This is a genomic window from Dyadobacter sp. CY261, assembly GCF_021440085.1.
In the GTDB taxonomy this organism is placed as follows: domain Bacteria; phylum Bacteroidota; class Bacteroidia; order Cytophagales; family Spirosomataceae; genus Dyadobacter.
Genome location: NZ_JAKCPW010000024.1, coordinates 1 through 44,302, shown reverse-complemented (window position 1 = coordinate 44,302; position 44,302 = coordinate 1). Strand labels below are relative to the sequence as shown.

Genomic DNA, 44,302 nt, shown 5'->3' with positions numbered 1-44,302 from the left:
GGTCGCCAATACACCCTGGATTAAAGAAGCCGCCGATTCCTGGGGAAATAACTCCTTTCGGCTCTACCTACAGCTTGCCCCAAACACGACAATGGTCATTTAACAATGGGGAGCCTGACGATCCTTCTTTCGCCCTCGCTATTAATTCTTCGATGGACTCTTGAAATTCAACTAAAAATTTACATCCAGCCATAGATTGAACCTGATGAAGACCATCATTCCGGCGCAATCCCCATGCCCGCTTATATACCTATTTAAGAGCAAAGCCATTCAAAACCTTTCTTGGCGGCGAATGACAAAATACCTACGATAATAACAGTCAAAATCTGAGGCAATCCACCAAGGAGCGACTCTTTCAGTTTTTCAAGAGTCTTTCTTAGCAGATCTTTCAAGTTTGCGTTTGCGCCAAGAAATTTAAAAACCTCGCAGGCAATCTTTCTTGCCCTGGCCTTAATCTCCGACCACTTAGTACGAAATGTCAAAGGTAGGGCGGCCCGTAGATCTGCGTCGATTGTCAGATCGGCCGAAAAAAAAGATTCCGAGAACAATCTTACGTCCAGTACCTCATTATCAGGCTGATACAATTCATCAACATAAAATTTTGCATCATCCCTTAGTGATTCTGCATCAACAATTGCGCTGATTTCATCAAATTCAAGCTTTTGAAAATTCTCGATTTGGATCTCCAAAGAAGCTAAAAACATGGAACCCTCTTCCAGTTCTTCTGCGGTAACATAAGAAATACTAGTTGCCATAATGGTTTAATTAAAGGTTATAGTGACCTATTATTCTGAATAACTTCCTTGCAAAGCTATATTGCCAGTCAGCAGAATAACAGGGTATTTCCACCCTATCATATCGGGAAAATAACCCTCATTTTGTAAGTACCCTGTTTGAGCTGCAGGCAGATCTGAAAGGTCGATTCTTGTTTCATTCATCGTTAGAGGTATCAAAATATACTTTGACACTAAATTTAAATACCGGTCTTTATAAAGATCTTCGAGTATGCATCCAAGCAAGCCCACCGCCATATTCGAATAAGAATATATCCGCCCGGGAAGCGTATCCATTTTCATTGTGCGAAGCCCTTCGAAAAGCAGTTGACGGGTATAATTTGAATAGGGGTCATCTTCCCTGTAACTATCCCTTTCCCACAAATTCGGAAAAATACGGGTGATCCGCGAGGTATGGTTGGCAAGGTTACTAATCCTTATTGGTACGCCATCATAGACCAGGTTCGGATAGGTCCCTGTTATATATTTCCTGATGTCATCATTTAAATTTATCCTTTTGTCAATCACCGCCTGTGCGAGCAAGATCCCGGTAAAAGTCTTGGTCAAAGAACCTATCTCATACAAGGTGGTTTTCGTCGGCAATCTTCCGTTACCCTTTCTGGCTTCCCCATAGTTGTAAAAAAAGGCCTTGCCGTTTACAATTATGCCTAACGAAAGACCAACAGCCCGCTTATCATGAAAATAAACTCTAACGCGCTGGTCCACCAGAGAATCTAGCAGATTACGCATTGGGTTAAAGATCTTTATCAACTGCTTCCAAATAACTGGATCAGTTTCTGAAATCCGAAAGGTTAACCTACCTGCCAGAATGCCAAACTACACAATACGGGTTCGTCGGATGCATACGATTGAACCTTGACCCACTAGGGCCGGTTGAGCCGGTTAACAATATTCTACCTAATTGTTTGTGCGGTAGTTCATTATTTCAGGCAAAGGTGTGGCGAATACATCAATAAGGTTGGGGTAAGGCTTAGTTTCGACAGACAACCGCCTGACACGACCGCAACGGTTACAAAACAGACATTACCCAACATATTCAACGCCCCATTTATACAGCTCGTTGGGCAGAATGGCCGAGCGCGAAGAAGTTGCCAGCCTGTTAGCACTCCTGGTGTCTCCGGGGGCTGCATGAGCATTTCAGTTGAAGGACTGCCGGAAATCCAATGGACTTTGTTTGGTCTTGCTCTTAAATAATTTATTGAAAGACTGAGGGTGCTCGAAACCAAGATGATAGGCGATCTCACTGACGGACATCCTGGTTGTAGATAATTTTTCTTTTGCCTTCTCGATCAGTTTCTCGTGGATGATCTGTTGCATCGTCTGGCCGGTCAGTTGTTTTAACAGGCTACTTAGATACTTGGAGGATATGTTCAAAGCATCGGCAAAGTATGCTACGGTCGGCAGCCCATCAGAAAGCAGGTCTTCGTTGTTAAAATAGGCTGTTAAGATCTCTTCCACCTGGTTTAAGACCTGGTGGTTGGTGATCTTTCGGGTGATGAACTGACGCTGGTAAAAGCGTTCGGCGTATTTCAACAAGGTCTCAAGATGCGAGATAATAATGTCCTGGCTGAACTTATCCATATTGGAATAATATTCAGCTTTAATATTTTTGATCAGGTCATTGATCACTATTTCTTCCTTGTCTGATAGGAATAACGCCTCACTGGCCGCATAGCTGAAGTATTCGTATCGTTTGATCTTGGCAGCAAGCGATGTGTTCCAAAGAAAGTCAGGGTGTACGAACAGCATCCAGCCCCCCAGACCCTCAGGTACACCGTTCTCCTCGCCACGCAAGATCTGGCCGGGAGATAAAAAGGCCATAAGCCCTTCATCAAAGTCGTATTTCTGTTGCCCGTAATGTAGCCCGTCGCATCCTCTTTTCATGGATATTACATACAAATCGAAAACGACCGAGTCTATACCCGTATCGTTTTTCAGGCCTTTCAGGTCAACGATGCTGATCAGCGGGTGATGGGGTTTAGGGAGCCTCATCAAACGGTGTATCTCTGTTATGGAGCTGATCCGGTAGGGTTTGCTGTTTGCCATCCTGCGGGTTATTTAAATTTAAACGGATACTTGAGCCATATCATAACCAATGGCATGATTAAAAATGGGATCTCTATCAACGCCATGCGGTAATTTCCAGCTCGCAGTGAAAATCCCATGATCATAACAATCAGGACCGCATTGAGCATATTGCCCAGGAAAAAAGTAGTGGGGATGAGCAAAAGTACGCCGACCGCTACGGCTACACAAGCCAGATATGGAACGAATGTTTCGCTGATCCCTAAACTTTCCATCATCTTAACGGACTCCGGATTGTTTTTGTAATGTAGGGTGTCCCAGGCATGTTTGAAGCTGAGCGTTACCGAAATGAACAGCAGCACAGCAGAAATAATGTTTTTCATTTTGGTTTATTAAGGACAAAAAGTGTTCATGATGTAACCTCCGAATATTGCTATCGGCACGCCGATCAGCGTGCTTGTTAAAGCTCTTTTAGCCTTATTCGGATATGCCTTTCGGTGTCTAAAATAAAGGAAAAAGCCTATCGGGTGAAGGGCATTGGAAAGGATGAACCAAAACCTGGACAGATTGTCTTTATTATCTTTCATGAGCGTTGTTTTTATAATTTAGTGAACTCTTTTCCATTTAAATGATTTGCCCACCAAAGGGATACCTTTATAACCCCGGGTTTCAAGGTCATTAGGCCCTTTCAGTTCACCTTTGAAACCATAGGTGTTTCCATTCTCTACGCTATATAACTTACCGTCCACGTATTCGCCGTCCTTATAGACAAGACCAGTGATATGCGTAAGACCCTGCACGGACCTGCTCCGCAGTTTTTCATCAGGGTTTTTAAGGTCCTTCTTTGAGGTTTTGCCATCTGCTTCGAACATCTCTTTCGACCATAAGAGCTTGGCCGAGTAAATGTTGCCCGCTTTAAACACCTCAATCTTGTAATCGTCACATTTCCAGGTGCCTATGATTTGATCCGCAGATAGTTTCTGCGCGAAAGAGGCCAGCGACAATAGCAGCACAAACACTGGCAATATTGATTTCTTCATATCTGATTGTTTATTATTGACTATTGAGTTTTTTGAATTTTTTGAATTCCCTGTGCCCCATTTTCATCAATTGATTGGGCATCAAGCGGCTCAGGAATTTTATCACATTCACCAGCAGTGGCTTGATCTCAGGCGTGTCGTTGAGCAGTCCTTTGATGGCTACACCGACCAGTTTATCTGCATCCATCATTTGGCCAGGATTAGGTGGAAGTACCCAATCATTTTGAAGATTGGTATTCACGCCCGGAGGGACCAGTTCGAATACCTTGACACTGGTTTTGTTTAATTGCAGACGCAGGGCCAGCGAGTAAGCATGGACACCTGCTTTCGAAGCGCTGTAAACCGGAGCCGTTGAGTAAGGCATAAAAGCAATGGCAGAGGAAACGTTCACAATTGCCGCAGAAGGCTTCTTGATCAGGTGCGGTAAAAATTGATGAACCATCCGGATCGTTCCCGTAAGATTAATATCAATCTCACGGGTCATGTTTTCCAGGTCCTTGCTGGCATCCTGAACGTCAAGCAGCCGCATTTCACCTGCGTTGTTAACGATGATATTTAAATCGGGGAATTGTTGTGTCACCTCTTTATACAGGCGCTCAATATCTTTTGGATCACTTACATCACTCTGAAAGACGTGCATTTTGGGGAAACGCCTTTTGGTATCATTTAAGGCCTCTTGTTTACGACCTGTAACGATGATTGTTGATCCTTGCTGGGTGAGCTGTTTGACAAGTTCCAAACCTATACCGCTGGTTCCTCCTGTGATCAGGATGGTGCTATTTTTTAAGTCCATATTTTTCTCGCTATTGTTGATGCAAAGTTCAGCCAATGTCAATTACCCGATGTATCCAAAAGTCGCGAAGTTGTAGTGAAAAGGAAGATTATCAGCTTCCGCGACAGATAGACAGTATTCCAGCTTTTACCGGTAGGCACTACTTGCTTACTGCCAGCAGGAAAGGTAGCCGGTGCAGAAGATGTTGCCCGAACCTATTTTCACTTAATGAATTGGGACTAGATTACAGGTCACGACAGCAATTGACGGCGGTGGCGTGCTGATCAATAAATAATATCTTCTATCAAAAGCAATCGGGCGGCTGTTCGCTTTAACGGTAACTGAGATTAAGTACAAACGTTCGGATGTTTGAAACAAACTATCCAATCCAAAGGCTGCTTAGGCAAATTATATTCCTTTTGACTACATCAAAAGGCGTTTAGGCTACTTCCGCTTTTTATTCCTGCTGCAATTTTGCATAAACGAAATCAGGATAAAATGAAACAAAGAAGCAAGATGAAGGCCTATGTGCTGACCCTACTTTTCAGTATGGCGAGCTTGGTGTCATTCGCACAAGCGACGGGAAATTTAAAAGGGAAAATTTTGGATCAGTCCACCAAGCAGCCGGTTGTGGGCGCGACGGTACAAATCGATCAAACACAGCTCGGGGCGACTACCGACACATCCGGGGTATTCACAATAAATAATATCCTAGCAGGTACTTATGCGGTAACGATCTCCTATATAGGATTTCAAACCAAGAATATCAGCGAAGTAGTCATCACATCGGGTAAAACCTATTATTCTGAATTAGAAATCCTCGAAGCGGTGGCCAACTTAAACGAGGCGACGGTCCGTGCATTTAAGGGAGAAAACAACCTTCTGACACCAGTTTCCACTTTTTCTTATTCAAGGGAAGAAATTTTCAGAAATCCGGGCGCCCAGGGCGATATTATGCGGGCGTTGGGAAGCCTGCCGGGGGTGGTAAGCAGCGGGGCTCAATTTTCTGCCATTGCCGCAAGGGGACAAGGAACCCAGGACAACGTTTACATGGTCGATGATATACCGATGTTCAACTTGTCTCATTTGGAAGCGGAGGGTTTCAACTCGGGCTTTAATGATCCCAATGGCGGACGGTTCAGTATTTTTGCGCCGAGGATCATCTACAATGTGCAATTCCAGAACGGTGGTTTTGACGCGGTGTATGGGCGAAAATCTTCGTCCTACCTTGGGCTTGGGATCAAGGAAGGTAACAAGGCAACCTGGTCATTTGCCGGACAGTTTGATTTGTTGGGAGCGACTTTAATTGCCGATGGCCCGATTTCTAAAAAAACAAGTTTGTTTGCCTCCGGTCGGTACCAGAACTTTGGGTTGTTACAACGGCTGCTGGACCAGCAAAATCCGGTCAGCATCGGCTTTGGCGACTACCTGATTAAAACGACAACAGAGCTCAATGCAAAAAATAAACTTTCATTTATTGCCATGTATAATCCGGAAAGGCCACGCCGGAGCATTGATGATATCGATGCAAACTACAATATAAATGATGACAATAGTGGCGGCACTATACTCTTTAATCATAGGGGTAGCAAAGCGTTGGTCGGACTGAATCTGAGGACCTTGATCGACAGCAAAAGTTACATCAAGAATGTCCTATATTTCCGTACATCGGGGGTGGATAACAACTTTGGCAACTTTACGCCATCCTTGGATGAAGAAGGCATGGTCTTGGACCCAAGAGATGGCAGATACGAAGATGATCTCAGGCGGATAAAGAACAACCAGGGGGAAATTGGCTACCGCTCCATCTACACCAAACGCTTTAACAAATTGACATTAACCGCAGGTATGGATGCCGCTGTGGTAAACCTTGATTATGAGAGAAGATTAAAACGTATCGATACCGTCTATACCTTCCGAAATACGGACCTCAGACCAAGCCCCGGCCAATATTACCAGATCCTGAACCCATCCCAATACAATTCCAGTTTTGATAACAGTGCCTTCAACGGTTCGAGTTACCTAGCGGTATCATGGAAAATCGCTAATGGATTTACCCTGAACCCAAGCATTCGATACGATTACACGGGCTTCACAGAGCAGCATACTGTTTCGCCAAGAATGAGCGGCAGTATTCTGTTGGGCGATAAACAGAGCATCAATTTTGCTTCCGGTATCTACTTTCAGGATGCTGCCTTCTCCGATCTGGCAGGTCAAAGCGCTGCCAATAAGCTGAAAAATGAGCGGACTTTTCAAAACATTTTAGGCTATAAATACCAATTTTCAGGCGATCTGAAACTGGTCGTGGAGGGTTGGTATAAACAGTTCGACGACGTGGTTGTCCAGCCCAACCGGATACAGAGCTACCTCAATAATAACGGTACGGGCTACGCATACGGCGCCGACCTGAGCCTTACCAAAAGACTCTCACAAAGCTGGTACGGTACCGTCAGTTATTCCTACATGGAAAGCAAACGGGACGATCACAACGGCATTGGTGAATATGATTACACTTTCAACATACCACACAACTTTTCATTGTTGGGCAGTTACAAGCCTAATAATAAATGGATCTTCTCGGGTAAATTCCGGTACAGCACCGGTCGCCCTGCAGATGTCTATACCCTTCACGCCAATGTGCTAGGCAACCCTAATATGCTGCGTTACTCGCAGGAAATCACTGAGCTTAATGGCAGAAGGCTGCCTGATTATGTCAGCCTTGACGTTCGCGTCGATTACAATGTGCCTTTGAAAAAAGGAATCTTCTCGGCCTTTGTAGACCTTGCCAACCTCAACAACCAGTTTAATGTAAATTCTGAGGTATTCATTCCTAATACCGGCGGAGTGTACAGGGTCGGCCTGGGGATGTTTCCGACGTTTGGTGTACGGGTTGAGCGGTAGATAATCTTTTAACGAATATTTTTGATCTGGTAAAATATCCCATCAAATCTTAAAATAAAATATGCCCAACGCACCGATCAGAATAAGCTCAATACCTCAGGCCCATAAGATGCAAGGGTTCGCGCCTCCGCCGCACCCCATGATCAGCCTTATCAAATGTGGCCAGCTAAAAGGACAGCCTGGCATGAGCGCAGTGCTCGATTTTTACATGATTTCTATTAAAAGAAACTGCAACAACCTCATCTATGGGCAGCAGAAGTATGATTTTGACGAGGGCTTTATGGCCTTTATCGGACCGAACCAGATAATAAGTGGTCAAGAGCACGCACCTGGATATGAACCCAAGGGTTGGATGCTGTTTGTGCATCCGGATTTTTTCTGGGGCTCTCCACTTGCAAAAAAGATAAAACAATACGAGTTTTTCAATTACGCGGTAAACGAGGCCCTATTTTTGTCGGACAAAGAAGAAAAAACTATCAATGATATCGTTGGCAATATTGTGCAGGAATGCAATGCGAACATTGATCATTTTACACAGAATATAGTCGTGTCACACCTTGAGACCCTGCTAAATTACGCCGAACGCTTTTATCAGCGGCAGTTCATTACCCGTAAAATAGCGAATCACCAGATCCTTGACCGGCTGAATGGTTTATTGGATGATTATTTCAATAGCGACGATCTGGTTAAAAGCGGTATACCAACAGTTGAATATATTTCAGATGTGCTGAACGTTTCACCGGGCTACTTGAGGAGTTTGCTGAAAAACCTTACGGGACAGAACACCCAGCAGCACATTCACGAAAAGCTGATTGATAAAGCCAAGGAAAAATTATCAACGACCAGCTTGTCAGTTAGCGAAATTGCCTACGGTCTCGGCTTTGAACACCCACAATCGTTCAACAAACTTTTTAAGACCAAAACCAAAGTATCTCCTCTGGAATTCAGAGCTTCATTTAACTGATCGTGTCGTTTGGAGGACAACGTTTTCGGATTTCAAATTGGAAATTCCAGCGAAACAGGGCTCTTCGTCACTTTTGATGGTGGCCTGTCTATTTCGGGTTCATAACATTTTTGTAAGCAGGCCAATTCCGGCCCGTCCGTACATAAATCTCCTGATAGTTTTCAACTGATTAATGTGGCCCTCTACTTTCCCGCTTGAGATATCAGAATCAAACGCTTGCTCGACGGCGTGATAGTCAGTCTTGATACCTTTTGCAAAGTTTTTCAAAAGCGACTCGGGGTGATGCACTTTCCAGCCATTCATCAAGGCTTCCGTAATGCTACTTACCCAGGAGTGTTTTGAATTGTCAAAGTCGGCTGCCTTCTTGATTGGAGTGCTATATTGGCGGAGGGGACTATTGTGACCAATTACCGGGAAAAGGCCGGCTTGACGGAACTGACCGGTCGCCTGAAGCATTTGCAGTCGGCATAGGCGATTGCTATTTCCATTTGGACCAACCCTGCCGGGCGGGGTTGGTCCATTACCAGCAATGGTCATCGGGGTACTACACAATCCCAACCGGCAGTGGTAATCGTCCGATCAAGGGCATTCAGGGATGGCAGAGCTTGCCAGCACTTCCATTTCCGTAGAACTATCCGCCGGTGACTAATTCCGTAGGGGTACAGTGAAACTGCTTTTTAAACGCAACAGAAAAATGCGACAAGCTTTTAAAGCCTAGTTCAAGGTAGATATCGGCGGTTTTTTTTTCTTATCCAACAGGATATAAGCCTGCTGCAAACATTTTCGGACCAGCCATTAACTTGGTGGTTCCTGGAATATCCTTAAAGTCCCGCTTAAACGCGGAGAGGCTCCTGCCGGTTAAGGCGGCGATCTGTTCTATAAAAATCCCGACAGTACCATAGCATCTTTTTCGGAAAACACATTTTTTGTCGTGTCAAAAAAAGGAAACGATTATGATTATGAAGTAGTTACCAGATATCCAGATCAAAAATGGTTGAACCGCCGAGAGCGCGTTGGCTTCTCTGGTCTCGTTGTTGTGGAAGATGTAAATGGAAATTTTCTCAAAGGGTATAGGTTCGATGAGGGCAAGGTTACCCATAACATTGAAAATGAATCCCCAAATGGGAGAACAATGACTAATGACTGTTATCGGGTAAGCTATTATTCATGCGCTCGGTTCCTGAAATTGGTTGGTACGCCGATTGTTTATGGATGTACAATGACTTTAAATGCAATCCATCACGAGACGGAGGCGGGTACGCGGGAGGTGGCAGTTATTCAACTATCGTAGGTGGAGGATATAACTATTCAGGTGGAGGTGGAGGCCCAACCAGTAGGCCATACATTGGCGAATATCCTGATTATATCTATAAGCTCCAAACGGGTCTATTTTGACTGCTAAATGATGCTCAAAAGTTTCTTATAAATTAGATTATCTTCTTCTATATAAAAGGGTGCTTTAATAGCCTAGTATATACAAATATCATCGCATCTGGAATGAAATTTAATTTCTCAGTTGATCACACAATTCCAGGCCAAGGCGCATTTGACCCTTTCACCAATGATTTCAAATTTAAAGATGATGGCGCCATAATAAGAGATGTTTTCACCGAAGAATTTTTTCATGCTTATCAAAAAATCTACTATCCTGGCGGGACTGCTCAATATGTTGCGACTACTAGCAACCCAAATCCACCGGCTGGAAGGGCCAACATGGAATTTGAGGCGTGGTTAATGAGAGACATCATGGGAATGACGGGTACACAGCAAAGTCCACCATCCTCTGGATGTTGTCATGCATCGGCGGACCCACAATACTTTCTATGGCTTACAACGATCACGAATAACGGTGCAAAATGGCCTCAGTGGAGTGATATGCAAGAAAAGTATTATTTTTGGATGGATAGGTTCAAAGCAGAGCATCCAATCTACAACTTTCCTACTAATTATAATTTGAAACCAGATGCTTACTTGTCAATTTTAGCCAATTCAACATGTCCAAAATAAGCATCTTTGCACTTTCACTCGTCATTATTACCCACATACTGTTCTTGAAATTTGATGATATGCCAGTTCAAGACGGGCGAATGGTAGATAGCACATTTTCGGGAAAAGACATGTCATATAACGTCAATGTCTACGCAGACTCTGAAAAAAAATTGATTTGGAATAATTCGAATGAACTTTATAAGGAGACTATGGAATTTCCCAAAGGAAATTTGGTGACGCCAAATTACCTGATGATTCCAAAAAATAGGAATGTGGGAGTAGATCCATTTACAAAGCGATTTTCATCAAAGGCTTTAATGGCAGCTCATAAAGAATCTTACCGCGTAATGAAGGAGATCAGTCGACAGGTAACAAACAGAAAGCTGGATAAAACCAACATAACGGTTACTTGCTATGCTGCTCCCGATGGTCTTATCAAAGAGGTTGAATTCATCACAGCACGAAACTGTAAGCTACAAGGGAACCATTTTGAAGAACTGGAAAGGGAAATTAAATCAAACCTTCGATTTGTAACCGAGTCGGACGCTTTTAAATCCGGAAATTATATCAAGTTAAGCGCAACCTGGGAAATATAGTTGAGGTAGATGTAGGTACCAGGCAACTGCGGTGGCGATGACTACCGCAACGCATCGCTGAAGCACTTTTAATTTAAATTACGCATTCTCCTCGCCAATTATTAGTAAATTTGAGCAATGAAGGGTATGGAGATAGAGAATTTTGACGTTAATATTTGTGCTTACGAATTGTTTACGACCGGTTTGATAAATGCGATCGATACCAAACGCAAACAACTGAACAACAGACAATTACCGCCTAAAATTTCGAATTACACCCGCAGTCAATAAGGATACATTATCCTTATTTCCACACTTATTAGCTCAGCTACGTCGTATCACAGCCCGCAGGCAAGCGCCCATATTCATAAATGTTGATTATCGCATCTAGTGCGTAGACCGTAGCTTTATTAATAAAGTTGCTCTGATACCCCATCGCCGTTTTAATATCGGAGTGACGGTACAGTCGTTGGAGGACATTCACAGGTATCCCGTCGGATGAAATTTGGCGAATGTTTGCCTTGAGATATACATCGTCAGCGACTTGGAGAGCCATGGGCACCATTAATTTCATTAACTTATCACTCAAAAGCACAGCGGCCTTTTACGATATCGCAGGAAAGTTCGCTCCGAAATGTGGTAATCACTACTAACCCATAGCAGATCAACCTAAGACTACGTGAGAACGCGTTCGTTATAATCGTCAAGAATATTTACAGGCAACCCTTTTAGATAAATCTCTGTTGTCTTAATACTGGAATGACCAAGCATCGCACTGATTGCCATGAGAGGAACATCGCGCATCATAGCCTGCGTCGAGAATGAATGGCGACTGACATAACTGGTCAGGTTTGACTCAATCGCGCACAGCGAAGCCAATACTTTTAGCTTTTTGTTATACCTCAAACGGGCCCATTGAATATCCTTCTCACGCAAAACGGGAGAGTCCCTTTTTAGAACAGGGAATACAAACGGAGATTCAGGCTCTTTCTTCATATAATAATTTAAGATCTCCTCAAGCTGCGGAAGTATCTTAATATCGTATATCTTTCCTGTTTTCCTTCTACTGTATTGAATCCTGCCTCCTTGAATGGAGGCCTTTTCTAAATAGGCCATATCAGCAAAGTTCATACCGTACATCATGTAACTAGCGAGAAAGTAATTCCGAGTGTTGAAGCATGTATGGTCAGGAAGAAGTTGCAGGGCTATAATTTCTTCAACGCATCGGCATCCAGGGCTCTTTTCTTTGTCGGTGCAGACTTGATCTTATAATTTTCGAACGGGTACTGGTCTTTCGCAGCAACCCCTGACTTTATAGCCTTGTTGTATATGGCCCGGATCGTCCTCATATAAACACCCAAGCCATTCAGCCCGTTTCCCTTGCTTTTGTGACTTGTCTCAAATTTCGAAAGAAAGTCGAAAGTCAGCTCTCTAAAAGGCAAGTCTTTCCCCTTTCGATACGCCTTCAAGACACTGATAACACCCCTATAAGACCTGGCAGTACCGATTCTATGGGCCCCTATAAGCTCGTCGACACATTGGTCAGCGAACCAAAAAAAGGAGTCTCTTGCCTCTTTCTTCGTTAGCCTCTCTTTAAGAGCCGTCAAGGATAATGTTTGCAGAACGCCGGATTCATGAAGTTTCAGAATAATACCCATCGCTTCGGCTTTCATCCTCTGAATTTCGTTATTCAGCCTGGCAACAGAACTAACACCTTTATATGTTTTTTAACAAGCCGTATTTTGTTCATCCCAATCGTGTTCGCTTGCGCTGAACCCCGTTGTGGGATGGACGTTGTCTGTTCGTTGTGCCCAAGGCGCAGAATTATAGGATAAGTTCCGTCTTTCTTCTACCGGCGTTTATCCAATGAAATAACGAGATTAGTATTCATACTCGAAGTTAGGAAAATTTGCACTGGATTTGCACAGGAAATCCATATTTTTCCATTCCGATATGGCCTGCAAAAACAAGTTAATTATTGATTTACAATTAATTATAAATCATATCAAACCATATCAACACAAAAATCAACTGACTCATAAGAAGGATGCAGAGGAGAGTCCCGAGCCAATATTTCAACCAATAAGACGACTAATCACAACAACCAGAGAAAATCGTCGAGCTCTTCGGGTCGATTATGTTGCCAATAAAGGGTCGAGAGCCCGATGCCCGCCAGTCCATGATAGAAGCTGGCTCCCCGATCGATATAACAATCATCGATTATCACACCAGCTTTCAAACCCAGCCATCTTGCCGTGGAAGCAGCCTTGCGGAAAATGTCGTAGCCGATCAAGTGGTATAGCTTATGAAATGCCAAGGCGATGCCAGAGGCGCCAGAGGCCATGTCGAGCGTGCCGATACCGTGATCGAGTATCGAGTATGCACAGTCGATTAAGATCTGTAAAGCTGCTGTTATCCATTCATCCCGCTGAAAACACATCCCTGCGCGCAGCATCGCGTACGCCTTACCAAGGTCCCCTGTGAGAAATCCGGGATTGAAGTGAGTGTTGCTCAAACCATACATGTTCTCGCAGATCTTGTCGACAAGCTTTCCGACACCACCTACGCCCTCGTTTTTAGCCACCAGCCCGATCTCTGCTGCTGCTGCAACAAACAGCAGGGGCGCTGAAAGCCCGGTCCGCAGGTTCTCATTTCCGTCCCTATTTATACCGACAAAAGCCGGATCAGCCCCACAGGCCAGCGCAGAGGCAAACTCTCTAACTGGCCCTGAGAAATGTGCCGCTCCGTTGTTAAACCGTCTGTACGCATAAAGCGCCGCGCCGAGGTCGGAATTCTCAAATCCAGCTATCTGTGAGGGTTGCCCGATCGCGGCGAGTGCGAGCTTGTCGATGTCCTCGAAAAAAACCCCTTGCTCGATCTGGATAAAACCCTGCTCATGCAGCTTATGTGCAACCAGCGCCAGGTCCGCAAAATCCAGCCAGCCGGTCCTACCTGAGACGACGCTATTGCAACCACGGTCAAAGAGCTCCTGGATTTCTGTGCAAAGATCAACCTTTTTGGACATCCTTGCATACTGACTCATAAAAAGCGCAGAGGAGAATGCACCCTGCCCCAACCCGCAACCGGAGACTTTCCAGCTCCCTTTTAGGATTACCTGATAGATTTGCTCCACATCGCTGGCTAGCACAGCGGGGTAACCTATGTTTGACGTTGCTATAGGCCGCATATTACAGTGTCTTGAGACGAAATTAAACAGTTAAAGCCGCCCGGAATAAGTCCGCTGAGCCACATTCATCTTGGGTTTTGCTCGATGCCGCTGCCGGAAAGCTCACCAGGCGGGATCGGGAAGGTGTACCTGACACTTCCCGGCGTAAGGACATACTGCTTTCCGTCAACCGTTCTACGAAGCGTTGTTTTAAATGCCTCTTCCTTGTTTAACCTACGTAGATCGGCCCACCTCAGGCCACGAGCGACGAGCTCTTTTTTCCGCTCGGCGATCACCAGCCGTAGGGCCTGCTCAGCGTTGTTGACTGTTAGCGGCTTGAACGCGCCTTTCTTGAAGCGTTTCGCCAAAAGCGTATTCAGGTCCGAGAGCGCAAGACCCGTACTCCCTTTCCGGGCGTAACATTCGGCCCTTGTCAGGTAGACTTCATCTGTTGCCAGACCGCTAAAAAAGCCGAAGCTGCCCGCATAGCTTCCCTTATACCAAACCGTCCCGTCAGCCAGCGTATCAAAGTAGCAACGCTTGCGCAAATCCCCTGCGCCGTAAGATGCATAGAGCGATGAATCGACCTGATAGTAAGGGGTGAAGAAAAACAGATAGAAGTTCATCCTGTTATAGTAGAGTACTTCCTGATTGGCATCCTTGGGTGAATCTGGAAAGCTCAATTTCGCCGCAGTATCCAGCTCGTTAAAGTCGACAAGCTCTCCGGAAAGGGTCAGGGAAGCCGAGGCGCTCTTTTCGGCATTTTCGTAGTCGCCCATCGCAAGCTGGACGCGCGCCATCAGCGCATAGACTGCCGCGCGTGAAGGCCTGTTTTTCCAAACAGATTCGGCTGTGACCAGCCCGGCTGCTTGCTGCAAGTCAGAAAGGATTTGCTGGTAGGTGTCAAACAGGCTGGCACGAGCAACAGTCTTGGTGACCTGGGTGGTCAGTTTTAGTGGTATTCCCAGCTGCGAGCGGGCACTCTGCGGCTCATAGGGCTGCGCAAATTGCTGGGCTAGCCCGTAAAAAGCATTTGCCCGGTAGAAATAAGCATACCCTATCAGATTGGATGATTCCGCGCTGGGACTAAGTTTATCTGCACCCTCCAAAACCAGGTTTGCAGCAAAAACTGCCTTATAGGGTACATCCCAGTCAGAGGAGCCTGCCCCGCTATACAAATCTTCCGCCCACAGGTATGCCTGCCGCTCGACATACTCCCAAGACTGAAACTGCTCGGGGCTTGCGGTAAACTCGTCGCCAGCGATCAGGTTGAGCCCTGGGGAGTTCATGCTGTCAAAATTATCGAGTACTGCCTGATAATCGGCCAGCGTGGTTGGAACGACAAGCGCCTTGTCGGGTTTGACATCCAGAAACGAATCCTGACAACTCAAAAGCACGGCCAGCACAGGCCAGATAACATATTTCTTCATCGCTGTTTTCATTTAAAAGTTAGCCCGGATGCCCAGAGAAATGCTGCGTTGAGGCGGCGTTGTATCAACAAAATCAGGGTCAAGCCCGCCTTTCATTTTTTTCCAAATGACCCCCAGATTTGCCGCGTAGGCATAAATCTCAAAATCCCGGACGAAGCTGCCGCCGGCAGGGGCACTCCAAGAATAGGCTGCTCTGATATCCTGCAAGCGGACGTGGTCTGCCCTTTCAACTAGGTCCTCAGAGCCTGAATAGAATAGATCGCGGTTAGAGTTGGTTGCCGCAGGCAAGGAAGGCACATGGGTTCTGAGCTCATCACCAGGCTCTTTCCAGCGCTTTGAAAAATCGCCGTGAGCAGTTACTCCTGTCAGAACCTGGGAGTAAAGTACTGAGGGTAGCCGCACGTAATAGGCGAGCCGGTAGGCGATATTGGCTGACAGGCTCCAATTGTGCCAACTGACCGTATTTCGCAAGCCTCCGAAGACAAGGGGGCGGGAAGAGCCGTGGTAAACAAGCGTATTCAGGTCCGGCACGGCCAGCAGGGCCGCGTAGTTCTTGCTAACCTGCCCTTCCAGGAATCCCCTAGGGTCTCCATTCTCGGGATCAAGGCCGGCCGAGGCCAGACTGTACATCCCAGTCAAATAGCGGCCCTGGGTAGGATACCCGTTTGCCGAAACGACATAGTCGCCCCGCAAGTTGCTGGATTTGGGCAGATATTTACTGACTTTGATGCTCGCATAACTTAGGATCCACTGCGTTTGCCAGCTGAATTTACCCTGAAAGTTATTGCTGGTCACCAGCACATCTATGCCCCTCCCGCTGGTATTGGCTGTGTTGCCACGAAAGCTTGTCAAGCCCGTCTGCGGGGCAAGCGGGGCATCCCCTATCAGATCAACCCCTTTTTTGCTATAGTACTCGATACTGCCGGACACGCGGCCCGCCGCGGTCTTGAAGTCCAGTCCGAAATTCATCACCCTGACGCGCTCCCAACGCAGATCCGGATTGGGCGGGTTACGGATCAGCGAATACGGCAGGCCAATTTCAGACTGAGAGGCAATGCTGTAATAGGCGGTCGTGTAAGCTGAGAGTGTACGGTCTATATTGCCATTATAGCCATAGGTGGCGCGAAGTTTGAGTTGCGGGAGCCACTTGGCGTGAAAAAACTTTTCCTGGTGCACATTCCAGCCGAAACCGACAGAATACAGCGGTACACCCCGCTGATTGGCATTGACACCAAAAAGGTTAGACATGTCTTTTCTGCCGCTGGCCGAGATCATATATTTACCGTCAAAGATGTAGGCAGCATTGGCATAATAAGAGACAAAACGGTCCGTAAGACTAGTCATCCCTCCATATTGCGGGATACGATTGGAGGCAGAGGCCGGATTAACATAGGATTTGAAAGTGGAAAGGTAATCGACCTGTTGAAAGCTGCCCAACCCGTCATCATAGCCGTAACTCCGCCAGCCGCTGGATTTTGTGCCCAGATCCCGCACTTCAGCCCCGGCGATTGCTGTCAGCTGGTGCTTCGCTGAGATTGTCCTGTCAAAATCAAGTTGCGCTCTGGCAAAATAGCCCGAAACATCCAGCGCGGACTGGTCGAGAATATCCCCTAATGGTACAGGCCTTATGAGACCCGTTTCGGAGGCAATCGTAAAACGGTTAACAAGGTCTCGTACCGTCCAGCTATTCTGGTTTTGCTGCCGCCAGCCCCGGGTGCTGCTGCCCGTATATTGAAATAAGCCTTCGGCTCTTAATCCGGGAAGTATCTTGTAACGAAGCCCGGTATTGATCCGGTAGTCGAGCTGCTTGGTCTGATAATTACGGTAGCCCATCTCGCCCAAGGGTACAAATCCCCAGTCCAGTAGTCCTTTTGAGGCGGCATCATCCAAAAAACCATTTCGATAATAGTGGTTGAGCTTGGCCGGACGGCCAGCTGCGTCTGTGAAAGATGCGTACGGATAAATGCTGCTGGTAGATGTCAGATTCAAATAAGATACACCCAGGGCGTTGTCCTCCAAACGCTGGCGGGTAAAATAGATTCCCGTAGAAAGCTCTGCTTTCCCCTTTAAAAGCGTCAGATCATTATTTGCGCTCACAGTTACGCGCCCCGAGCTATTGCCAACCTGAGATGAGAGTCCCTTGTCGTAACCGGCCGAAATGTGAAACCGCGAGGCCTTTCCCCCACCCTGCATGCTGAGCGCATACTGCTGATTGACGCTATTTCGGTAGAGGTATTTGCTAAAGTCGTTTCTGACATCGATATTCCTCAAAGCATCGATCTGAGCGCTGGCACTTTCCGCCGGTATCTTGCCATCGCGCGCTGCGATCAAAAGCTCGACAACCGGCGAAAGCGCAGGTTTACTCGGACTGTTTTCGGCATTTCTGTAATAGCCTCTGGAAAACAAAAGCTGCTCCATATCGATCACCTCTGAGCTGGACATCCTGGGCAGGTAAAACGGATCAGGCTTCTGACTCACAGTCACGTTCGTATTCAGGCTCACCCGGAGCGGCTGCTCGTAGGTCGCTTTTTTGGTGGTAATCACAATCACCCCATTGGCGGACTGTGCGCCCCAGATGGAAGCTGCGGCAGCATCTTTGAGCACCGTGACACTCTCTATGTCATTGGGGTTGATCGCATTCAAATCTCCGGTATAGGGGAAATTGTCCAGCACGATCAATGGATCGGCTTTAGCAAAAATTGTGCTTTGTCCTCGGATCGAAATATTGGTCTGGCTACCTGGCTTGACGATCCCTCGGTTAAAGATCAGACCAGGGGTAACATCTGCCAACCGGCTGATCAGATCCGGCCCTACGCTCCGGTTGAATAGCTTCTGATCTATTTGGGCAAAAGAGCCTGTTGCGCGCTCTTTGGGAAGCTGCTGGTAGCCGATCGAGACAATCACCTCCCCGAGCTGGCTGCTGCTTACGGCCAACACAATCTCCATGCGCTTGCCCAAGCTCGCGCGAAGCTCTTTTGTCACATAGCCAATAAATGAAACCGTCAGCATTGCTGTATCGGAGGGAACTAAGAGCCTAAACCTTCCAAGTGAATCGGACATCGTCCCCTGGCGCGTGCCTTTGATGACCACCGATGCACCGGGCAGCATAACGCCGTCTGCACCCTGCACCCGACCGAGGACTTCACGGGAATTCTGCGCCCAAACCGCGCCACAGAGCATCAAAAAAACAATAAACAATATAGATCGTTTCATAGCGGAAGGGCTTTAATTATTTTCTATCACGAATCACCAGCACTTGGATAGGCGCCTGAACCGGCTCGAGGACAAATCCATATTTTGCCAGCTCTGAATTGAGCGCTTTCAGATCAGACCACCCTGCGGTCAGCAGCATGTCCATCTTACCGTTAAATCCGGTTTGGTCGACGACCATCGTCTTCAGCCGCTGGAAGTAATTCAGCCGGCGTATGATTTGCGCGACAGATGCGTTGGAGACTTTCCATTCGTACGGCCCCAGGTCAACAATGGTTTTCCCTCCGCTGCTGGCCAATGCCCGGGCCGTAGAAGTGCGTTTCAGCGCCAGACAGGTTGTATCGCGCAGCTCGACTGCGGAAGTGTACTCGGGGAAAAACATTTCAACGTCACGCTGCATCAATTTAAACGCCTGCTTTTCCTGATCAAGGCTCACGGCCAGCTCATAACAGAACCCGTTGCCTTCTTGCAGCCACTTCTCATACGGTCCTCCGACAAGCGATGAGGTCAACCGGCCATTATCACGGACGTCGAGAATAGTATTGGATTCACTAAAAGGCACTCCGTTTACCGCATGCGCAATCTTGAAATACCAAGCCCGCTCACAGTTTCGTACCGTAATCCGGAAATGCGACGTGCTGTCACGCAGGATAGAATGCCCAAAGCCGATACCAGGCGTGTAGCCTGTGAAAAGCGAATGATAAAGCATGTTTGAACCATCGCCGCCATTTCCATCCAGCATCAGAGGCCAATACGGGCTGTATGGAATTCTTTTCTCATCACTTTTCTGCGCCATAACAGGCACAGTACCTTCGAGCATCTTTATGATGTTGTCCGCCGTCAATTCCTGCATACCGGTGAATGCCCTGATCACCCCCGAGCCATCCACCCACACGTAATGGGGGACGGCGTTAAATTCAAACAAGCGCGATATCACCGTGTCGCCGGTCACACCGGGTACACCTATACGTTTAAGGTTGCGACGGTCATACTTGGAAAAAAAAGAACGAATTTCCTTTTCTTTCTCATAGGTGATCGATAGAATCTGGACCTTACCGTCGAACTGGTGTTGCAGCGAGTCAAGTACCGGAATCATTTTCACGCAAGGCCCGCACCAACTGGCCCAGAAGTCCAAAATCAACAGCTTACCTCGAAAGTCGGCAAGCGAAACAGTTGGTGAGCTGTAATCCATCACGCCGGAAAGGCGCAGGTCTGGAAGCCGGTCACCGACATGGAGCGGCGTTTTTCCTTGTCCGTGAACCGGTCTCCACATGACAAGCAGAAAATAGGCCAAAAGCAAATACAGTATATAGGACAGTCTTTTCCCAGGAGAGCAATAAATGATTTTCATTGCAATAGCTTTGGAGTGAATAATATGAAGAAAGGCATGAAAATGCTTGCTTCACTTTGTAAGTGAGGTCAGAGCAAAATCAGCAAGTAAGTTCGAAGATACTACTCGGGCTTACGAATAATAAGTTGGAAAATGAAGGAGCAGAACATAGGCCACCAAAAGGTTTTCATAATGGAACAAAGTACTATGTCACTCGAGAAGTTTGAATAAGGCCCTTTTCCGGATAAAGGGCGTGGATTCAAACTTACTGTTATCGGGGCCCTAGGAAGCCTGCGCACGGATAAGTTTGCCCACGCCCGGGTCGTGAGCGAATCGACTTATCATCCCGTGCATATTGAAATTTCCTAGGTTTCGATAACGAGACTCAAAGCGAATGCTTCTGATATTCTGAAGTATCGCAAATAGAATTGACGAATACCGGATTGCAACACCCGCCAATTGTTTTAACAAATATAACAAAAAGTTACTTACAATGGTACATGTACCATTGAGAAAATTTTATAAAAGATTGTGCTTGCAACAAAAAACAGATGTTGTTGTCACCAATCGAGAAATATATCGTTGAGAAGGTCAGAGAAAAGCGCAAATCGCTTGGTCTTTCTCAAATGGCGCTCTCTCAAAAAATGGAGATGACTGATACATTTGTTTCGCACGTAGAAGCACCCAGCAGGCGCGCCAAATACAATATCAATCACCTAAACGCTTTGGCAAAAGCGTTGGATTGCTCTCCTAAGGATTTCTTGCCAGAGTATCCTTTGTAATATTTCTGCTTTCGCCACAGTACCTTGGGAAACTACCCAATCAAACTGGTTCAATTTCTAATTTTCCCTTTCCTCTAATTCCCTAGCAGCTTTAGCCCTTCAATAATTGCCTCAAACTGAGATTTCTCTTTAAGAGTGCGTCCTTCAATATAGCTAAATTCAAAAAGCTGATCGGACTTCTCATCGTGCAAAAAATAGTTCGACGAATTCTCACTTCGGTAAATCTTGAAGTCGGTCGGAGAAGATGAAATCCACCCCATGTGAGGTAGATAGCTATTTACATCAAACGGCGAGATTTCGCTTACAAATTCAAATTCAGGTTTTTCGAGAGGTTCCATAAGTGAAGTCAACCAATTGCTTTCACGTGATTACTTTGGGCCATTTTACCCACGACGAAAAAAGGGTACAAAAAGGTACAACAAAACTTGTACTTTTCTGTACCCTTATCCTGCGACTTACTTTGTAGCGTAACAAAGATCAACCGGCTGCAGAAGCCGATCACCTCAAACGCAAACGTAAGATGCAGATGTTTACCTCAAACCCATGGGCTGTTTATGCCAGGATTCTCGCTGGCGGCCTGCTGATCTACTACATCTTTGTCGGGTGGAAATATTTTCGAGCTGACATCAAACACCTGCTTGGAAGCAGAGCAAAAAAAAGGCAATCTAATTCTAACGCTCCTATCAGGAAAGTTAAGGAAACATCTGGCCCAGGCCCGCAGCATGAAGAAGTCCTAGAAGAAGCGCAGCAAGTTTGGCAAGACGAAGAAATGTCCTTCAAGGTGGACAAACTTTTGGAGCATCTAACAGAAGAAATCCAGGAAGCCCATCAAAAAAACTATGACAAGCAGGATCTGATCCAAATGCTACAAATAATCCTTAAAGAATATTCTGTGCTGAAAGGCACCGCATTTCAGTCCGAGGTGACCAACCTCATTGATACTGAATGCGCAAAATACGGCTCCATACACCTAAGCAAAGGCGATAAAAGGGAGGTTTGGAATGTGGTGTAAATGGAGCCTGACCAAAGCTTTGGCCCCTTCCGCATTGGGAAGGGTGCCCGAGCCGCGGTAATCCAAGCATGTTCAACTTAAACAGATAGAGGAGTATGAAAAACAGGAGAAAGAATCCAGGGGTATGGTATGCCCTTTCGTTGACAATCGCTGCAAGCCTGGCAACCACAATTGCATGGGCCCAGGACGGAGCGGCCGGTATTTCGGAAGCTGATTCACAGGTCCGATCTTACTTTGAGCCAGGCACTAACCTGATGTATGCCATCGGCGCTGTGCTCGGTCTGGTGGGTGCTGTGAAGGTCTTTCAGAAATGGAATGCGGGTGATCAGGACACCGGAAAAGTTGCCGCAGCATGGTTTGGCAGCTGCATTTTTCTGGTCGTGGTAGCCACAGTGCTGCAATCGTTCTTCGGCCTGTAAACAGCTAACGTATAAACTTGATCGGTATGGCCAGGACAAACTACACTATCAACAAAGGCATTAATCGCAGCATTGTTTTCAAAGGCCTGAAAGGACAATACATCTGGTATGCAGGCGGGGCAATGTTTATGGTCATGGTCCTTTATGGGTTATTGTATGCTATTGGGGTCAATAACTATCTATGCCTTTTGATTGCGGTTTGCATGGCTGCTTTATCGATCATGGCTGTTTTCCAGCTGAGTGCCACTTACGGGGAACATGGCTTGACTAAGGCGTGGGCATCACGGAAGGTGCCCCGCCTGGTCAAGGCCAAATCCAGAAAAAGGTTTTCGAGCAAAACGATAATAGAAAATGGAAAAGCTTCTAGATGATTTGCTTCCGGTCCTTGACGTCGAGCACGATATGATCCTCTCCCGCCAGGGCGATGTTACCATCGTCTTCCGCGCCCAAATGCCAGAGATCTTCACGCTCTCCGAGCAGCAGTACGATGCGTTTCACCAGACTTGGGTCAAAGCTATCAAGGTTCTTCCCAACCGCGCCGTGCTGCATAAACAAGACTGGTTTATTTCAGAAAAATTCTCGGCTATCAGGGCCGAACCCATCAGCTTTTTGAGCCGGTCCAGTGACAGATTTTTTCAGGGAAGGCCTTATCTGTCTCATGAATGCTACGTAATGCTGACCAAATCGCCCGACGAAAGAAAGCTATCCAGTTCGCTGAGCAGTAACCTGCTCCGCAGCTCAATCGCCCCAAGCCAAACGCTGCACAAAGCCGCCCTCGATGATTTCCTGGATAGTGCAGGCCAGTTCAAACGCATTCTTGACGACAGCGGGATGACCCGCCTGACGCAGCTTAAAAACGAGGAGCTTTTTAGCCAGGCGCAACGTGCCGGCCTGATCGAAAAGTACGCGTTTCTATTGACCGGCACTGAGCAGAGGCTGCTGCGCGACATCAGCTTTGAGAAAGGAATCCAGGTTGGCGACAGGCTTTGCAGCCTTTACTCGCTAGCTGATGCGGCGGATCTTCCCGGATTTTGCAGTGCGGCAACAACCTATGAGCGCTACTCGACTGACAACACCAAATTCAGCGTCGGTTTTGCCAGCCTTCTGGGAGAACTGCTCGCATGCAATCACATCTACAACCAATATGTGTTTACCGGCGAGAGTGAAAAGACACTCAAAAGACTGGAAAGTAAAAGGTTAAGATTGCAATCGCTGTCAATCTATGCGCGGGAGAATAGCCTTGCCCTGGATGCTACCAACGAATTCTTAAACGAAGCCATCCGCGAGCAGCGGCTTCCGGTCAAAGCACACTTCAATGTGCTTGCCTGGACGGAAGACCACTCCCTGGTTAAAGAACTTAAAAGCATGGTCTCATCGGTACTTGCCCAGCTGGACAGCTCAGCGAAACTGGAGACCTCCGGAGCCCCCCAGATTTTCTGGGCGGGCATACCGGGAAATGCAGCCGATTTTCCGATGAACGATACCTTTGACACCTTCGCAGAACAGGCTGCCTGCTTTTTTAATCTCGAATCTCCGTATCGATCCTCCAAGGGTAGCTTCGGAGTCCGGCTTGGCGACAGGCTCACCGGCAAACCCGTGCTGGTTGATATTTCCGATGAGCCCATCAAAAAGGGGATCTGTACCAACCGCAACAAGTTTATCCTGGGGCCATCGGGAAGCGGCAAAAGCTTCTTTACCAATCACATGGTCAGAAGCTACTACGAATCTGGCGCCCATATCGTGCTCGTTGACGTCGGTCACAGCTATAAAGGGCTTTGTGATATGGTATCGGGTTACTACTTCACCTATGATGAAAAGAACCCGATCCGCTTCAACCCGTTTTATATCACAGACGGCGATGCGCTGGACACCGAAAAAAAGGAAAGCATTAAAACGCTCCTGCTTGCGCTTTGGAAAAAGGATGACGAGACCTTTAAGCGATCGGAATACGTCGCCCTGTCAGTTGCGCTCACCCAGTACTATGAGCACATCGATGGAAAGGACATCTTCCCATGCTTTGACAGCTTTTATGATTTCTTGCAGACCCATTTCGTAAAGGTGCTCAAAAAGGATCAGGTCAAAGAAAAGGACTTTGACATCGGTAACTTCCTTTACGTTCTGCGTCCCTACTACCGGGGCGGCGAGTTTAATTACCTTCTGAATGCCAAAGAAAACATCGATCTATTATCCGAGCGCTTTATTGTCTTTGAGCTCGATAACATCAAAGAGCATCCGATCCTTTTTCCGATCGTGACCATCATTATCATGGAGGTTTTTATCTCCAAGATGAGAAAGCTATCGGGCATCCGCAAAGTGATCCTGATCGAGGAGGCCTGGAAGGCGATTGCCAAAGAAGGCATGGCCGAATACATCAAGTATCTTTTCAAAACAGTACGCAAGTTCTTTGGCGAGGCGATTGTGGTCACCCAGGAGGTAGAAGATATTATCTCCTCTCCGATTGTCAAGCAGGCGATCATCAACAACTCGGATTGCAAGATCCTGCTGGACCAATCAAAATACCAAAACAAGTTCGATCAGATCCAGGAGCTTTTGGGCCTAACCGAAAAGGAAAAATCGCTGGTGCTTTCGGTCAACAAGGCTAATGATCCGCTACTTCGCTATAAAGAGGTCTTTATCAGTCTGGGCGGAACACTATCCAAAGTTTACCGCACCGAGGTAAGCCTGGAAGAATATTTGACCTACACCACCGAGCAGACCGAGAAGATCAAAGTCCAGCAGTACGCCGAAAGACTGGGCAGTATGCAGGCTGCCGTCTCAGTGCTCGCCGGAGAGATGCGACAAAAAAGTTAATTTAAAACCAAAGACGATATGTTTAAGAAGATAGCAGTCTTTACGCTGCTGCTTCTTTTGGCAACAACGCCAGTCAAAGAAGCGCAGGCAGCGATCCCCTGGGCCCAAATCATTAAGGAAGCCATCACAAGGGTGGTACGGGCTATGGATTTGCTCGTCCAGCGGCGCCAAAACCGGCAGATCAGGCTTCAAAATGCGCAGAAAGTCCTTGAAAACACGATGGCCAAATTAAAGCTCGATGAGATCGAAGAGTGGGTTAAAAAGCAGCGAGACCTTTATAAGGAGTATTACGAAGAGCTTAAAAAAGTCAAATCAGTCGTCACCTATTATTTCCGCGTCAAAGCGATCGCAGACAAAGAAGCGCAGATCGTCAGGCAGTACCAAGCCGCCTGGTCTTTGTTTCGCAGCGATAGGCATTTCACTGCCGCAGAACTTTCCCAGATCCAGAAGGTCTATAAGGGCATACTGGAAGAAACCGCCCGCAGCGTTGAGCTTTTGGAGCTGGTCGTTAAATCCTTTACGACCGAGATGTCAGATGCGGGGCGGCTTGAAATCATTGACCGCGCGGCAGCGGCGGTCGATCAGATCTACGATGAGCTCAACGCCTTCAATCAGGAAAATACACTACTAAGCCTTTCGCGGGCCAAAAACGAGTTTGACGCCAAAATCACCAAGGAGTTATACGGTATCCCATAAAGCAGAATGTTATGAAAGCACTCCTGATCGCCTTATGGCTCTCACTACTGACGGCAGGCGCTAACGCCCAGCTCTTCAAGGAATGGTTCCGCCAGAATAGCACGCAAAGAGCGTATCTCAAAGAGCAGATCGCGCAGTTAAAGCTCTACTTAGAGCTGACCAAGGAAGGATACAAAATCGCAAGGGAAGGCCTTGATGCGATCCAGCAGATCAAAAACGGCGAGTTCAAACTGCATAAAAACCGCTTTGATTCGCTGCGCATTGTCAAATCAGGTATTACCTCGCTTTCCCGCTTGCAGCATATCACCGATCTGCACGGAAGCATCAATGAGATCTGCGAGCAGCTTCCATCTGATATAGCGGGCTGCCGGATGCTTGACCCTTTGATAAAAAAGCAGATGCTTACCAGCCTTATGACACTTTATGATGATTCTCAGGTGCTGGTTGGCATCTTTTTCATGGTGATCCGCGATGATCAGGTCTCGATGACAGATGATGAAAGAATCCGGCGGATAGAAGATCTGCGTAAAGACTTTGAAGACAATTACCTCTTTGCCCAGAACCTTCGAAGGCAACTGGGCCTGGTCTGCGGGTCCGCTGAAAACGAGCTAAAAGAGATCGATCACCGCCGCACGTTAAACGGCATTCAATGATGAGCCATATGAAAAAAATCATGATTCTGTTGCTACTGGCCCTTACGGTGCCGGCGCGGTCAAATGCCCAGACGCAGGAAGTGACCCAGCTGATTTTAAACCTTGAAAAGCTCAGAGAGCTCAGAAAAATCCTGCAAGAGCTCAAAAAGGGATATGATATTCTTTTTGAAGGCTATACTAAGATCCGCGATATATCCCGCGGCAACTTCAAGCTCCATGAGGCGTTTTTGGACGGGCTTTTGCAAGTCAGCCCGGCAGTGAAAAACTACGGGCGTATAAAGGATATCGTTCAGATGCAGCTTGCCATTGCGGCAGAATGCCGCAGCGCACCCGGCCAGCTTTCAGCCTCAGGCGTATTCAGCGCCAAAGAGATGGATTATCTGGTCCAGGTGTACAGCGAGCTCACTGCCGAAAGCCTTAAAAATCTGGATGCACTGCTTTCTGTTGTAACAGCCAAAAAGCTCAGGGCCTCTGATGATGAGCGGCTATCGATGATAGATGCGATCTACCAAGACGTTTCAGACCAATTGATCTTCCTCCGGCATTTCAGCAGCAATAATAGTGTTTTGGCCGCCCAGCGAAAGGACGAGGAGGCCTCAGTGAAAACAATGCAAAACCTTTACGATATCAAGCCGTAGGCTTCTGCTACCCGTCATGAAACAATTCAAAGCTATGCTGCTGTTTGCAGCTACCGGAACGCTACTGCCCAATTTGGGCTACTCCCAGGGCTATCAGGCCCAGATCCGCGGTCTGAACGGGGTGCTCGACGAGCTGTACGCTGAGATGTTGCCGCTCTGCGAGCAGCTAATCAGCGTCGGGCGCGGAATTGCCGCCTTTGCCGCAATTTTTTACATCGGCCACCGGGTCTGGCGGCACATTGCAGCTGCTGAACCGATCGATTTCTACCCACTGCTCAGACCATTTGTGATCGGTTTTGCCATCCTTGTCTTCCCGTCTGTGATCGCCCTGATCAACGCGGTGCTCTCCCCTGCCGTCAGAGGAACTTCGGGCATGGTCACTGATTCAGACAAAGCCATCGCGCTGCTTCTCAAAAAGAAAGAAGATGCCATAAAAAGCTCGGATTTCTGGGAAATGTATGTGGGCGATGACAGCCGGGGTAACCGCGAGAAGTGGCTTCGCTACATGTATGGAAACAGCTACTCGGAAGGGTTTACCGACGGGATTGCCAACGATATTAAATTTTACATGGCCAAGCAGTCCTACAACTTCCGCAACTCGATTAAGGCAGCGCTAAGCGAAATCCTCAGAGTAATCTTTGAAGCCGCAGCGCTCTGTATCAACACGATCAGGACCTTTTATCTGATAGTGCTGGCCATCATCGGCCCGCTTGCTTTCGGGATCGCTGTCTTTGACGGCTTTCAATTCACACTTATCAGCTGGATCGCCCGCTACATCAATGTCTTTCTCTGGCTGCCAGTTGCAAACATTTTCGGGGCCATTATCGGAAAAATCCAGGAAAAAATGATTGCCATGGATATCCATCAGATCGAAGGCTCAGGGGACACCTTCTTTAACGCCCACGATATGGCCTACCTGATATTTCTGATTATCGGCATTGTAGGCTACTTCTCAGTTCCATCGGTAGCGGGCTACATTATTCATGCCGGTGGGCCGGGGGCCCTCCTGCAGAAAACGACAAGGCTTGTCGATGCCGCCACTACCTCGGCCGGCCGGATCGCCATCCCGGCAGGGCCTCTTCTAACTCCCTCGCAACGAACTTCCACCAAAAGCTAAAAGATATGTTTACCAAGACCCAGGACATCGAGCGCGCCTTCCGCCACATCCGCCTTTTTAGTTTTGCAGTCATTATATGCTGCTCCCTTGTCTCTGCCGTTTCTGTCTACCTCTCATTTGATTCGGCCGAAAGATCTACCCAAAAGGTTTACATTCTGGCCAGCGGGAAGGTGCTCGAAGCGTACGCTTCCGAGCGAAGGGAAAATATCGCAGTCGAAGCGCGGGATCATGTCAAAACCTTTCACAGGCTGTTTTTCACCCTGTCCCCCGACGATAAGGTGATCACTGCAAACCTGTCGCGCGCGCTGTATCTGGCTGATGCCAGCGCCAAAAAGCAGTACGAGGACCTGCGCGAATCCGGATTTTATGCAGGGGTCATATCGGGAAACATCTCGCAGGAAATCCGCATCGATAGCGTCAAGGTCGATGCTTCGGCTCAGCCCTACGCCTTCGAATGCCGCGCTATACAGCGCATCATCCGCCCGACCAGCATCGTCTCGCGCAGCCTTGTCACGGCAGGCTACCTAAGACCCGTAGAGCGAAGCGATAACAACCCGCATGGGTTTCTCATCGAGCGGTGGGTGAGCTTAGAGAACAAAGACATTCAAATTCAAACCAGATAACTGCTATGTTTTATCCGTTCAAACCATCCCGCAGCCGAAGGCTGCACAGCGCGCATTCACAAAGGCTCAATGAAAAAATCGCTGCCATGCAGCGCGCGTGGGCAAAGCGCTTAAACGCCCGGGCGCGAAAGTTGCCCGCCAAAAGACTCAAAATCCTGCTTGCGCTCGCCGGCATTATAGCCTGCGCAGTCTCGGCAGGCCTTATCTACCGCGGCATCAGCGCCCAACAGCTAACGCTGCACCGCTTCGATCTGCCCATGCTTTTCGAGCCTGTCTCTGTCCCAGAAGGGCCCCGGATGCAGCAAGCACTGGAAAAGTATCTTGACAGCCTCGAAAAAGCCTTCATCTTAGATAGTATCCAAAACGCTAAATCAACAATAAGTCATGACACATCAGCCCTACACTGAGCAGTTTTTAAGGCAACGCAAATTTTACCTGGTTCTGCCACTCCTTGCTTTACCATTTCTGACATTGATGTACTGGAAAGTAGTTGTCAAAACCCTAGACAAACATGGCTCTGAGGATAATCGGGGCCCGGGTTTACAGCTGAGCCTGCCATCGGCAGCGCTGAAAGGCGAGCAAAACATGGATAAGCTTGCCTACTACCGGAAAGCAGACCAGGAATCGGCCAGTTGGGCACAGCAAATCAAAAAAGACCCCTACCGGCAAGGCGAGAATTCTGTTGCGGTCGATTCAACAAACTCGGCGCTGATGGGACTTTCTGTGCCGGGGCCAAAAGCCAACCATCGGGCTTTGTTCAGAGCGAATGCTGCCGCTCAAACACTGCAGGAAAAACAGGTGCATCTAAGGCTTAGGGCGCTCGATAAAGCTTTGACCAGCTCATCTGCCCCATCCTTTCAAGATCAGTTTTTGGGTAAGGATTCAACCCTTGAAGCCCGGCCGGAAATCACACGATTTGAAAAGATGATGGATCAGATGCAAAATGAAAATCTGGCCCAGGCGCCAGATCCCGAGATGAGCCAGCTCGATGGCATGCTAGACAAGCTCTTGCAGTTGCAGCAGCAAGAAAAATCGGGCTCTGAGCCCAATGAAACTGTGGCGGCAAATAAGACGCCGGGGCTGGCAGTGCATGCCGCATCTGATCAGCCTTACATGACCCTGCTTTCTGGGCAACAGGATTCCTCTGCTTATGTAGCAGGGGCCAGTAGCCAAATAGGCTTTTATGGCCTGGATGAACAGATTGCAACCCGGGCCCAATCAGCACTTACCGCAGTTATCGAGCATAACCAGCAACTGGTTTCCGGAAACACCGTTCAGCTAAGGCTGACAAGGGCGCTATCGGTAGCGGGCGCTGAGATCCCGGCAAACACTTTCGTGTACGGGATTGCATCCCTCTCTGGGGAGCGGCTTAAAATCATGATCAGCTCACTGGTCTCAGCTGATCAGATACTGCCGGTAGACTTATCTGTCTACGATTTAGACGGGATCGAAGGGATATTTATCCCCGGAGCCCTGTCCCGCACTGTGGCCAAGCAGCAACTCGGTAGCCAGCTGCAAGGATATGAGCTGGATGCTGGCGGTTTTTCAGTAGGTGCCCAGGCGGCCTCGGCCGGCATTCAGATGGGCAAGATGCTGGTAAGCCGAAAAACCAGATTGACCCAGGTTACCCTTAGGGAAGGCTACAAAGTGATCCTGCGCGATACTACCTCCACCAAACCATAATTAGCCATGCATCTAACAATCAAAACAGCAGCTTGCCTATGCTGGCTTATCCAGCTACTGGCACATTCCAAGACAAGCGCGCAAAATGAGAGGCTCTACGCTATTGAGCCGGTGCCGCTTGAAGTCAGCGCCAGCAGGACCGTTTCGCTAAGCTTTTCTGCACCTGTCAAAAGCCTTGACCGCGGTAGCGCCGATCTGCTGGCGCAAAAAGCCAAATCCACTGAGAATGTTGTCCTGCTCAAAGCGGCGCGCCCCCAGATGCAGCCAACAAGCCTGATTGTGATTACCGCCGACGGGGAGCTGCACACCTTTGAGGTTCGCTACCAGGAGCAGCCCAGCTCGCTGGGATTGCATCTTTTTGCTAGCCGCCATCAGCCGCACGCGGCCGAATTGTCTGAGGGGATCGATCAATCTGTGATCAACGAAGGAATCGGTCTTGCCGTAATCAAAAAGCCTAATCTTGATAGGAGGCGGCAGGCCGCTGGATTTTCCGCTAGCATTGACGGCTATTATGTCAAGGGCCCTGTCATGTTTCTCCGCTTAAAGCTTGAAAACCGCTCGGTGATCGATTACCGAATCCAAACGCTTCGGGTTTTTACAACCGATAAAAAGCAGATCAAGCGCTCTGCCAGCCAGCGCGATGAGCTCAGCGTGATTGGCAGCTCCGAAAGGACCGATCAGGTGAAAGCCGGGGAAAAGAAAACGCTTGTGCTGGCCATTGCCAAACTGACAATCCCTGAAAACAAGCGGCTTTCGATTGGGATCACTGAGGCAAATGGCGCCAGAAACCTGGCCATCGATCTAAAAAAGAAACACATAAGCCGCATCGCCCCGCTCTAAGGTTGTCTGGGCGCTTAAACGGCCTGGCTGCCAGCTTCAAATTACGGTGCTGAAACGATCACAATCATCCTGATATCTACTATGGACACCAGAAACTTTGAATACCTCAAAGCCCAAATCAAATATACTGGCTTTGGTGATAACCTTGACGAGCAGCTCAGGGCCGGCATGCAAAAGCAGCTGCCCGAGTTCACCCTGCACCACAGGGCCACTTTCGGAGGTGATCAGCTGACAAGCGCGCTGCATTTTAAAAGGTCCCGCGAGAGCGAGCTCTATTTCTTTAACAGCTATCTGGCAACGCTCAAAAATCAGGATCAGTCTCAGATGCTCAATCAGCTGTTTTACATCCAGCGTCAGGGAAGTGTTACCCTCAGAGAGGCCTTTAATCTCATGCAGGGCCGCGCTGTTGAAAAGCAGCTGCTCAATCAAAAGGGCGAGCAGTATTCGGCTTGGCTGCAACTGGACTTCAAAGAAACGGACCAGTTAGGCAATTTCAAGATTCGCCAGTTTCATCAAAACTACGGCTTTGATCTGCCAGGACAAATTGCCCGCCTTTCGCTCAAAGAACTAAACGAGCCTGAAAGCCGGGCCAGGCTGCTGGATTCGCTCAGAAAAGGAAACCGTCAGCAGGTGACTTTGCTGGACGGGGTGGCAGAGCATAAGCTATTTCTGGAAGCGAGCCCGCAGTTCAAAGCAGTGATTGCCTACGATCAAAACGGAGCCCGCCGGCAGATCAATGAGGCCACCCAGACGCGTAGCCAGCTGGAAAACCCTGCTCGTAGCCTGGCTACCTATCAGGCTCACCAGAACGATCAGGGGCTGTCGCTTGGCTGAGCCGAACGCATAACGCGCTAACACCTTTGGAAAATGAGCCTAGGCAGCGAATACATCGACCAGGTCCGCGCTGTGGACCTGGTCTCCTATCTGGCCCGGCTCGGCATTGAGCCGCAAAAAATCAGTGGCAACAATTATTGGTATCTGAGCCCGTTACGAGATGAGAAAAGTCCTTCCTTCAAAGTCAACCGGACCCTTAACCGGTGGTATGATTTCGGTGAAGGCATCGGCGGAAGCCTAATTGATTTTGGCATCCGGTATCACCAGTGCTCTGTATCGGATTTTCTAAGCGCATTTAAAGCAGATCTACTGCTGCTGCCGGCGGCAGCAGCGGTCAGCCGGCCAGTCCAGCAGCCAAAAGAAAGCAAGATTAAAGTTACCAGTGTGGCTGCGCTTGAAAGGCCTGCGCTTCTGGCATACCTGACCCAAAGAAAAATTGACATCGGTATCGCAAGGCTCCACTGCCAGCAGGTGCATTATCAGATTGCCGGCCGGAGCTATTACGCCATTGGCTTTGCCAACGATTCAGGCGGCTATGAGCTTAGAAACCCGTACAGCAAGCTTGGCAGCTCCCCCAAAGACATCACATTAATCGATAACCAATCTGATCAAATCGCCGTCTTTGAGGGCTTCTTTGATTTTCTTTCCTACCGCTCTTTTAAAGCTGATACAGCCCAGAGGGAAAATTATCTGGTGCTCAACTCGGCCGCTTTCTTTTCGAAGGCGATGCCCAACCTGCAAACCTACCGGAAGGTCGACCTGTATTTGGACCAGGATCAGACCGGAAGGCTACTAACGGCAAGGGCCCAGGCAGAAAGCGGTCGTTTCATTGATCAAAGCGCGCTCTATCAAGGCTTTAAGGACCTAAACGAATACCATGTTGCAGTAGGCAATCCCCTGAAAAATCAGGCGGGCAAAAACCTGGGTCTTGATCTGTCTCTTTGAGACGGCATGTCCAGCTGCGCTATAAATACCTACAAAACAATATAGACGATGAAGCAGACACTTGACAAGCCCTGGCGCAACATCTGGCTTAAAATCGATGCTGAGCAGTATGATTCCCTTCAGGCCCAGCGGGCCAGCACCACCTGCCGCAGTCTGACCGAATACATCAGAAGACTCGTTTGTCAGCAGCCCGTAACGGTCAATTACCGAGATGCATCCCTGGAAGATCTGATCACAGAGCTTTCCATCATCAGAAGGCACCTTGCTACTGCGGCTGAGGCGCTTGCGCTATCGGCTGAGAAAGTCTCGCAGACCTATGGGGCTGAGCAGCAAAGCTGGCTTGAAGCTCATCAGAAGGACCGGGAAGTTATCTTGGGCCATATCCAGCAAATTTATCAGCATACCAAACAGGTCGCCATCAAATGGTTGCAATAGTGCGCTCCTCCCGCTCTGCCAAACGGCGCTGCCAGTACAATGAAGCAAAGGTTGAAACCGGTCAGGCTGAATGCATCATGGCTGGCAACTACCCTTGTGAGCCTGAGGATCTGACGGCCACACAGCGCGCTAGGCTATTGGAAAAGCGCCTTGATCTAAATGCCAGGTCCCAGAAAAGCGCCCTGCACATTGTGCTTTCCTTTCACCCGCAAGATCAGCTCTCCAGAGCAGCGCTTCGAAAAATCTCTCAGCGGTACATGGACCAAACCGGCTTGGGTGATCAGCCTTTCCTAGTCTATCAGCATTTGGATACCCTGCACCCTCACCTTCATATCGTCACTGTCACCATCAAAGCCGACGGGGCAGTGATCGATGCCTTCCCCAAAAAATTGGCTGTTGACAATAATGTGATTAAGCGCATCGAAGAAGACTTTCGCTTGACGGCCGCCCAGGGAAGAAGCATCAAAGAGCACAAGGCCGATAGCGCACAAAAGTTGCGATACGGCAAGATGCAGACTGTTGAGGCGATCGGGCAGGTGCTTTCGGTGGTGCTGCCCAATTTCAAATACAGCTCTGTTTTAGAGCTGAACGCCATTCTCAGACATTACAATCTGATAGCTAAGACAGGGCGGCCTACCTCTAAGATTAGTCAAAATCAAGGGCTTGCCTACCAGATGCTCTCAGAGGATGGCAAAACAATCGGCGTGCCTGTCAAGGCCAGCAGCCTGCCATCAAAACCCACACTTGCCTATCTGCGCCAGCGCTTTAAGGCCAATGCCCTCACCTCAACACCCCAGCAGCAGCGTATAAAAACGCTGATCGATCTGGCCCTGCTAAGCTTGGAAGTAGCTGATCTGTCGGATTTACAGGCAAGCCTATCCAGCGAAGGTGTAAAAACGGTTTTTGCCTATGATTCCAATGCGGCGCTCCGAGAGATCATCTTCATCGATTTCAGGGCGCGCTCGGCCTTTTCTGCCGCACGGCTTGGAGAGCGCTATACGCCTTCAAAGATTCTGCTGCTAGACGAAGCTGCGCCGATAAAAATGCAGGCCCCTCAACCCACACACCAAGCATCAATCAGTGATGCGCTACAAGCTGACTTGGCCCCTGGCAAGCCTGCCGGGCCCCTGTTAGCAAGCCAGTCACCCGAAAGCAGCGCGGATGAGGGCTTTCTGAGCCTTCTTTTGCAGCCCGTCAAATCAGATGAGCGGCTCCCTTACGAGCTTAGAAAACAGGCCAAGAAAAAACGAAGACAGATCTCTTTACAGATTTAATAAAATAACATGGCAACCACAGGAGAAAACGAGCAGGCGCTGCGGCGGATCATGGATATGAGCCGGCTCATCAGCCTGGCCCTACTTGCGCTTCACTGCTACTATTACTGCTATGGGGCATTCCAGCACTGGGATCTTACCTGGCCACTTACCGACAAAATCCTTGATCAAATTATTAAGACTGGGCTTTTTAGCAGCTTTGAAAAGGCGAGAGTCGCCTCGCTGGCATTTTTATTTATCTCGCTTCTGGGCGTGAGAGGCAAAAAGGATGAAAAGCTCACTTTGGCGCTTCCAGTATGGGTGCTGCTTTCTGCCCTTACAAGCTTCTACTTTTCTTCGCTAGTCCTCAGGCTATCAGAGCCTGACCGGCTAGCGGCTACCCTCTATATCGGCTGGTGCTCTACCAGCTACCTTGCCGCTCTCTGGGCAGGAGCGCGCCTTTCGCGGGTGATCCGCCAGAGGATCACGGTCGATATCTTCAACGCTGAAAACGAGCGTTTTCCCCAGCAGCAGGCGCTGGTAGAAAACCAATATTCGGTCAATTTGAAAGCCCGCTACCAGCACAAGGGCAAAATCCGCGATAGCTGGGTGAATTTTATCAACCCTTTCCGCGGCATTCTCGTTGTTGGCTCCCCTGGCTCGGGAAAGACCTATTATGTGATCCGGCACATTATCACCCAGCACATCCGCAAAGGCTTTTCAATGTTCCTTTACGATTTTAAATACGACGATCTGACCAAAATCGCCTATAACACCTGGCTGGACGTGCAAAGTGAACCCCAGACTGCCAAAGCCTTTTACTACGTCAATTTTGATGATCTCTCCCGCTCGCATAGATGCAACCCGCTTGAACCCGGCACGATGACTGACATCTCTGATGCGGCAGAATCAGCCAGGACGATTCTGATGGGCCTTAACCGGGAGTGGATCCGCCGTCAGGGTGATTTTTTTGTCGAATCCCCAATTAATTTTTTAACGGCTATCATCTGGTTTTTAAAAAAGTATGAAAACGGCAGATACTGCACCCTTCCGCATGCAGTCGAGCTGATGCAAACAACGCACGCCAAGCTATTTTCTGTACTTAGGACCCAGCGCGAGATCCAGGTTTTGATCAACCCGTTCATATCCGCCTTCATTCACCATGCCAACCAACAACTGGAAGGCCAGATCGCATCGGCCCAGATCTCTATGGCGCGCCTTTCTTCACCGGCGCTTTATTATGTGCTTTCCGGAAACGACTTTTCTTTGGATCTCAATAGCGAAGACCAACCCAAAATTGTCGCTATGGGCAACAACCCTGGAAAGATCCAGACCTATGGCGCTGTGGTCTCCCTTTACATTTCCCGGATGATTAAAGCCGTCAATCAAAAGAATAGGGTGAAGTCAAGTCTTATATTCGATGAATTCCCGACCGTTTATCTCAACCACATCGACTCGCTGATAGCCACTGCGCGCCAAAATAAAGTGGCAACCACGCTGGGAATACAGGATTTAAGTCAGCTCCGAAAAGATTACGGCAGAGAGCTGGCCGATGTGGTAATGAACATAACTGGAAACATCATTTGTGGCCAGGTCACCGGCGAGACCGCCAAACAACTCTCAGAGCGCTTTGGAAGAATCAACCAAGACCGTACAAGTCTTTCAATCAACCGCACCGACACCTCCATCAGCCGTTCTAAGCAGCTGGACCCGGCCATCCCACCTTCGCGGATTGCCGCTCTGAGCGCCGGGGAGTTTGTCGGCATGTGCTCAGACAATCCCGACCAGCCCTTGGATCTGAAAACTTTTCATTGCACATTGGTCAACGATCATGAAGCGCTGGACAGCCAACAGAACGAATACAAACCATTGCCGGTCGTCCGAACTGTAAGCCCGCCGGTGATTGAGGCCAACTACCGGCAGATCAAAGAGGATGTGGAAATGATCATATTCTCGGAAATGGAACGAATGCTCTCTGACCCGGAGCTCACTCATTTAATCATCAGCAAATAATCAGCAAGTGTAGTTTAGTCGGCTCACTGCTGCTAGCCACGCGCCAAGTACAGTTTCTTACTTGCTGGTAGCATCGCCCATGCGCTGCCAGCATTACGCCAACTTATTCTCAGGCTTTCAAACCCTTAGTTTCTTCCAATGGAAACACCAGTTTAAGAATTCTCCAAGAAACGGCGAGTGCAAAACCGCCCGAAATCTTCCCTAACCGCTTCCAGCAGATAGAGCACGATCCGAATACACTCATATTAAAACACTAATAGTTTATCCGGTGCCGCTTGCTACAAATGCTCGGCTGGCTGCCATACAATTGGTCCCTGAGATTTAAGATGGCGAACTATCATAGCATTGGTGCCAGGGCGCATCAATCTGTTTGTCAAATGCTCAGCATTAATGCTCACCTACCATCAGGCGATTTGTTGTAGACAAATTTGTAAACGACCTAACCGCACCACAAAACGTATACACATAAACGTTGTATCACAGACTTGACTGACGTATAAGGTTGCCCGCTATAGATGTAACAGGTGACGCGCTCAGATTGTTTTCTCGATCTAGCACCTAACAATTGGATCCTGGCCGGTTAAGGCGACAGCTGGCTTTACCTCCAAACTATCAAAGAGCGTTTATGAAACAGTTTCGGTAACACAAAATATAAGAAAATAATTTCAAAAAATATAATTATTCAACTAAATCGTCTTTACAAGTAGAATTTAGTCGCGCTGAGGTTTGTGATAATAAACTTTCTTTTATAGCTTCAACCTCAGATATCCGGCGCTGATGCCATACGTAAAGCAAACCGGGATCTATTTTAAGAACTGGTCATTCAAAAAATTGGCACCAGTTCTTGTAGAAGACAATCAAACGCACTATAATTCTTGACAAATAGCAAGCAGATTGACCAAGGCAACCTCGATTTCGGGTTGTTTTTGCAAGAGCGATTTGGCAAGTATCCTATAACGCTGTGTACGATAAGTGCTGAGAGATAGATGCACACTGTGGGAGGAGGAGTTTCGATACCGTATCAACATGAAGTGATATTTTACTCAACGTTAATCTTTTTGCAAATGTTACTAGTACATCATATCTCAACTGGCCTCAATAGGCTCATTCCAAAGCAAATTCTGCATTTACATTTTCCTCTTATCACCTAGATTGCAGCAGTTGGTTGTGAATTGACACGTCTGCCGCTCTGCTTTTATAATTAGCCGGTTTACGGTTAACGCATATGCTCTTAGCCAAGCAAAGGCTTGGCGGCCTATGACGCATCTTCCAAATTGAAATGGGAGACGGTTAGCTGTATAGGACTTGTCAGACAACCAGCCATTCCGACGATCCAGTTTTTTGCGCTAAGACAATAGGCTTGTGGCTGCATTGCAGTTAAAGGCGACTTGGCTGGGCACTTATATTCAAATCTCGTGACAAGCACTATTACATTGCCTTGTCCTAAATAACCTCCACAAATGAAAATAGCATTAATCGATGATCATCAGATCGTATCTGAGGCTTTAAAGGTGAATCTCATGCAATCACTGCCGGCCATCGAATCGATAGAGCATCACAGCTCCTTCGAGACATTCACAGCAGCGGCTGGCGATAGTGTTCCAACTATTGTGATTACCGAGCTTTCCTTTAACGGCAAATACGACAAAGGTATTGACGCGATCTTCCGCCTGAACCAGAAGAACATCAAAATTATCATCTTGACGTCTCTAAGTGATGACTGGTTGGTCCGTAGCTACATGCGGCTGGGGGCGAAAGCGTTCCTTACCAAAACTTGCCTTTACAACGAGCTCTTGGAAGCTATTGCCCAAGTGCAAAAAGGCAACCTGTTTTTATCAGAAGATGTTCAAAATATATTATTGACCGGCATCATGACCGGCAGGGCGTCTGTCGAATCCCTGTCTAGTATTGAGCGCTCGATCATGGAAGCGCTTGCCAGAGACGAGCCTTTCAAGTTGATCGCCAATAAGCTGAAAATTTCAGTGATTGAGCTGAAATATCACCGCAAAATGCTCATGACCCGCTTCAACGTCAAGAACTTCGCCGATCTGATCGAACTTGCCCAAAAGCCGGGTTTTTTAAAGGCAGAAGCCGCGGGAAGTAAATCAAATATCGAACACTCGGTTTGGAAATCTTCGAGCAAATTGCGGCAAAAAGAGACTGCTATGAGTGTTTAGAAGAAAAAAGACGATCAGCGATTACTGATCGTCTTTTCATGGCAAGTTTTCTTCAATGCCGTACCGCAAGATCCTAGTAAGTTACATCGAGATCAGCAGCATGAACTGCTGCCTTCAATCGGTGTAACTTCTGCTCCTGTTCATTGCGAATTCTTAGCAATCTTTGCTCCTCATACACTTCGAACTGATAAATATCCCGCAACAGGCTAAACCACAAATAGGTCTTCATCAATGGCCCGTATTTGGAGGACTTTAATGTATTAATGTAGTTTTGGCGTAGGTTGAGCTTTTGACTTTCGATACGCTGGCGTTCTAAGATGATTGTCGAACGGTGCATACGAATCATATCGACACAGAAATGCCGAAGGTGATTTTCTGATTTCATGATGGAGGACGTTGAGTATTATATGTTGAGTATTATATCTAGCTACAATATAGCCAAACAACAGATTAAAGTCAATCAAATCGAATTATTTCTATATTTCAATAAATCATGACACGCTCTGAATATACGGTGCCACTTTTCGCAGTAACCTGAACCTGATACAACCCGGCCGCCATTCCTTTTACCGAAAACCCCTCAGCAGCTACTTTGGTAGTTTCATAAACGGTTCTACCTCTTAAATCAACAATGCGGACCAGGACAACTTCATCCTTCCCTCCGATCGACAGCTTATCCGAAACGGGATTTGGATAAATTAACCCAGCAACCCGGTTATTCTTTTCGAAAGCCACCTTCTCAATTCGGCTGTAAGCGTAAGTCCCATCGAGATCTATCATTTTGAGGCGGTAGTAGTTTAATTCGATAGCTGGTGTTTTATGAATCCATTGATATTCAACGAGACCAGTGCTCTCTCCTTTTGCCGCATGCTCTCCTGCTAGTTGCCAGGTCTTGCCATTCAAACTATGCTCTATTTCAAAAACAGCGCTTTTGTGCTCTTCGGCAGTCGACCATTGCAATAGCGTAGTGCTATTTTCGGCAACCGCCTTAAAACTAACCAGCTCTACGGGCAGCGATCCACAAGTTGTTGCTATTTCTGATTGACTATTACAACCGTTACCATTTCCGCTGATAGTAGCGGTACCACCAGCAATAAAACTGCACACAGGCTCAATGGCGCAGGTAGTCAATTTTGGGTTATTGGTAATGTTCAATCCTCCCAAAGCAAGCGTCGCCGACACCCTTTCGTTAGCGCCTATACGCCCGTCACTGGACGAAGAACCCAGCCCGGACAGACTCAATAGTTCAGCGTTGCCTGAAATTTGTAACCACCCGATATTTGTCAAATTATCAAGCCCTGATAAGCTTGTCAACAATGCATTAGCCCGTATGATCATGTTTGTTGCAAAAGCGAGATTGTTTAATCCGGTCAGACTCGTCAATTTTTTATTCTCTCCCACAACGATCCAACTGACCGAGCCTACTGTTTCCAATCCTGAAAGGCTCGGAAGCACGTCGTTGCTGGTGATATACACCTCGCTCAGATAACTGAGATTACTCAACCCATTTAAGCTTAAAAGGCTTTTATTTAAAGTAATGTGCATTTGATACGTTACCGACTGCAAGGTCTCTAAGCCGGTTAAATCAGTCAGTATATCGTTTTCGCCTACTATGATTCGTCTGACGCTTGTTAACTTAGTCAATCCGGTTAAGCTAGTGAGCTTCTTACTCACAGATATAGACAGTAAATCGGTAACAGTCTCCAAACTACCTAATCCGGAAAGGTTCAGCAGCAAATCATTGTTGCTTACATAAAGCGAGTTTACGGTCGATAAATTATCAAGCCCTTTTAGACTGGTGAGTTTGGAATGAAAACGAATGTGAGAGATACCAGAAACAACTTTAAGTCCCTCCAAACCAGACAGATCCGTCAGTAAGTCATTCGTGTAAAGCAGTAAATGCTGAACGCTCGTCAGTTTCTCTAATCCCTTTAAGTTAGGTAAGCTGGAATTATTTTGAATGGTAAGCTTCCCCTCAATGGTCTCTATGTTCTGTAAGGGGCTGAGGTCTGTAATGTCTGCACCATTGATAGTAATGTCACCCTTAACGGTTTTACAGGATGAATTAAAGTCATTTACCGCAGCCTGAGAGTTTAACTTTAAATCGAAGACATTGCATGTCTGGGCTTGAAGTGAAGAAAAACCGGCACAAACGAAAAATAGAACGTACGCCGATACGTGTAGAGCTTTTTTCATACGATAACGTTGAGTAATTATTAAGAACTATTGGCCGAAAATCAGCGAAATATATACAAAGGTTATATAACAAATGATTAAAATTATGAATTTTATTGAATCTCCATTAGTCCACTATTAGTGACCCAAAGTTCATAAAAACTCGCCGGAGTTACGATCCTTAATTCAAACAAGAAGTGATCAGAATGCTCGTTTCGGGCAGAAGTGCCAGGGAAACGTTGGAGGCCTTTAGAATTGCCGAGAATCGGCCGCAGCTGCGGGTTCTTTATCGTTGGAGAAGAATGGCAACGAAAAGACAAAATCAAATAGCGGCGAAAATCGCAACGAGAAAGCAGCGAAGTTAGTGTCTTGACCCCTTATTAGTTGGACATTTGTTCAAGCATGGTTAAGGCGTTTGGCATGGCTTCTTCCCATTTTTGTTGGGGTGTGGTGAAGCCAATGGAACGGTGTAAGCGACGCTCATTATAATGCTTGATGAAGCGCTGGATTGTATCTTTTGCTTCGAAGTAACTGACGAATTCATTCCGTTCAATTACTTCACGCACCAAAATACTGTGAAATGCCTCGATATAGGAGTTTTCTTCCGGTGTTGCTACATGTGTAAATTCCTGCCGGACTTTTGAATTTTTTAAAAAATTACGCACTTTGTGAGCAATGAACCGCGGCGGCGGACCGCTGGCTCCCGTTATCATTTCGCAAAACGACGCCCTGCAATTGATGAAAACTATTCACTCGCCTTAGCAAGTTTATCAAATCCAGTTGTCGAATGCTGCTTTGAAGCACCCAATCGATGATTTTACGTGTGTATACATCTAAAATACACAGGAGATAGTAATTACGTCGCTCACCATGGATCCAGATATACTTAATATCCCAGCAGAGATATTCCAAGGGTTTTGTGGCTTCAATTCGTCGAAACTGAACGAAATCCCGCTTTCCAGCTGTTCGAATCATCTTTCCCAACAGCAGATCGTTGGCAAGCATTAAGCGGTATACCGCGCTGCGGCCGCCTTCTTCTTGTTGATTATATATTCTTTTTTCAGTTCATGAGTAATATATTCATAGCCGAATGCATTGAATTCAGTATCAAGAAGTTGTCGAATAAGTAATGTCACATCTTCGTTTGGTACCAAAACTCCGTCGATTGTCATCGTTACTTGACTAGGTTTTGCCCCCGGTTTACCTTGCCGACGTTTGTAGTAAGTCACACTACGGGGAAGTTCTAACCACCGGCACAGCTCTTTTCGCGTTGTAGATTTCTGGTATTGAGTCATGACGGCTATCTTTTCCTGGGTCCGATAGGAGTTTTTTTTAGCAGTTCACTTTTTACCTCTAGTTCGAGAGCTTGCTTGGCTACTATGCGCTTCAAGCGTTCGTTTTCTTCCGCTCCGGCGGCCCGGTTCTAAGATGCGTACTTGCAGATCAACTCGTGGATAAGAATCCCGAAGGCCGTCCTTGCCGCTTGCCAAATATTTTTCCTTCCACCTCCGCAAAAGAGATGGTGATAAGCTATACTTTCTGCTAACCTCGGAAGGTCCGCTTCGAAGAGATTCCTGTACGATCGAGTACCGGTCTTCTGCACTGAATGTTCGTCTCTGTTTCCTCATGATTCCTAAATTAAATGGACTAAACTGTTTTTACAATTTTGTCCAACCATTTAGGGGGCTAAGACTCTTTCAATTCGTTGACGCTCGACAACGACTGTCGAACGGTGCGCATGAATCATCCCGACATAGGAATGCCGAAGTGGGTTTTCTGATTTCATGATGGAGGAACGTTGATATGATAACCTACCTACAATGTAGCTAAACGGTAGATTAAAAACAATCAAATCGAATTATTTCTATGCTCCAGTTTCTCTTAAAATCATGACACGCTCAGATAGAACCTCACCGCTTTTTGTTCTTAGCTGGGCCTGATACAGTCCTAACGCCATTCCTTTTACCAAAAGCCCCTCGTTAGGCACATTAGTCGTTTCATAAAGGATCCTGGCCGGCAAATCAACAATTCGAAGAACAAACAATCTGCGGTTATATAGGATCTTACAGGGCGAGATACCTTCCCTTACCATGAACCGCATCTCCATTGAAAACAACAAAATCGAGGCCATTTTCAGCCGCTTCGCTGTTTGGCCAAGCCGCCAACCGTTTATGGGCTTCGTCATACTTGCACCCGGCTGTCTGTAGTGACCGTCAGAACATACGGCAAATCTCAGCTGTGGAGAGACGGGATCTGGATTAGGTTCTGAACCAAGATCTTCAAGTGCCGGATTTCCTGGTACCACTGGATCTACTGGCAGATTGTCACCTCTCGCACAGGCAGCGGAGAGGCCGGCCAGTCCAAGAAATTTGAAGAAGACGTTTCGCCGGGTCGGCATAGTTTTGAGGATATTATTTGTAAACAAATATGCAATCAGTTTTCGGACACTAAAGAAGGTCACCTCTTTATTGAAAGGTGACCTCACCAATTACATTGCATGCCCCATCAGTGTAGGCTTAGCTTTTATTATTTTACTAGAATAATTCGTCTAACCTCTTTATTGTTACTACACTGCCAAACCACCAGGTATGTGCCAGAACCCAGATGCGATAGATCCACATCAATTACCTCAGCGTTTGCTAGCTCTTTTTTACAAATCCATACTATTCTGCCCGTCAAATCGACTATGGCCACGCCGTCAGTACTGCCAAGCGGCTTTTTCATACTAATTCTAAAGCGGCCCGATGTAGGATTTGGCCATATTACCATCCCCCCTCCACCCAGATCAGATTCTTCGACGCTTTGTGCTTTCTCAGCGTTCAGCGGATCTTCGGTAACGGCAATTCTCGCAGACACTGCTGAGCAGGTCACTGAACGAGGTGAACCACCCAAGATGTAGCCACCGTCCTTCACACGGACGCTCAGCTGGTGCGCCTTCCCGTCCTTCAAAACAGACGGTAGTACAATACTGAACCCATAGTTACCAGTTCCGGCACCTGC

At 47.4% G+C, this 44,302-nt stretch carries 46 protein-coding genes; 23 read left to right on the top strand and 23 right to left on the bottom strand.

Annotation, left to right across the window (positions count from 1 at the left end):
* Positions 1 to 254: 254 nt before the first annotated feature.
* The 6 genes from LZD49_RS33410 to LZD49_RS33385 all read right to left on the bottom strand — a co-directional run bounded on the left by LZD49_RS33410 (position 255) and on the right by LZD49_RS33385 (position 4,652).
* Positions 255 to 755, bottom strand: a complete 501-nt coding sequence (locus LZD49_RS33410) for a hypothetical protein (protein WP_234672723.1) — start codon at positions 753 to 755, stop codon at positions 255 to 257.
* Positions 756 to 785: 30 nt separating this feature from the next.
* A complete protein-coding gene (locus tag LZD49_RS33405; protein WP_234672721.1) occupies positions 786 to 1,523 on the bottom strand; it encodes a serine hydrolase in 738 nt (245 codons plus the stop codon).
* Between the two features lie 408 nt (positions 1,524 to 1,931).
* Entirely contained in the window at positions 1,932 to 2,840 is a 909-nt protein-coding gene (locus tag LZD49_RS33400) for an AraC family transcriptional regulator (protein WP_234672719.1), read from the bottom strand.
* Between the two features lie 8 nt (positions 2,841 to 2,848).
* Entirely contained in the window at positions 2,849 to 3,202 is a 354-nt protein-coding gene (locus tag LZD49_RS33395; RefSeq protein ID WP_234672717.1) for a hypothetical protein, read from the bottom strand.
* A gap of 222 nt (positions 3,203 to 3,424) precedes the next feature.
* A complete protein-coding gene (locus LZD49_RS33390; RefSeq protein WP_234672715.1) occupies positions 3,425 to 3,859 on the bottom strand; it encodes a DUF2147 domain-containing protein in 435 nt (144 codons plus the stop codon).
* A gap of 13 nt (positions 3,860 to 3,872) precedes the next feature.
* A complete protein-coding gene (locus LZD49_RS33385) occupies positions 3,873 to 4,652 on the bottom strand; it encodes an SDR family oxidoreductase (RefSeq protein ID WP_234672713.1) in 780 nt (259 codons plus the stop codon).
* A gap of 477 nt (positions 4,653 to 5,129) precedes the next feature.
* Between LZD49_RS33385 and LZD49_RS33380 the strand changes: the two genes are divergently transcribed.
* On the top strand, positions 5,130 to 7,532 hold the full coding sequence (locus LZD49_RS33380) for a TonB-dependent receptor (protein ID WP_234672711.1): 2,403 nt from the start codon (positions 5,130 to 5,132) through the stop codon (positions 7,530 to 7,532).
* Between the two features lie 61 nt (positions 7,533 to 7,593).
* A complete protein-coding gene (locus LZD49_RS33375) occupies positions 7,594 to 8,496 on the top strand; it encodes an AraC family transcriptional regulator (RefSeq protein ID WP_234672709.1) in 903 nt (300 codons plus the stop codon).
* Between the two features lie 99 nt (positions 8,497 to 8,595).
* Here the strand turns inward: LZD49_RS33375 and LZD49_RS35905 are convergent, their stop codons facing one another.
* The gene (locus LZD49_RS35905) at positions 8,596 to 8,952 is read right to left on the bottom strand and encodes a hypothetical protein (protein ID WP_310590525.1); all 357 of its coding nucleotides are present in this window, start codon (positions 8,950 to 8,952) and stop codon (positions 8,596 to 8,598) included.
* A gap of 175 nt (positions 8,953 to 9,127) precedes the next feature.
* Positions 9,128 to 9,199: a helix-turn-helix domain-containing protein gene (locus LZD49_RS33365; protein WP_234672725.1), complete on the bottom strand. Its 72-nt coding sequence runs from the start codon at positions 9,197 to 9,199 to the stop codon at positions 9,128 to 9,130.
* A gap of 794 nt (positions 9,200 to 9,993) precedes the next feature.
* Between LZD49_RS33365 and LZD49_RS33360 the strand changes: the two genes are divergently transcribed.
* Together LZD49_RS33360 and LZD49_RS33355 are read left to right on the top strand one after the other, a co-directional pair.
* Positions 9,994 to 10,503 carry a hypothetical protein gene (locus LZD49_RS33360; protein ID WP_234672708.1) on the top strand — a complete coding sequence of 170 codons (510 nt, stop codon included), beginning with the start codon at positions 9,994 to 9,996 and terminating at the stop codon, positions 10,501 to 10,503.
* The gene (locus LZD49_RS33355) at positions 10,491 to 11,081 is read left to right on the top strand and encodes a hypothetical protein (protein ID WP_234672707.1); all 591 of its coding nucleotides are present in this window, start codon (positions 10,491 to 10,493) and stop codon (positions 11,079 to 11,081) included. The genes LZD49_RS33360 and LZD49_RS33355 overlap by 13 nt, the downstream gene beginning before the upstream one ends.
* 654 nt (positions 11,082 to 11,735) lie before the next feature.
* Here LZD49_RS33355 and LZD49_RS33350 read toward each other — a convergent pair.
* From LZD49_RS33350 to LZD49_RS33325, 6 genes are all read right to left on the bottom strand, one after another.
* On the bottom strand, positions 11,736 to 12,191 hold the full coding sequence (locus tag LZD49_RS33350) for a site-specific integrase (protein WP_234672706.1): 456 nt from the start codon (positions 12,189 to 12,191) through the stop codon (positions 11,736 to 11,738).
* Between the two features lie 74 nt (positions 12,192 to 12,265).
* A complete protein-coding gene (locus LZD49_RS33345; protein ID WP_234672705.1) occupies positions 12,266 to 12,733 on the bottom strand; it encodes a phage integrase SAM-like domain-containing protein in 468 nt (155 codons plus the stop codon).
* A 422-nt stretch (positions 12,734 to 13,155) separates the two neighbouring features.
* Entirely contained in the window at positions 13,156 to 14,208 is a 1,053-nt protein-coding gene (locus LZD49_RS33340) for a lanthionine synthetase LanC family protein (protein WP_234672704.1), read from the bottom strand.
* A 104-nt stretch (positions 14,209 to 14,312) separates the two neighbouring features.
* Positions 14,313 to 15,656 carry a RagB/SusD family nutrient uptake outer membrane protein gene (locus LZD49_RS33335; RefSeq protein WP_234672703.1) on the bottom strand — a complete coding sequence of 448 codons (1,344 nt, stop codon included), beginning with the start codon at positions 15,654 to 15,656 and terminating at the stop codon, positions 14,313 to 14,315.
* A gap of 12 nt (positions 15,657 to 15,668) precedes the next feature.
* Positions 15,669 to 18,869, bottom strand: coding sequence for a SusC/RagA family TonB-linked outer membrane protein (locus LZD49_RS33330; RefSeq protein WP_234672702.1), 3,201 nt, complete (start codon positions 18,867 to 18,869; stop codon positions 15,669 to 15,671).
* Positions 18,870 to 18,885: 16 nt separating this feature from the next.
* A complete protein-coding gene (locus tag LZD49_RS33325; protein ID WP_234672701.1) occupies positions 18,886 to 20,217 on the bottom strand; it encodes a redoxin domain-containing protein in 1,332 nt (443 codons plus the stop codon).
* Positions 20,218 to 20,747: 530 nt separating this feature from the next.
* Between LZD49_RS33325 and LZD49_RS33320 the strand changes: the two genes are divergently transcribed.
* Positions 20,748 to 20,978, top strand: coding sequence for a helix-turn-helix domain-containing protein (locus LZD49_RS33320; protein ID WP_234672699.1), 231 nt, complete (start codon positions 20,748 to 20,750; stop codon positions 20,976 to 20,978).
* A gap of 74 nt (positions 20,979 to 21,052) precedes the next feature.
* Here the strand turns inward: LZD49_RS33320 and LZD49_RS33315 are convergent, their stop codons facing one another.
* Entirely contained in the window at positions 21,053 to 21,316 is a 264-nt protein-coding gene (locus tag LZD49_RS33315; RefSeq protein WP_234672697.1) for a hypothetical protein, read from the bottom strand.
* Between the two features lie 188 nt (positions 21,317 to 21,504).
* On the opposite strand from LZD49_RS33315, the gene LZD49_RS33310 reads away from it, so the two are divergent.
* From LZD49_RS33310 to LZD49_RS33225, 18 genes are all read left to right on the top strand, one after another.
* Complete coding sequence (locus tag LZD49_RS33310) at positions 21,505 to 21,990, top strand: hypothetical protein (protein WP_234672695.1); 486 nt, start codon at positions 21,505 to 21,507, stop codon at positions 21,988 to 21,990.
* A 95-nt stretch (positions 21,991 to 22,085) separates the two neighbouring features.
* Positions 22,086 to 22,409 (top strand): DUF4134 domain-containing protein, encoded by a 324-nt coding sequence (locus LZD49_RS33305; RefSeq protein WP_234672692.1) that lies wholly within the window; start codon positions 22,086 to 22,088, stop codon positions 22,407 to 22,409.
* Positions 22,410 to 22,435: 26 nt separating this feature from the next.
* Entirely contained in the window at positions 22,436 to 22,780 is a 345-nt protein-coding gene (locus tag LZD49_RS33300) for a DUF4133 domain-containing protein (protein ID WP_234672690.1), read from the top strand.
* The gene (locus LZD49_RS33295) at positions 22,761 to 25,220 is read left to right on the top strand and encodes a TraG family conjugative transposon ATPase (protein WP_234672688.1); all 2,460 of its coding nucleotides are present in this window, start codon (positions 22,761 to 22,763) and stop codon (positions 25,218 to 25,220) included. The genes LZD49_RS33300 and LZD49_RS33295 overlap by 20 nt, the downstream gene beginning before the upstream one ends.
* An 18-nt stretch (positions 25,221 to 25,238) precedes the next feature.
* Positions 25,239 to 25,916: a conjugal transfer protein TraI gene (locus tag LZD49_RS33290; protein WP_234672686.1), complete on the top strand. Its 678-nt coding sequence runs from the start codon at positions 25,239 to 25,241 to the stop codon at positions 25,914 to 25,916.
* An 11-nt stretch (positions 25,917 to 25,927) separates the two neighbouring features.
* Positions 25,928 to 26,569 (top strand): hypothetical protein, encoded by a 642-nt coding sequence (locus LZD49_RS33285; protein WP_234672684.1) that lies wholly within the window; start codon positions 25,928 to 25,930, stop codon positions 26,567 to 26,569.
* Positions 26,570 to 26,577: 8 nt separating this feature from the next.
* Positions 26,578 to 27,207, top strand: coding sequence for a TerB family tellurite resistance protein (locus LZD49_RS33280; RefSeq protein ID WP_234672682.1), 630 nt, complete (start codon positions 26,578 to 26,580; stop codon positions 27,205 to 27,207).
* Between the two features lie 16 nt (positions 27,208 to 27,223).
* On the top strand, positions 27,224 to 28,324 hold the full coding sequence (traJ, locus tag LZD49_RS33275; protein ID WP_234672679.1) for a conjugative transposon protein TraJ: 1,101 nt from the start codon (positions 27,224 to 27,226) through the stop codon (positions 28,322 to 28,324).
* A gap of 5 nt (positions 28,325 to 28,329) precedes the next feature.
* Positions 28,330 to 28,947 carry a conjugative transposon protein TraK gene (gene traK / locus LZD49_RS33270; protein WP_234672677.1) on the top strand — a complete coding sequence of 206 codons (618 nt, stop codon included), beginning with the start codon at positions 28,330 to 28,332 and terminating at the stop codon, positions 28,945 to 28,947.
* A gap of 5 nt (positions 28,948 to 28,952) precedes the next feature.
* Positions 28,953 to 29,354: a hypothetical protein gene (locus LZD49_RS33265; protein WP_234672675.1), complete on the top strand. Its 402-nt coding sequence runs from the start codon at positions 28,953 to 28,955 to the stop codon at positions 29,352 to 29,354.
* The gene (gene traM, locus LZD49_RS33260; RefSeq protein WP_234672673.1) at positions 29,332 to 30,630 is read left to right on the top strand and encodes a conjugative transposon protein TraM; all 1,299 of its coding nucleotides are present in this window, start codon (positions 29,332 to 29,334) and stop codon (positions 30,628 to 30,630) included. The genes LZD49_RS33265 and traM overlap by 23 nt, the downstream gene beginning before the upstream one ends.
* 6 nt (positions 30,631 to 30,636) lie before the next feature.
* A complete protein-coding gene (gene traN, locus LZD49_RS33255; protein WP_234672671.1) occupies positions 30,637 to 31,470 on the top strand; it encodes a conjugative transposon protein TraN in 834 nt (277 codons plus the stop codon).
* An 81-nt stretch (positions 31,471 to 31,551) separates the two neighbouring features.
* Positions 31,552 to 32,304, top strand: a complete 753-nt coding sequence (locus tag LZD49_RS33250; protein WP_234672668.1) for a hypothetical protein — start codon at positions 31,552 to 31,554, stop codon at positions 32,302 to 32,304.
* A 33-nt stretch (positions 32,305 to 32,337) separates the two neighbouring features.
* On the top strand, positions 32,338 to 33,249 hold the full coding sequence (locus LZD49_RS33245; protein WP_234672666.1) for a toprim domain-containing protein: 912 nt from the start codon (positions 32,338 to 32,340) through the stop codon (positions 33,247 to 33,249).
* A 48-nt stretch (positions 33,250 to 33,297) separates the two neighbouring features.
* A complete protein-coding gene (locus tag LZD49_RS33240; RefSeq protein WP_234672664.1) occupies positions 33,298 to 33,684 on the top strand; it encodes a hypothetical protein in 387 nt (128 codons plus the stop codon).
* Positions 33,672 to 34,958, top strand: coding sequence for a relaxase/mobilization nuclease domain-containing protein (locus LZD49_RS33235; RefSeq protein WP_234672662.1), 1,287 nt, complete (start codon positions 33,672 to 33,674; stop codon positions 34,956 to 34,958). Before LZD49_RS33240 ends, LZD49_RS33235 begins: the two co-directional genes overlap by 13 nt.
* Positions 34,959 to 34,967: 9 nt before the next feature.
* The gene (gene mobC / locus LZD49_RS33230; protein ID WP_234672660.1) at positions 34,968 to 36,950 is read left to right on the top strand and encodes a conjugal transfer protein MobC; all 1,983 of its coding nucleotides are present in this window, start codon (positions 34,968 to 34,970) and stop codon (positions 36,948 to 36,950) included.
* Between the two features lie 1,460 nt (positions 36,951 to 38,410).
* Positions 38,411 to 39,127, top strand: coding sequence for a response regulator transcription factor (locus LZD49_RS33225; protein ID WP_234672659.1), 717 nt, complete (start codon positions 38,411 to 38,413; stop codon positions 39,125 to 39,127).
* A gap of 73 nt (positions 39,128 to 39,200) precedes the next feature.
* Here LZD49_RS33225 and LZD49_RS33220 read toward each other — a convergent pair whose 3' ends face one another.
* From LZD49_RS33220 to LZD49_RS33190, 8 genes are all read right to left on the bottom strand, one after another.
* Positions 39,201 to 39,512 (bottom strand): hypothetical protein, encoded by a 312-nt coding sequence (locus LZD49_RS33220; RefSeq protein ID WP_234672657.1) that lies wholly within the window; start codon positions 39,510 to 39,512, stop codon positions 39,201 to 39,203.
* A 98-nt stretch (positions 39,513 to 39,610) separates the two neighbouring features.
* A complete protein-coding gene (locus tag LZD49_RS33215; RefSeq protein WP_234672656.1) occupies positions 39,611 to 41,323 on the bottom strand; it encodes a T9SS type A sorting domain-containing protein in 1,713 nt (570 codons plus the stop codon).
* A gap of 359 nt (positions 41,324 to 41,682) precedes the next feature.
* A complete protein-coding gene (locus LZD49_RS33210; RefSeq protein WP_234672655.1) occupies positions 41,683 to 42,015 on the bottom strand; it encodes an integrase core domain-containing protein in 333 nt (110 codons plus the stop codon).
* Entirely contained in the window at positions 41,960 to 42,277 is a 318-nt protein-coding gene (locus LZD49_RS36215) for a DDE-type integrase/transposase/recombinase (RefSeq protein WP_409021372.1), read from the bottom strand. Before LZD49_RS36215 ends, LZD49_RS33210 begins: the two co-directional genes overlap by 56 nt.
* A 29-nt stretch (positions 42,278 to 42,306) precedes the next feature.
* Positions 42,307 to 42,597, bottom strand: coding sequence for a hypothetical protein (locus LZD49_RS33205; RefSeq protein WP_234672654.1), 291 nt, complete (start codon positions 42,595 to 42,597; stop codon positions 42,307 to 42,309).
* A gap of 45 nt (positions 42,598 to 42,642) precedes the next feature.
* Positions 42,643 to 42,930 carry a transposase gene (locus LZD49_RS33200; protein WP_234672653.1) on the bottom strand — a complete coding sequence of 96 codons (288 nt, stop codon included), beginning with the start codon at positions 42,928 to 42,930 and terminating at the stop codon, positions 42,643 to 42,645.
* A gap of 236 nt (positions 42,931 to 43,166) precedes the next feature.
* Positions 43,167 to 43,727, bottom strand: coding sequence for a hypothetical protein (locus LZD49_RS33195; protein ID WP_234672652.1), 561 nt, complete (start codon positions 43,725 to 43,727; stop codon positions 43,167 to 43,169).
* Between the two features lie 101 nt (positions 43,728 to 43,828).
* Positions 43,829 to 44,302, bottom strand: a 474-nt coding sequence (locus tag LZD49_RS33190) for a T9SS type A sorting domain-containing protein (protein WP_234672651.1), incomplete at its 5' end; no start/stop codon positions are given.

What these genes read in the sequence shown, in the direction of transcription:
- LZD49_RS33405 (WP_234672721.1), bottom strand. Translation starts at nt 1,523, where the DNA reads ATGCGTAATCTGCTAGATTCTCTGGTGGACCAGCGCGTTAGAGTTTAT.
- traK (WP_234672677.1), top strand. Translation starts at nt 28,330, where the DNA reads ATGTTTACCAAGACCCAGGACATCGAGCGCGCCTTCCGCCACATCCGC.
- LZD49_RS33215 (WP_234672656.1), bottom strand. Translation starts at nt 41,323, where the DNA reads ATGAAAAAAGCTCTACACGTATCGGCGTACGTTCTATTTTTCGTTTGT.
- LZD49_RS36215 (WP_409021372.1), bottom strand. Translation starts at nt 42,277, where the DNA reads ATGATTCGAACAGCTGGAAAGCGGGATTTCGTTCAGTTTCGACGAATT.
- traN (WP_234672671.1), top strand. Translation starts at nt 30,637, where the DNA reads ATGCATCTAACAATCAAAACAGCAGCTTGCCTATGCTGGCTTATCCAG.
- LZD49_RS33385 (WP_234672713.1), bottom strand. Translation starts at nt 4,652, where the DNA reads ATGGACTTAAAAAATAGCACCATCCTGATCACAGGAGGAACCAGCGGT.
- LZD49_RS35905 (WP_310590525.1), bottom strand. Translation starts at nt 8,952, where the DNA reads ATGCTTCAGGCGACCGGTCAGTTCCGTCAAGCCGGCCTTTTCCCGGTA.
- LZD49_RS33235 (WP_234672662.1), top strand. Translation starts at nt 33,672, where the DNA reads ATGGTTGCAATAGTGCGCTCCTCCCGCTCTGCCAAACGGCGCTGCCAG.
- LZD49_RS33355 (WP_234672707.1), top strand. Translation starts at nt 10,491, where the DNA reads ATGTCCAAAATAAGCATCTTTGCACTTTCACTCGTCATTATTACCCAC.
- LZD49_RS33335 (WP_234672703.1), bottom strand. Translation starts at nt 15,656, where the DNA reads ATGAAGAAATATGTTATCTGGCCTGTGCTGGCCGTGCTTTTGAGTTGT.
- traM (WP_234672673.1), top strand. Translation starts at nt 29,332, where the DNA reads ATGACACATCAGCCCTACACTGAGCAGTTTTTAAGGCAACGCAAATTT.
- LZD49_RS33280 (WP_234672682.1), top strand. Translation starts at nt 26,578, where the DNA reads ATGAAAAAAATCATGATTCTGTTGCTACTGGCCCTTACGGTGCCGGCG.
- LZD49_RS33320 (WP_234672699.1), top strand. Translation starts at nt 20,748, where the DNA reads ATGTTGTTGTCACCAATCGAGAAATATATCGTTGAGAAGGTCAGAGAA.
- LZD49_RS33295 (WP_234672688.1), top strand. Translation starts at nt 22,761, where the DNA reads ATGGAAAAGCTTCTAGATGATTTGCTTCCGGTCCTTGACGTCGAGCAC.
- LZD49_RS33205 (WP_234672654.1), bottom strand. Translation starts at nt 42,597, where the DNA reads ATGACTCAATACCAGAAATCTACAACGCGAAAAGAGCTGTGCCGGTGG.
- traJ (WP_234672679.1), top strand. Translation starts at nt 27,224, where the DNA reads ATGAAACAATTCAAAGCTATGCTGCTGTTTGCAGCTACCGGAACGCTA.
- LZD49_RS33375 (WP_234672709.1), top strand. Translation starts at nt 7,594, where the DNA reads ATGCCCAACGCACCGATCAGAATAAGCTCAATACCTCAGGCCCATAAG.
- LZD49_RS33345 (WP_234672705.1), bottom strand. Translation starts at nt 12,733, where the DNA reads ATGAAAGCCGAAGCGATGGGTATTATTCTGAAACTTCATGAATCCGGC.
- LZD49_RS33400 (WP_234672719.1), bottom strand. Translation starts at nt 2,840, where the DNA reads ATGGCAAACAGCAAACCCTACCGGATCAGCTCCATAACAGAGATACAC.
- LZD49_RS33265 (WP_234672675.1), top strand. Translation starts at nt 28,953, where the DNA reads ATGTTTTATCCGTTCAAACCATCCCGCAGCCGAAGGCTGCACAGCGCG.
- LZD49_RS33240 (WP_234672664.1), top strand. Translation starts at nt 33,298, where the DNA reads ATGAAGCAGACACTTGACAAGCCCTGGCGCAACATCTGGCTTAAAATC.
- LZD49_RS33285 (WP_234672684.1), top strand. Translation starts at nt 25,928, where the DNA reads ATGAAAGCACTCCTGATCGCCTTATGGCTCTCACTACTGACGGCAGGC.
- mobC (WP_234672660.1), top strand. Translation starts at nt 34,968, where the DNA reads ATGGCAACCACAGGAGAAAACGAGCAGGCGCTGCGGCGGATCATGGAT.
- LZD49_RS33360 (WP_234672708.1), top strand. Translation starts at nt 9,994, where the DNA reads ATGAAATTTAATTTCTCAGTTGATCACACAATTCCAGGCCAAGGCGCA.
- LZD49_RS33315 (WP_234672697.1), bottom strand. Translation starts at nt 21,316, where the DNA reads ATGGAACCTCTCGAAAAACCTGAATTTGAATTTGTAAGCGAAATCTCG.
- LZD49_RS33225 (WP_234672659.1), top strand. Translation starts at nt 38,411, where the DNA reads ATGAAAATAGCATTAATCGATGATCATCAGATCGTATCTGAGGCTTTA.
- LZD49_RS33350 (WP_234672706.1), bottom strand. Translation starts at nt 12,191, where the DNA reads ATGAACTTTGCTGATATGGCCTATTTAGAAAAGGCCTCCATTCAAGGA.
- LZD49_RS33410 (WP_234672723.1), bottom strand. Translation starts at nt 755, where the DNA reads ATGGCAACTAGTATTTCTTATGTTACCGCAGAAGAACTGGAAGAGGGT.
- LZD49_RS33325 (WP_234672701.1), bottom strand. Translation starts at nt 20,217, where the DNA reads ATGAAAATCATTTATTGCTCTCCTGGGAAAAGACTGTCCTATATACTG.
- LZD49_RS33395 (WP_234672717.1), bottom strand. Translation starts at nt 3,202, where the DNA reads ATGAAAAACATTATTTCTGCTGTGCTGCTGTTCATTTCGGTAACGCTC.
- LZD49_RS33390 (WP_234672715.1), bottom strand. Translation starts at nt 3,859, where the DNA reads ATGAAGAAATCAATATTGCCAGTGTTTGTGCTGCTATTGTCGCTGGCC.
- LZD49_RS33220 (WP_234672657.1), bottom strand. Translation starts at nt 39,512, where the DNA reads ATGAAATCAGAAAATCACCTTCGGCATTTCTGTGTCGATATGATTCGT.
- LZD49_RS33245 (WP_234672666.1), top strand. Translation starts at nt 32,338, where the DNA reads ATGAGCCTAGGCAGCGAATACATCGACCAGGTCCGCGCTGTGGACCTG.
- LZD49_RS33380 (WP_234672711.1), top strand. Translation starts at nt 5,130, where the DNA reads ATGAAACAAAGAAGCAAGATGAAGGCCTATGTGCTGACCCTACTTTTC.
- LZD49_RS33300 (WP_234672690.1), top strand. Translation starts at nt 22,436, where the DNA reads ATGGCCAGGACAAACTACACTATCAACAAAGGCATTAATCGCAGCATT.
- LZD49_RS33200 (WP_234672653.1), bottom strand. Translation starts at nt 42,930, where the DNA reads ATGAGGAAACAGAGACGAACATTCAGTGCAGAAGACCGGTACTCGATC.
- LZD49_RS33250 (WP_234672668.1), top strand. Translation starts at nt 31,552, where the DNA reads ATGGACACCAGAAACTTTGAATACCTCAAAGCCCAAATCAAATATACT.
- LZD49_RS33310 (WP_234672695.1), top strand. Translation starts at nt 21,505, where the DNA reads ATGTTTACCTCAAACCCATGGGCTGTTTATGCCAGGATTCTCGCTGGC.
- LZD49_RS33305 (WP_234672692.1), top strand. Translation starts at nt 22,086, where the DNA reads ATGAAAAACAGGAGAAAGAATCCAGGGGTATGGTATGCCCTTTCGTTG.
- LZD49_RS33210 (WP_234672655.1), bottom strand. Translation starts at nt 42,015, where the DNA reads ATGATAACGGGAGCCAGCGGTCCGCCGCCGCGGTTCATTGCTCACAAA.
- LZD49_RS33290 (WP_234672686.1), top strand. Translation starts at nt 25,239, where the DNA reads ATGTTTAAGAAGATAGCAGTCTTTACGCTGCTGCTTCTTTTGGCAACA.
- LZD49_RS33330 (WP_234672702.1), bottom strand. Translation starts at nt 18,869, where the DNA reads ATGAAACGATCTATATTGTTTATTGTTTTTTTGATGCTCTGTGGCGCG.